Source organism: Sporolactobacillus sp. THM19-2, from assembly GCF_004153195.1.
Lineage (GTDB): Bacteria > Bacillota > Bacilli > Bacillales > Sporolactobacillaceae > Sporolactobacillus.
In genome coordinates, this window is sequence record NZ_SEMC01000001.1 from 230,687 (window position 1) to 288,357 (window position 57,671).

The window sequence follows — 57,671 nt, forward strand, 5'->3', positions numbered from 1 at the left end:
CGGAGGGAGCGGCCGCTCTGCTCTGGAAAGATGCGGGTCAGGCTGAGAAAGCAGCCGAAACAATGAAAATAACCGGATCGGATTTGAAAAAACTGGGCATTATTGATAAACTGATCCCTGAGGTTTTAGGCGGCGCTCAACATGATCCGAAAAAACAGGCCGAACGTATTGGTCACACATTGTCAGAGACATTATCCGAACTTGATCAGCTTGATCCTGGACAGGTTTACCGGCAGCGTATGGATAAATATCGGGCAATTGGTGAGTACGGCATCATTACGGGCCATGCGGCCGATCATTCAGCCTTTTCTTACTCATCCGCTTCAAAATAAAACAGATTTTCATGAATGAGGTGATTATTGTGATCAAGAAAATTGGTGTTCTGACCAGCGGAGGCGATGCTCCGGGTATGAACGCTGCCATTCGGTCCGTTGTCCGGTCGGGAATCTACCAGGGCGCGGAGGTCTATGGTATTTATCATGGTTTTAAGGGCCTGATCACCGGGAACATCCGGAAACTTGAAGCAGCCGATGTCGGAGATATTGTTCAGCGTGGCGGAACCATGCTGTATACAGCCCGCTGTGAAGAATTCAAAACAGAAGAAGGCCGTGCCACTGCTATTGAACAGCTGAAGAAGTTTGGCATTCAGGGCCTGGTTGTCATAGGCGGCGACGGTTCATTCATGGGCGGCGTCAAACTGACCCAGCTTGGCTTTCCAACCATCGGTATTCCCGGTACGATTGACAACGATATTCCGGAAACTGATTTTACACTGGGTTTCGACACGGCACTCAATACGATCATTGATGCCATCGATAAAATTCGTGATACCGCCACCTCTCATGAACGGCAGTTCATCATTGAAGTGATGGGACGCGGATGCGGTGACCTTGCGTTGTGGTCCGGACTTGCTGACGGTGCGGAAACGATACTCGTGCCGGAACACAAGGAAAATATCGAAACGGTCGTCAAACGTTTGAATCACGGGAAGGTACGCGGGAAAAAGCACAGTATTATCGTCCTGGCCGAAGGTGTGGGCAGCGCTATGGATGTAGCGGACGAAATCAAGAATCATGCCAATATGGATACCCGTATTACGGTACTTGGCCATGTTGTCAGAGGAGGTTCGCCAACTGCGTTCGACCGTGTGCTGGCCAGCCGTATGGGCCATAAAGCTGTAGAACTGCTTCTGAAGGGTGACAAGGGCAAAATGATTGCTATTCAGAATAACAAAATTGTCGCACATGATATTCTCGATTTGCTTTCGAAAAAACATGTGTTTGATGAAAAATTATATGAGTTAGCAAAAATTTTATCCATATAAAACAGAGGAATGTTCAAGATAAGAGTATAGGCTGTATCGCCTTGTGACTATTTGAACAAACTCTGTAATTTAAGCTGGGGGTATAATTGATGAGAAAAACCAAAATTGTCTGCACACTGGGACCGGCAAGTGATTCAGTCGACCGCATGGTTGAACTGATTAACGCCGGGATGAATGTGGCACGTTTCAACTTCTCTCACGGAGATCATGCAGAACATCATCAGAAAGTGGTCAATTTGAGAAAGGCAATGCAGATCACCGGAAAAACCGTTGGTATTCTGCTGGACACAAAGGGGCCGGAAATCCGCACGCATGATATGGCAACACCTGAAGTTCTTCTTGAAGAAGGCAAGTCAGTTGATATTTCAACAACCGAGGTTGCCGGAACAGCTGAGAAATTTTCAATCACTTATGCTGATCTGATCAATGATGTGAAAGTGGGTTCACGTATCCTGATTGATGACGGACTGGTTGAACTGGTTGTTACAGGTATTGATAAGGAGCATGGCCTGATTCATAACAAAATTATGAATACCGGTGTGCTCAAAAGCAAAAAGGGCATTATTGTGCCTAACGTAAGCATTAACCTGCCAGGTATGACCGATAAAGATGCAGATGACATTGTTTTCGGCATCGGCGAAGGCATTGACTACATCGCTGCATCCTTTGTCCGTCACGCTTCTGACGTTCATGCCATCCGTAAACTGTGCAAGGAACACGGAGCCGATGATGTTTTCATTTTCCCGAAAATCGAAAGTCAGGAAGCTGTCGATAACATTGATGAAATCCTTGAAGCATCAGACGGCATCATGGTTGCCCGTGGTGACCTTGGCGTTGAAATTCCGCCGGAAGATGTACCACTGGTTCAGAAACGGCTCATTAAAATGTGCAATAAGGCAGGCAAGACGGTCATTACAGCCACTCAGATGCTCGACTCCATGATCAGGAATCCTCGCTGTACACGTGCTGAAGCAAGTGACGTGGCTAACGCGATTTTTGATGGGACGGATGCGATCATGCTGTCCGGTGAAACAGCTTCCGGTAAATGGCCAATTGAAGCTGTTAAAACGATGAACAACATTGCTACCAAGACAGAAACAGGACTGGATTATCATGCGATCCTGAACAGGGTAAGCGAATCCGGTGACAAAACGGTGACCGCTGCTATCGGAGAATCTGTGGCACATACGGCACTGACCCTCGACGTCGGCGCTATTATTACATCGACCGTCAGCGGCTATACTGCACGCGTCGTTGCACATTATCGTCCGAAAGCACCAATCATTGCCGTAACCAATTCAGAACGTGTGGCACACAAGATGTGTCTGACATGGGGTGTGACACCGATTCTGAGCAAAATGGCAAAATCAACAGATGAAATGTTTGAAATTGCTGCGGACAGCGGTGTGAAGACCGGACTGGTTAAAAAGGGTGATCTGGTTGTCATTACTGCGGGTCTTCCGATTGCTGCAAAAGGCAAAACAAATGTACTCAGAGTTCATCAGATTGGCGAAAGCCTGACTGAGGCATAAGGAAAAATTCAGTCTGACGGTATCAAAGATGAATGATTTGTTTGATTCAGTCAGGTGCTGGTTTTATGATAAGAGAAGGTACAAGATACCTTCTCTTTATTTTTTTAAAGACATGAAAGTGACAGGAGTGTGACGAATGAAAGTTTCCAGGACAAAAATTGTTGTTCGTTATAATGAAACTGATAAAATGGGTATCGTACATCATAGCCAGTATGTAAACTGGTTTGAAGTCGGCCGGACAGACTGGATAAGAAAAGCCGGCATCCCATATAAGCAGATCGAAGAAAACGGGCTGATGATCCCGGTTATTGGTATCGAATTACACTATCACTCTCCTGCGACATTTGACGATGCGGTTATTGTGGAAACTTCACTGAAAGCATATGACAGTATCAAGCTATCTTACCAGTACCGGATATTAAGAGAAGACAATGGCAAACTGCTGGCAGATGGGACAAGCAGCCACTGCTGGACAGACTCCAGAATGCATCCGGTATCACTGCGAAAGAAAAACCCTGAACTGGATCAGTTTATCAGGAAAGCGTCCGGATTAAACTAATCCTGCGAGAGAGGACGTGTCCACGTGTTAAGAAAGGGATTGATCATACTCTTACTTCTGGTTCTTGCTGAAGTCAGCCTGCTGATTTACATAGGACGGCTGATCGGTCCGCTGAGCACATTCCTGCTGCTTATCATCAGTGCCCTGTTCGGCCTCTGGACAGTGAAAAGGCAGGGGCTGTCGATTCTTCAGGAAATCAGATTTGATCTGAATAACCGAGTGATGCCGGGTGCGGCTCTGCTTGACGGGCTTTGTCTGGTTTTTGGCGGCTTTTTACTGGTTGTTCCCGGGTTTCTGACGGATATAGCAGGCCTCCTGATCTTGATTCCCCGCGTTCGCAGCAGGGCGGTGGGATGGATCAGTGCCTGGATAAAGGACAGGATCAGCCGCGGCAGTCTGACATTTTTTACGTCTTACAGAAGGAAGAGATAGGGCCTGCTTTTTTTCAGGTTTTCCGGCCGATGATAAAGGCCCAGGTGTCTTTCAGAACTCCGGAGTGATAAAGAGATCTGACCACAATAAGCAGCACAGGTCCAATAACAAGTCCTGAGAAACCCAGCCATCTGAATCCGAAATAAAGGGCCACAAGAGAAGCCAGGGGGTCAATCCCAATGGTGGCGGACAGGATCTTCGGTTCAAGAAGCTGCCGTTGGATGACAACAGTCAGATAAAGTGCTGAGAGGGTAAGTGCAAGGGGATAGTTCTGTATGATCATATGGTACAGGATCCACGGAATAAAGATCACTCCGGTACCAAGATAAGGGATCAGGTCAACTGAACCGGCGATAACGGCAATGGTAAATGGATGACTGACCCCAATACATAACAGACCGAAATAAATCAGAAGAAAAGTTATGGTGACAAGGATAAACTGGGCACGAATAAATCCCGCACAGGTTTGTTTCAGATCCTTCCAGACTTGCAGGGCGGGTGTCTGTATCGCAGTCAGAGAAATCAGAGACAGACGCTGCCTGATTTTATCCGTATCTTTTGATATGAAAAAAGCGGCAAGAAAAACAAACAGCGCGGACAGCAGCGTATCAGGTAAAGATGAGATAAAATGGGTCAGACTGATGACAAGTCGTCCAGCGCTGTCGTTCAGAAAGTCAACCAATGTACCGGTCATACTCTCGATATTCAGACGCAGAGCCTGCTGCTGACCGGGACTGAGACCGGAAAACAGATGAACGGCCCGTTCCCATGCTGGAACGAGTCGGGAAAAAAAGAGATTCTGCAGATCACCAATCAAAGCGTCAAGGTGGCCGGGCACTGTTTTTGACAGAACTGTAATGCCTTTGATAAGCGATACAGCAGCAAAGAGCATCAATCCGATAACTGCCGAAAATAACAGAAATAACACAACAAAAGCAGACAGCCCCCTCGGGATGCCTGTTTTTTTTTCCAGTAATGAGACCAGTGGATTAAGGAGCAGCGAAAGCAGGCAGGCAATCAGAAATGGGAAGGCAAACCGAACGGTAAGGTACGTAAAGAACAGAATAAGCACAACCAGTGCAAGAACGAACAAAGCACGGAGAGCTATTGAGAGATATATTTTTATAGACTTTTCACCAGCCTTCATGGTGCACCCCACCTTGTCCATACATGGTATGTCGCTTGTTAAACAGTTATAACAGGAACATGACCTGATGTGTCAGAGTTGTGAAATTTATTTTCGCCTGGCCTTTTTTGTTCACAAAATCGACGCAAACAGATATAATCAAATTGAACGATCGTGATCTTTTGGGTCCCAATTTATTAAGCGCTTACAAATTGCTCCCGGAAACTGAATTATTTTAAGGAGGGGTTCTTGCAATGACAGCAACAAAAGGACTGGAAGGGGTTGTCGCAACGACTTCCGCAATTAGTTCTATTAACCATGACGTACTGACATATCGTGGCTACAGTATTCAGGATCTCGCGAAGTATTCGTCCTTTGAAGAAGTGGTTTATTTACTCTGGAAAGGTGAGTTACCTGACCTCGATCAACTGAAATCATTTAAAAAGAAAATCGCTGAAAATGCGCAGGTCCCTGATGAAATTTTTGAGCAGATCAAAACCTGGCCCATCCATAATGTGCATCCGATGGCGGTGCTCAGAACAGCAGTTTCTGCTCTTGGTTTATTTGATCCGGATGCTGACAAAAGGGATTTGAAGGCGAATACCGAAAAAGCGATCCGCCTTCAGGCAAAGATTGGAACGATTGTTGCTGGCTTCGCAAGGATACGGGAGGGAAAAGAACCGGTTGCTCCGCGCTCGGACCTCAATTTAGCAGCGAATTTTCTGTATATGCTGAAAAACAAAGTGCCTACAGAAACGGAAGCCAGAGTATTTGATACGGCCATGATTCTCCATGCTGATCACGAACTGAATGCGTCGACCTTTACAGCACGCGTCTGTGTGGCTACTCTTTCCGATATTTATTCGGGCGTCACGGCAGCGATCGGCGCCCTGAAAGGACCACTGCACGGCGGGGCCAATGAACAGGTCATGAACACACTGGAGAAAATCGGTTCTCCGGAAAAAGCTGAAGATTTCATTGAAAATGCTCTGGCTAAAAAACAAAAGATCATGGGATTCGGCCACAGAGTCTACAAGAACGGTGATCCAAGAGCGCGTATCATTAAAAAAATGGCAGAAGAGCTGACTCAAAACACCGATAACGAAAAATGGTTCGATATGTCGCTGCATATTGAAGAAATCATGAAGGAAAAGAAGGGACTCCTTCCGAATACGGATTTCTACTCTGCAACGTTTTATCACTCACTTGGTATAGAAAACGATCTGTTCACACCGATCTTTGCGGTCAGCAGGACGTCAGGATGGGTGGCTCATATCCTTGAACAATATAATGATAACCGGCTGATTCGTCCAAGAGCGGAATATAATGGACCTGCACAGCGTTCTTATGTTCCTATGTCTGAAAGATGACGGAAAGAGAGGAAGAATACAGGGTCCCGAACGTTCGAAAAACTGTTATAATAGAACTGGAAAATGAAAAGCGACTTAATAGTCTGGAGGTTGGTATGACTTGACACAGGGCGCGAAGATAACTGTAGAAAACGGAGTACTCCACGTACCGGACCAGCCTGTAATCCCTTTTATTGAAGGGGACGGCATCGGTCCGGACATCTGGAAGGCAGCTTCAAGGGTTTTTGATGCTGCCGTCGAGAAAGCTTACGATGGTAATAAGAAAATTGTCTGGAAGGAAGTTCTTGCTGGTCAGAAAGCCTTTGACCATACTGGTAACTGGTTACCGGAAGCGACCCTCGATGCGATCAAAAAATATATTATCGCCATTAAAGGCCCACTTACGACACCTGTAGGTGGTGGGATCCGCTCATTGAATGTTGCCCTGCGTCAGCAGCTGGATCTCTTTACCTGTCTGCGACCCGTTCGTTATTTTCAGGGCGTTCCTTCCCCGGTCAGACACCCTGAACAGGTGGACATGGTTATTTTCCGTGAAAATACGGAAGACATTTATGCGGGCATTGAATTTGAGTCTGGTACTCCGGAAGTACAGAAGTTGATTCATTTTCTGCAAAATGAAATGAATGTACGCAAAATCCGTTTTCCTGAATCATCGGGGATAGGTGTCAAGCCGGTTTCTAAGGAAGGCACCGAACGTCTGGTTCGCGCGGCAATCCGTTATGCCATTCAGGAGGGGCGAAAGAGTGTAACGCTCGTCCACAAGGGAAATATCATGAAGTTTACAGAGGGTGCCTTCAAAAACTGGGGCTACAGTCTGGCAGAAAAGGAGTTTCCCGATCAGACCTTTACCTGGCGTCAGTTTGATACGATCGCTGCTGAAAAGGGAAAGGATGCAGCAAACGAGGCGCAAAAGCAGGCTGAGGATGCCGGGCGCATCATTATAAAAGATGCCATTGCGGATAATTTTCTGCAGCAGATTCTCACACGACCTGCTGAATATGATGTTGTCGCAACGATGAATCTCGACGGAGATTACATCTCTGATGCACTCGCAGCCCAGGTCGGCGGGATCGGCATCGCTCCCGGTGCCAATATTAACTATGAAACAGGCGTCGCTATTTTTGAGGCGACACATGGTACGGCACCGAAATATGCCGGAATGGACAAAGTGAATCCATCCTCTATCATTCTGTCCGGCGTCCTGATGTTTGAACACCTGAAATGGTATGAAGCGGCAAATCTAATTACGAACGCCATTGAAAAAACGATTTCGGCGAAAATCGTAACTTATGATTTTGCACGTCTGATGAGTGATGCTAAAGAAGTAAAGTGTTCGGAATTTGCCGATGCAGTTATTGCGAACATGTGAACCCTGGATCTGTGCTCTGAATCCAGACAATAGGCCTGCAGACTGAACTGACTTATGCCGGTTAGCCTGATTTCGGCTTATTCTAAAATGACAGCGCATACATCATGACCGGGCTGGTTTCGATTTTATGATGAGGAGGAATCGTTATGTCTGCTAATCGCAAAAAAGTCACAGTCGTTGGAGCGGGTTTTACAGGATCAACAACCGCCTTTTTACTTGCCCAGAAGGAACTTGCAAATGTCGTTCTTGTTGATCTTCCCAAACTGGAGAAACCGGTAAGGGGCAAGGCTCTGGATATGCTTGAATCTTCACCGGTTCAGGGATTCGATACGAAAATCACGGGTACATCGGATTACGCCAGAACAGCGGATTCGGATCTTGTCATCATTACGGCGGGCATTGCCCGAAAACCGGGAATGAGCCGCGAAGATCTTGTTTCGGTTAATGCGGGGATTATGAAAGAAGTCACCCGACAAATCGTTCATTACTCTCCGGACTGCATCATTATCGTACTGAGTAATCCAGTGGATGCTATGACCTTCACTGTGTTCAGGGAATCCGGTTTACCCAGGAGTCGTGTGATCGGTCAGTCCGGGGTGCTGGATACAGCCCGGTTCAGAACATTTATCGCTCAGGAATTGAATGTCTCAGTAAAAGATATCACCGGTTTTGTTCTGGGCGGGCATGGTGACTCTATGGTGCCGCTGATCCGCTATTCTCATGCCGGGGGTGTACCGGTCAGCACGTTAATTTCTGAAGAGAAATTAAAGCAGATTATTGAGCGGACACGGAAAGGCGGCGGTGAAATTGTGTCACTCCTGGGAAATGGCAGTGCATACTATGCACCGGCCGCCGCCCTTTGTCAGATGGCTGAAGCCGTACTGAAAGATCAGCGAAGAATTCTTCCGGCTATTGCCCTTCTTGATGGCGAATACGGCTACAGCGGACTATATCTGGGTGTTCCGGTTATTCTCGGTAAAAACGGGATAGAAAAGGTTATTGAACTGGATCTGACAAGCGATGAGAAATCAGCCCTTGACCGTTCCGCGGATTCAGTAAGAAACGTTCTTCAAATCATGTAAACAGCACATGCAGAAAAACTTGCCGACGGGCATGTCACAGGCGCCATCAGAGACCTGACTTTCTGATCCCTGTTCCTGCAAAAATTTTAACAAATAAAAAAATCAGCTTTGAATGCTTTCAGCCGGTAATCCAGTAAGACACGGATCACCGGTTTTTTTGTTTACATCCTGGAAATGATGGCATAGTAATACCGATGATTCATTCCAAAAATAGCGACAAAATCCGTCTTTACAATAAATTTACATGACGTTTATACGTCATTAAAACAATCTCTTTATTATAAGAAGTGTTCTAAGGTACGTACATTTGAGGGGGAAAAAAGTCTGATGAAAAAGAAAAGTTTGCTCAGTATGGGCATGATGCTTGCTCTGTCGCTTATTCTTGTTCTCGGAGCCTGCGGGAATGGCAGCAGTTCAGCCGACAGCAGCTCAGAATCCCTGTCAGGGAAAATTACGGTTGGTGGTTCAACTGCTCTTCAGCCTCTTGCCGCACAGGCAGCAAAAGATTTTATGGAGAAAAATCCCGGGGTACAGATTGATGTGCAGGGCGGCGGCAGCGGTGCCGGACTGACTGAAGTATCTTCTGGGAATTTTGATATCGGCATGTCAGACCTTTTTGCGGAAGAAAAGGGCGTTGATGCATCCGCACTGAAGGATTACAAAGTAGGCGTTGTCGGTATGACAGCTGCCGTCAACCCGAAAGCCGGCGTAAAGAATCTGTCCAGGGAAGATCTGAAGAAGGTATTTACGGGCAAAGTGAAGAACTGGAAAGAAGTTGGCGGTAAAAATGTTAAGATCACATTAGTTAACCGTCCCGATGGTTCAGGTACACGCGCAACCTTCGATAAGTTCGCACTTGACGGCGAAACACCTGCGGAAGGTATTACTCAGGATTCAACAAACACAGTGAAGAAAATCGTAGCTGAAACCCCCGGGGCTATCGGTTATATGGCTCTGTCGTACTTCACAGAAGGCGATGACTCAGTTGTTAAACTGTCCATTGACGGTGTCGAAGCGAATGAAGAGAATATCACTGCCGGTAAATTTCCAGTCTGGGCTTATGAACATATGTATACAAAAGGCGAACCCAAGCCGCTTGTAAAAGCGTTCCTTGACTACATGCTGAGCGATGAAGTTCAGTCGAAAGCAGTTCCGGCACAGGGATATATTTCCGAAGCCAAGATGGCTGTTCAGCGTGATGCAAAGGGTGAACAATCTAATAAATAATGTCGAAAGACAATGAATGATACGTTATAATGTAATTGAAGAAAAAACTACTGGATTGGCTGAGCGGGATAACTTTGTTATGTCCCGCTCTAAGCCATATCCTGTACACTTATTATTTGCCATAGAAAAATGAGGTGCAATTATGAGAGCGGACAGTGAGAAGCTGAATCCTTCTCTGGACACCCGGTCCAATTTGCTGAAACAAAAGGGTATCTTGAAAAGATTTACCGACCGCAACAGTGAAGACAGAGGAAAGTTGTTTATTTACAGCAGTGCTTTTCTGGTTATCATTGCAGTGCTTGCTATTACTCTGTTTTTAACAATTCAGGGTTTGCGGTCCTTTGTTGTGGACCATTTAAATCCATGGTCATTTCTGACGGGGACGGAGTGGTATCCGGATCGCGCCGGTAACCCCTCATTCGGTGCATTTCCGTTTATTTATGGATCCGTCGTCGTCACGCTGCTTGCTGCTTTAATCGCAACACCTATAGCCGTAGGAACAGCGATATTTATGGCGGAGCTGTCAAAAAAATGGGGCCAGAAAATCATGCAGCCGATTATTGAAATACTTGTCGGTATTCCTTCGGTTGTCTATGGCTTAATCGGCCTTTCTATTGTTGTCCCGTTTATGCGGGAACATTTTGGTGGTTCAGGATTTAATATGCTTGCCGGTGCAATCGTCGTCGGAATAATGATTCTGCCGACAGTAGCCAGTATCTCGGCAGACAGCATTCGCGCTGTACCGGACTCCCTTCGTGAAGCTTCTTACGCCATCGGCGGGACAAAGTGGCAGACGATCTGGCGTGTTGTCATCCCAGCCGCCGGATCTAGCCTGATCACTGCGATTGTTCTGGGGATGTCACGGGCGTTCGGAGAGGCCCTTGCTGTTCAAATGGTCATCGGGAACACACGGGTGATCCCGCATTCACTGCTGGATCCGGGTGCAACACTGACCACAGTCATTACATCAAGTATGGGTGAAACGACAGCCGGGAGTGTTACGAACGACGCACTTTGGTCACTCGGCCTTATTCTCCTGATCATTTCTTACATTTTCATTATTATTCTTCGCTTCCTGTCTAAAAGGAGGGCTTACTGATGCACAGTAAAGTCACGAATCGGATTGCTCTCTCTCTTATTATTTTATGTGCCCTGACAATGGCCGGTATTCTTGCCGCATTGCTTGGTTACATCCTTTTCCGTGGACTGACAAGTATTTCCTGGGATTTTCTTACCAGCGAATCAAGCCCGTTTCTTGCCGGAGGGGGCATTAAAGACCAGCTGTGGAATTCTTTTTATGTCCTGATCATCACAATGATCCTGACTGTCCCTATCGGGATAGCGGGGGGCATTTACCTTGCCGAGTACGCCAGACCGGGTAAACTGACCTCATTTATCAGATCCTGTGTTGAAGTGCTTGCTTCGCTGCCTTCTATTGTTGTCGGCATGTTCGGCATGCTGCTCTTTGTGAATTATTTCGGATTCAGATACTCGGTGCTTTCCGGGGCTCTGGCTTTAACTGTATTTAACCTCCCGGTCATTGTTCGTGTAACCGAAGACGGATTTAATTCTATTTCCAGGCATCAGAAAGAAGGCGGTCTCGCGCTTGGTTTGACCCACTGGCACACAATCAAGACCATCCTTCTTCCCGCAGCTTTCCCCAGCATTCTGACAGGAATTATCCTTTCTGCGGGCAGGGTATTCGGAGAGTCTGCTGCACTGCTGTTTACAGCGGGACTCTCCACACCGGATCTTGATTTTACAAACTGGAATCCGGCAGCTCCGAATTCACCCCTGAATATTTTCCGCTCGGCTGAAACTCTGTCGGTGCATATCTGGGCAGTGAATACTTCGGGAATTATTCCTGACATTGCAAAAGTAGCAAATGGTTCGGCAGCCGTACTTGTGATCTGCGTTCTGTTATTTAACCTGCTTGCACGCGGACTGGGAAAAGTTATCAATACAAAACTATCCGGGAAATAAAAGGAGGAGCGGATGATGATGATTCAACTGGACAATAAAATTGCTAATTTTACTAATAATGATATTGTGAAAACACCCGTTCAGATTAATTGTGAAAACGTGAATATATATTATGGAGACAATCATGCAGTGAAAGATGTGAATATGCCGATTCATGAAAAAGCCATTACAGCATTAATCGGTCCGTCCGGCTGTGGGAAATCGACATTTATCCGTACCATTAACCGAATGAACGACCTGATTCCGATTGCCAGGTGTGAAGGCGATATCACGTATCGGGACATCAACATACTAAGTAAAAAAGTTGATGTGGTGCAGCTTCGCAAGGAAATCGGTATGGTGTTCCAGCAGCCGAACCCTTTCCAGAAATCAATCAATGAAAATATCCAGCTGCCATTAAAATTTGCAGGGGTTCGCAACAGAAAAAAGCTTAAAGAAATAACTGAACAGTGCCTGAAGGAAGTCGGCCTCTGGGAAGAAGTAAAGGACCGTCTGGATAGATCGGCAACCGGACTTTCCGGCGGACAGCAGCAGCGGCTGTGCATCGCGCGCGCACTGGCGCTAAGGCCGAAGGTACTGCTTCTTGATGAGCCTACTTCAGCACTGGACCCGGTATCAACGTCGAAAATTGAAGAATTACTGAGTCAGTTGAAAAAAGATTATACCATTGTTATTGTGACACATAATATGCAGCAGGCAGCAAGAATTGCTGATTACACCTCCTTCTTCTACCAGGGTGAACTTGTGGAATTTGGATTGACGAAGGACCTGTTTACTCATCCGGAGAAAAAGAGTACGGCTGATTACATTTCGGGACGTTTTGGCTGATACGGAACGCCTCCCTTCTAATTTCATTACATGCGAAAGGCTTCATTTTTAAGCTGGAAAATGTAAGAATGGAAAGAGAGAATCAACGCTGGAGGTGGTCCGACATGGCTAAAAAAATTCTTGTAGTGGATGATGAACCTTCAATCGTTACTTTACTTTCGTTCAATTTGAAAAAAGCCGGATATGAAGTCATTCCAGCTTATAAGGGATCTGAAGTCCTGCCTGTCGTTAAAGAACGGCATCCGGATCTAATCATACTGGATCTGATGCTCCCGGAGATGGACGGGATGGACATCTGCAAGAAGCTTCGTCAGGAGTTTATCATGATCCCTATTATTATGCTGACGGCACGTGATGATGAACTGGATAAAATACTGGGGCTTGAACTGGGAGCGGATGATTATATGACCAAACCATTCAGCCCAAGAGAAGTTATTGCCCGCGTAAAAGCCATTTTTCGACGGACAGAATTAGGCAGCCCGGAACAAAGCGAAGTGCTTGTGGCCGGTGAACTGAAAGTTTATCCAAATAAATTTGAAGCCACATTTAAAGAAAAAGAAATGATGCTGACACCGAAAGAGTTTGAGTTGCTTGTCTATATGATGAAGCACAAAGGTCGGGTCCTGACGCGTGAGCAGCTGTTAAACGCTGTATGGAATTATGATTTTGCGGGCGACACGCGTATTGTTGACGTTCACGTCAGCCATCTCAGAGACAAAATTGAAGATGTCACGCGCAAGCCGCTTTATATTAAGACGGTTCGGGGGTTAGGTTATAAACTTGAGGAGCCAAAGGGTTGATGTCAGACTGTGGATTCGCTGGGGATATGTCCTTTTCAGCCTCCTTTTTATTATCTACGTTTCAGATCAGGTCATTAAGGTGGCCTGCGCACAGCAGGATCGAACCATCATGCTGGACCGTGCGACCTGGATTGAGTCCGTTCTGGTACGGGGAAATCAGCTTGATCTGTCGCCGGTTCAAGAGGGACTGAAGGATTACGCGCAGAAAGAGAATGTACAGATTACTTTATATAACCCCAGAGGTGAGCAGCTTTTCGCAACCAGCCAGAATGCTTCGCGCCCCATCCATATTTCTCAGGTTAAGAAGCCCTCGTTTCATGTGAAAAATGAACATGCTCATTACATAACACCAGTCAGAGCAGATCAGAGGGTGGTCGGTTATCTGTGGATGCAAGCTCCAAAAACAGAAATCCTCGGCCTCGGTCTGCTCTATTTGTCGTTCTTTTTATTAGGTACGGGACTGCTGGTTTATCGCGATTATCTCGTTCGATCATATAAAGTTCCTGTCCGGTTCGCTTCGCGTATGGCGGAAAACATTCTGAACGGCCATTACAACATGATTGCCTCCAACAGTGAAAAGCATGACAGTGTGCTTCGACTTAATCTTGCTCTGAACAAATTGTCGGATGCCCTGCACGAGATGAGTCGCACCTATAGAAGTCAGCGGGACAGTATGGAGACGCTCGTTGAAAATATTGGTAATGGCCTGATCTTTATTGATGGCAACGGCAGAATCGAATATATCAATCGGACGTTTAAGGAAGACTTCAGGACCAGTGCCGGTCACTGGGAGCTCGCTGATTATCAGGAAGTCATTCCATATCCGGAAGTGAACGCCTTAATTCAGCAGGTGTTTAAGAGAAAAAAACGGTTAACGAAGCAACTGCAGTTCGCCATACATATCGAGCGGAAACATTTTGATGTGTCCTGTGCGCCCATTCTGGATAAACATCATCATGTTCGCGGGATTGTTGTGGTATTCCATGATATCACCGGGATTAAAAAACTGGAAAATATGCGTCGTGACTTTGTGGCCAATGTCTCCCACGAACTGAAAACGCCGATCACGTCTTTAATTGGTTTCGCTGAAACGCTGCTTGACGGGGCAAAAGATGATAAACAGATGGAAGAGCAATTCCTTAATATCATTTTGCAGGAGGGGCACCGGCTGCAGAGTCTGGTCAATGATCTTCTGGAACTGTCAAAAATAGAACGTGCACATTTTGTTATTGACTGGCAGACGGTCTCTCTTTCACAGGTGATGGATGCCGTTCTTCTGATGTTCCATGAAAAGGCTGAAAAGAAGCAATTGAAACTGATCCGTAAAGCGGGGCCGGAAGGATGGTCACTGGGAGATCCTTACCGCATCCGTCAGATTATGATCAATCTGATTAATAACGCCATTGCTTATACCCCGGAGAACGGCAGTATTACCCTTTCGATTACTGAGTCGTCTCATTATGCAAAGTTTATGATCGCGGATACCGGAATGGGAATGACTAAGGATCAGATTCCGCGAATTTTCGAAAGGTTTTACCGCATTGATAAAGCGAGAAGCCGTGACTCCGGTGGCACAGGACTTGGACTCGCTATTGTCAAGCATCTGGTCGAAGCCCACGAAGGTCGCATCGATGTCGAAAGTGAACCGGGTAAGGGAACGACATTTACCATATCTTTCAAAAAGGCTCCCGCTCCGATTGGATAAAAAACGAATGTTGCTTTAAAATGATTAGAGAATATCCGATAAAGACAGGCCATTCGTTTTTCTAATGATCAGGAGGCGGGCTATGAAAAAACTTGTATTAATTGACGGCAACAATGTGGTTTACCGGGCTTTCTTCGCGCTTCCCCTGCTCAGTAATACCCAGGGGATGTATACGAATGCGATATATGGATTCACGATGATGCTTCTGAAGGTCATTGACGAGGAGAAGCCGACACATCTCCTCGTCGCGTTCGATGCCGGGAAAACGACGTTCAGGCATCAGACGTATGCGTCATATAAGGGCGGCCGGCAAAAAACACCTCCCGAGCTTTCTCAGCAGTTCCCTTTTGTCTATGATCTTCTGGACAAGATGGGGATCAAACGCTACGAACTGGATAATTATGAGGCGGATGATATTGTCGGCACCCTGTCAAAGCAGGCGGCCGGACAGGGTTATGAGGTCCGGATTGTCACCGGGGATAAGGATTATCTGCAGCTTGTCGGCAATCATATCCATGTCTCGCTGATCAAAAAGGGCATTACCGATACGGTCGATTACGATCATGCAGGGGTGATGAAACGGTATGGTATTGGGCCGGAAGCCGTCATTGATCTCAAAGGTCTCATGGGAGATGCTTCCGACAATATCCCGGGCGTGCCCGGAGTCGGTGAAAAAACAGCAATAAAGCTTCTGAGTCAGTTTGGTTCGGTGGAAGGAGTTTATAAACGGATTGATGAAGTGTCCGGGAAGAAACTCAAAGAAAATCTGATCAATAATCAGGAACAGGCGAAGATGAGTAAGAGCATTGCTACGATCGATCGGGAAGCGCCGGTTACGGTGACGCCGGATGCCTGTACCTATGCGCATAAAGTGACGCCGGAAATGATTGACCTGTTTAAGGAATTTGGTTTCCAGTCACTTATTGAGCGATTGGCCCCCGATGAAGCACAGTCTTCTTTTGATTTCTCTGAAGCCATTCAGGTGGAGCCAATCGACCGGTTTACGCGTGATCAGCTTGGCTCACCGAGTGCCCTTATCGTTGAAATGCTTGAGGAAAACTACCACTATGGGACGATTATCGGTTTTGCTGTTTCTAATACTCAGGGGACCTGGTTCATTAAAACAGACCAGGCGCTTAAAGACGATACGTTCAGGGCCTGGCTCTCTGATGACAGCAGAAAGAAAGTGCTTTTAGACAGTAAGCAGGCTGAGGTGGCTCTGAAATGGCGGAATATAGATCTGCGCGGTATCGATTTTGATGTCAGTCTGGCCGCTTATCTGATTGATCCCGCTGAAGCCGGGCAGGGATTTACAAGACTTGCCCGGAAGCATGGTATGAACTATATTGAACCAGACGATTTAGTTTATGGAAAAGGAGCGAAACAAAAGATTCCTGAGGATGATCGGCTTGCACGTCATCTCGGGAATAAAGCTGCTGCTCTTCTGAAATTGAAACCCCTGTTAATTGAGGAACTGAAAAAGAATAAACAGGATAAACTGCTTTTTGATCTCGAAATGCCTCTTGCGCGTGTGCTGGCAAAAATGGAATTTACCGGTGTCAGAACGAGTGCACAGACGCTTGAAGATATGGGGAAGGAACTCGATCAGACACTGGCGGTTATCGAAAAGGACATCTATCAGATGGCCGGATTGAAGTTTAATATCAATTCTCCAAAACAGCTGGGAGAGATCCTTTTTGAAAAGCTTGGTTTGCCGGCCATTAAGAAAACAAAAACAGGCTATTCAACAGCCGCTGATGTTCTGGAAAAACTGCGCGGACGGCATGAAATTATTGACAGGATTCTTGATTTCCGCCAGCTTGTCAAATTAAAATCCACTTATGTCGAGGGCTTGCTCAAAGTGATTAACCCGGATACGGGAAAGATTCATACCCGTTACAATCAGGCCCTGACACAGACCGGCAGACTCAGCTCCACTGATCCGAATCTGCAGAACATTCCGATCCGGCTGGAAGAGGGACGGAAGATCCGTAAAGCTTTTTTACCGGCTGAGAAGGGCTGGCAGATGTTCTCGGCGGATTATTCTCAAATAGAACTGCGTGTTCTCGCACATATTGCTGATGATGATCATTTGAAACAGGCCTTTATCGATGGACTGGATATCCATACCAAAACCGCGATGGACGTTTTCGGCGTGGATCGTGAGAGCGTCACACCGCTGATGCGGCGGCATGCCAAGGCTGTAAATTTCGGTATTATTTACGGGATCAGTGATTATGGACTCTCGCAGAACATCGGCATTACACGGAAACAGGCAGGAAAGTTTATTGAAAAATATCTCGAAAGTTATCCCGGAGTTCAGCGTTATATGAAAGAAATTGTCGAAAGCGCAAGAAGAAATGGTTATGTGACGACATTACTCAATCGGAGACGCTATCTTCCTGATATCCGAAGCAGAAATTTTAACAGGCGCAGTTTTGCAGAAAGAACCGCAATGAATACACCGATTCAGGGCAGTGCGGCCGACATCATCAAGCAGGCGATGATCAATATGGACCAGCGTCTTGAAGCATTGCATCTTCAATCGCGTATGCTTCTCCAGGTGCACGACGAACTTATTTTCGAAGTTCCTGAGGAGGAGCTTGAAACTATGAAACAGGTTGTTCCTGAGATTATGGAGCATGCCATTGAACTGACTGTACCCCTGAAAGTAGAATGCGCCTGCGGTCCGACATGGTATGATGCCAAATAACGGGTACAGGTCATTCTTTGCGGGAAAAAGATAAGAAAAACGAAGCTGGCCATTCTGCAACCGGCCAGCCGTTTTTTAACATACAGAGGGGAAATATTATGCCTGAGTTACCTGAGGTAGAGACGGTGAAAAGGACATTAAATCAGCTTGTCATCGGGAAGACGGTGAAAAGTGTCGAAGTACGCTGGAAGAAAATCATTCGCAGACCGGAAGATACGGACGCATTTTGCCGTTTGTTGCGCGGACAGACTATTCATCATGTTGGTCGAAGAGGAAAATTTCTGCTGATCTATTTTGACCGGTATGTACTGATTTCTCATCTGCGCATGGAAGGAAGATACAGGCTGGATCCGGAATCTGAACCGGTTGATCAATATACGCATGTCATCTTCCACTTTACCGATCGGACGGCACTCCGTTACCGGGATGTCCGTAAATTTGGGACGATGCACTTATTTAAAAAAGGAGAGGAGTGGAATCAGCTTCCACTGAATAAGCTCGGCCCGGAACCCTTCTCCCCGTCGTTTACAGCCGATACTCTGGCTGCGGCCTGTCGAAAAACATCAAGACCGGTTAAACCTTTTCTTCTTGATCAGTCAATCGTCGTCGGACTGGGGAATATTTACGTAGATGAGGCCCTGTTCCGGGCAGGAATTCATCCTCTGAGTCCGGCATCTTTCCTGACGAAGCGTGATATTTCCAGACTCTTCAGGGCTATCGTTGGTACTTTGAAAGCAGCGATAAAAATGGGTGGAACCAGTATCCGGACATTTGTAAACAGCCGGGGAGAAATGGGCTTTTTCCAGCAGAAACTGCAGGTTTACGGACGCGCCGGAGAGCCTTGTCTAAACTGCGGAACTCTGATTGAAAAAATAAAAGTTGACGGGCGGGGTACACACTTCTGTCCATCCTGCCAGAGAAGAAGGCGCGCCAGATGATCATCATTGGGCTCACAGGAGGAATCGCCAGCGGGAAAAGCACCCTGTCCGCCTGGCTGAATCGGCATCATTATCCGCTGATCGATGCGGACCGGATTTCCCGTGAGGTTGTCGAGCCGGGGAGTGGTGCACTGAAGCAAATTGCGGATGCTTTCGGCCCGCATATCCTGCACAAGGATGGTTCTCTTGACCGGCAGGCGCTTGGCAGGATTATTTTTACAGATAAGGAGAAACGGCGAAGGCTGAATGAAATGCTGCATCCCCTGATTCGTGCGCGTATGAGGAAAGAAATTTCCACCTTCAGGAAGCTCGGCGCACCGGTCGTTTTTCTCGATGTCCCGCTGCTTTTTGAAGGCGGTCTGGATCACTGGGCGGATAAGACGATCGTTGTCACGGTGAACCGGGAAAATCAGTTGCACAGACTTATGACGAGAAACGGATTAAGTCGATCGCAGGCAGAAACACGTATAGCAGCACAGATGCCGCTTAAGGAGAAAGAGCGAAAAGCGAGCGCTGTGATCGATAATAACGGGTCCATCCGGCAGACAGAAGAACAAATGGCTGCCCTGCTTAAACTCTGGGGCATCTCCTGCTGCCCGGATAACCGGAGAATTTAGCCAGACCTTTTCATACGTAACCGTGTAGGATAAAATAAAAGTAATATATACCACAATAAGAGGTGGGAAAATGCGCTGTCCAAGCTGCAGGAAAGATGGGACAAAAGTGCTGGACTCTCGTCCTGTTAACAGCGGACGGGCTATTCGGAGACGCAGAGAATGTGAATTCTGTCATTATCGTTTCACAACTTTTGAGAAGGTTGAAGAAATGCCGCTTGTCGTTGTCAAAAAGGGAGACAACCGGGAAGCATTCAGCAGAGATAAAATTCTGCGCGGCCTGATTAAAGCCTGTGAAAAAAGGCCGGTGCCGCTTGAGCAGCTTGAGGATCTGGCAAACAGTGTTGAAAAAAAGCTGCGCGACCAGGGGCGTTCAGAGGTCAACAGCCATGAAATCGGTGAACTGGTGATGAATGAACTGGCAAAAGTAGATGAAGTGGCTTATGTCCGTTTTGCATCCGTTTATCGTCAGTTTAAAGATATTAATGTTTTTGCCCGCGAGATACAGGAACTGAAAGATCAGCTGGAAAAAGAAAAAGGCAGCAAATCAGATCACTCCTGAATGTGTGTCAGTCTCTCCGTCGTTTCCGCTGATTGACAAAGGATGAGGGGAGGATGCAGTGCAATGCTGCAATCATGGAAAGAAATTTTGCCCGGCGATCATTATGCGGTCCGATCAGTCGGGATTCTTCATTTCTATGACCAGAAAATTATTACGAGTTTGTATCAGCCGCTGGTTGGAATTGAAGCCACAAGCCTGTATTTTACCCTCTGGCAGGAGCTGGATGCGTCTGTACAGGGGATTCTGTCCACTCACCACCATCTGATGAGTGTGATGAATCTGTCACTTGATCGGATCCTTAAGGCAAGAAAGAAACTGGAGGCTGTCGGACTGATACAGACGTTAAAGAAAAAGCAGTCCGACCCGGGCCTGTTTCTATACCGGCTTTTTCCTCCAATGACGCCCGCCCGTTTTTTTCATGATGACCTTCTGAGTGTGTTCCTCTATCATCAGATCGGGTCGCGTGATTTTAAAAAGCTGGCGCAGCTTTTCGAAGTGAAAACCATTCGCATGGACGAGTTCCAGGATCTTTCGGCAGCATTCGATGATGTTTTCGAATCCCTTCCTTCGGGGGAGGTTTCTGAGGAAAAAGCAGCAACACCTGATGGGACATCCTGGGAAGGACGTGCGGAATCGGGGCAGATTCATCTGCGCAAACCATTCAATTTTCAAGAACTGAGGGGTTACCTTTCCGATGCTATACTGACTGAGGATGCGCTGACCGATGAAGTCAAGGCAGCCGTTGAAAAACTGGCATTTGTCTATCAGACAACGCCCTTTGATATGAGCCGGGCAATTGAATCGGCCTCACTTCATACCGGTATCGTTGATATCGAGATGCTCCGGAAAGAGGTCAGAGACTTCTACAAACTGGAACATGGTCCGGAAGAAATGCCTGCCCTGTACGACCGAACCCAGCCGTCATCACATAGTGAAATGAAAGGTAAAGAACCACGTAATGAGGAAGAGCAGCTGATCGCCTGGTACGAAACCAATTCGCCTTACCAGCTGCTTGAACAGCTTGGGTATGGCAGTCGTCCGGCGGCGCCGGACCTCAGACTGGTTGAGAATCTGATGTTCGACACGAAACTGCCCCCCGGTGTAATTAATGTATTGATTGATTATGTGGCGAAAGTCAACGATAATAATTTAAATAAATCTTTTGTCGAAAAAATAGCCGCCCAATGGTCCCGGGCAAATGTCCGGACAGTTCGTGAGGCGATGTTTGTGGCAAGAGAGGAGAAAAGAAAACGGGATGATCAGAAACAGTCTCCCGTTAAAAAGACGAACCGTCCGCGCCGGACAGCCGAGCGTGTGCATCATGAGGTTGTCCCGGAATGGATGAAAGGGAAAAGTCATGAAACAAAGGACAAAGTCTCTGAAGAAGAAGCCAGAAAAAGAGCCAAATGGCTGGAAGATTACCTGAACAGCATCTGAAGCTATTTGCCGGGAGTGGGAAAATGGAGCCGATCAAATCACTGATGAAAGGTCTCATAGGCCAGCAGGAACTTCAACGTCGTACGGAAAAAATAAGAAAAATTCTAATAGAAAACCCGAAAATCCGGTCATTTATGGACCAAAATCCACAAATTGACCAGGAAAAATGGACCAGACATCTGCCCGAACTGTATCAGTTTGTCGAGGAATGGCAACATTGTGCCCATTGTCCGGGCCTTGAGCAATGTCCCAATATGATGAAGGGATTTCGCCCGGAACTGATTAATGATCATGGCGATCCGGCTTTGACTTTCAAAGCCTGTCCTCTGCTTCGTGAAGATCAGAACAGGCGTCGTCAAAGCAGGTTGATTCGCAGTTACTATGTGCCCAAAGAAATACTGAGCGCAACATTTAAAACCATTGACAAAAATGAAGTGGGGCGTCAGGAAGCGCTGAAAGCGGCTGGTGATTTTGTCCGTGATTATCTTAAAGATCCGGAAACAGCCAAGGGGCTGTATCTATGCGGTGAATTCGGAGTTGGAAAGACCTATCTGATGGGGGCAATTATGAATAGTCTTGCTCAGAAACGTCATGTCGCCTCTCTGATCATTTATGTCCCTGATTTCTTCAGAGAAATTAAGGGCGCCATTCAGGATAATACCGTTGATTCCAAACTGGATGTGCTGAAAAAAACGCCCGTTCTGATTCTGGATGATATTGGTGCAGAGACGATGACACCCTGGGTACGTGATGAGGTGCTGGGCAGTGTCCTTCAATATCGCATGATGGAGCATCTGCCCACTCTGTACACCTCTAATTTTAACTATGATGAGCTGGAAAACCACTTTTCCTATTCTCAGAAAAGCGGGATAGAAAATGTCAAAGCCAAACGAGTGATGGAACGTATTCGACATTTTACTAAATTGATTCAGATGGATGGCAAAAATCGAAGATAAATCAGTGCGGCAAGGGTTGCCGCTTTTTTTTTCCCGCATGAACGGGCAGGTCCACCTCCGGGTCATGCGGGTAAACGAATTGGCCGGGCAGGGGATACCTTGCTGTAAAATCCCGCCGGATTCAACAACGAATAATCCGATTCGTGGGGGATGCGCAGGCTAAAATGCGTACGTCCTATCGCAACGCCTGCACGAAAACGTCCTGTACGCTCGGGCTCCCCACTGATTGACGTTTCACTTTATTTTCCAGATGGTTTTTTTATACGTATGATTCGTTCCTTCCACCCATATAGTTGTAAAAAGAATAGGACGGGGAGGAAGAATCATTGGATATTGTGTTTGAGACAAGGCAGGAAGCGGTTGAATTTTACAGGAGTATGCCGTCTGCTTACAGACAGGATGTCCGTGTACTGCTGTTTAACAGCCGTCTGGCCATATTTCCGGAAACGGGCACCGACTGGAGGACTTTATCTTCCCTGATAACAAAATATATCATAGGGAAATATGAGAACGGCTGGCTGTATAACATCATCGAGAAATATTATTTTTTTAAGGATCCGGGAGAGAAAACAGCCATCATGAATATTATCACGGCCATTCTCGCCGGTGAAAAAAACGATCTTCCGCGCATGGAGACACTGCCGGACCGGAAACAGCTGATTCAGGAGGCGCTGGAGGGTGTTTTGACGGAACACAGTACCCTCTCTTTTGCGTCCATTTTACATTTCCGACTCACTTCATATAAGCGGACATTGCGACGGATCACCGAGCTGGCCATTGATGAATATAAGCTGGAGCAGGAATATCAGGTTTTTATTGATAAGCTGCGCCGGATTATCCGCGCGTACAAACCGCTTTGTGAAAAAATCGAAGTCTATGATGATGAACCGTTCAAAATCTTTGACGAAAATCACCGGCTGATCCGCAATGTACAGTCTGTACGCTCCTTTTATCCGTTACTCAGACAATGGGGGATCGACGCGGAGCCCTCCATAATCCTGAGCCTGATCGCTCTGGCACCGGAGCAGGTAGTCATTTTTACAGATCGTCCGGAACACAGCATTATGAAAACACTGAGTACAGTATTTGAAGATCGGGTTTTTTTCTTTCCACGGGAAGTTCAGACGGAGCATGGAGCGGGACTTCATTGAAAAAAGGCAGAATTAAGGGTTTACAAAATGAATGACCAGGGATATACTGGAAAAAGCGAAACAAATGAAGGAGGCCATCGCAATGATGACTGAAAATGTCAGAACGACTACAGCATCAACTGAATACGATTTGACGATGGTCCCGGCATGAACTGACAGTGAGACAGATAAAAAAATTGAACTGAAGAACAGCCGCAGGCCACCGGTATCTGCGGTTTTTTTGCGCTCTTTTTTCTGAAAGACCGCGGATCCGTAATGGACTGCGGCCTTTTTGCGTCTTGTGTATAAGGTTGTCCCGCCGGTGCGGGATACCTTTATATAAATACAATGAAAACAGGAGGCATTGAAAGATGCAACAGCTTGCAGTGAAAGCGCCCCGTACCATTGCGGGGAAGAATTTTTTGAGAGAAACCATCCCGGTACAGGGAGGAGGGAAACGAATGCTGAGTATAAACTTTCTGACCATCAGTCTGACGGTATCAGTCAGACCGTCCAGGTCAAGAATTCGGCGCTATGAGGACAATAAACGGATTAAACGGCTGCGGGAAGATATGCTGAACCGGCGGGCTGAGATGTCACGTTATCTTTATTAATGCGAGCATGAAAAATACGTTACAGGGGGAGATTAGAATGATGAAATATAAGGTATATGTATTCAGAAAATCAGAGGCAGTACGTAAAGCGGGTATGATCATCCGGTGACTGCCGGCAGCCGGCCGACCCTCAGGGTTGTGCCCGGCTGCCGGCTTTTTTCTCTACAGCATGAGCGTATCATCTGGATGATGGATATGGTACGATAAAGACAATGAATCTGAACAGGAGGGATCTTTTTGAAGAGAATACTTGTGCTTCTTGCTGAGGGCTTTGAAGAAACAGAAGCAGTCACAGCGATTGATGTACTCCGCAGAGGCGGTGTGGAAGTGGTTCTGTGCTCTCTTGGCGGCAAACTGGTCGAAGGTTCCAGACATATAGTGATTCAGGCAGATACGGACATCAACAGTTCCGGACTGAAAGATTTTGACGGTATTTATCTGCCGGGAGGAACGAAAGGGGCAACAACACTCCGGGATGATGAACGTGTTCAGGAGCTGATCCGCTATTATCATGACAGTGGGAAAAAAGTAGCGGCCATTTGTGCAGGACCGATTGCCCTGGAACGTACCGGTATATTGAAAGGTGAAACGGTGACCAGCAATCCGGATTTCAGGAGCCATATCAAAGATGCGGATTATTCAGAAGATCCGGTCGTTGTCTCCGGGAATATTATTACTTCGAGAGCAGCCGGGACGACGCTCCCGATGGGTCTGGAAATTCTGCGTCAGCTCGGACTGACTGAGAAAGCAGAACAGGTCAGTAAAGACATGCTGTTTGATTTTCTGATGACGAATAAGGAGAAAATAAAAGCGTAAACCAGGCCCGGACGTTTTATCGTTCTTTTGGGGTCACTTGATTTTCCTTCATGGGGAGCCTATAATCAGTTTATACTTTGAATATATGATCGGTGAAGATGAGGACACGGATTTTCCTGTTCTGTTTTCAGAGAGGAGGCGTCTGGTGCAAGCCTCTGGCAGACGGGTTGATTTACCACCTCTGAGCTTTGGCGGAGAAATGAGTATCTGCCGGCGGACACCTGTCCGTTATCAGCAATCTTGAGCCGCCCGGATACTGCAGATTCGGGCGGGAACAAGGGTGGAACCACGAGAAAGCACTCGTCCCTTTTAGCGGACGGGTGCTTTTTTATTTTTTCTTTCTTCATTCACCTGGTCTTTCAAAGCAGTGCTGAAAAACATGTTACTGAGGAGTGAATATCTATGTCTGAAATTAATCTGACTTTTCCTGATAAGTCGGTACGTAAATTTCCGCAGGGCGTAACAACTGAACAGGTCGCCGCTTCTATTTCGAACAGTCTGAAGAAGAAGGCTGTCGCCGGAAAGATTAATGGTGAATTATATGATGTTACAAGACCCATTGAAAAAGATGCGGCAATAGAAATTCTCGGTCTGGATACGGATGAGGGACTGCACATCATGAGACACAGTTGCGCTCATCTGCTGGCACAGGCACTCAGGCGCCTTTATCCCGATGTAAAACTCGGAATCGGCCCGGTGATCGAAAACGGTTTTTATTACGATGTTGATCTCGAACATTCACTGACGAAGGACGATTTCCCGGCAATCGAAAAAGAAATGAAGAAGATTGTCAGCGAGAATCTTCCAATTACCCGTAAAGAAATTTCCCGTGCGGATGCGCTGAAGATATTCAGTGAGATCAATGATCCGCTGAAACTGGAACTGATCCATGATCTTCCGGAAGACGCGACGATCTCCATTTACAGGCAGGGTGAATATGTGGACCTCTGCCGCGGACCACATCTTCCTTCTACCGGCCGGATCAGGGCGTTTAAGCTGATGAGCGTTGCCGGGGCTTACTGGCGCGGCGACAGTAATAATAAAATGCTGCAACGCGTGTACGGTGTCGCTTTTCTGAATCAGAAAGATCTGGATAAACATCTTCACTTTCTTGAAGAGGCCCAGAAACGGGATCACCGTAAACTGGGAAAACAGCTGGAACTTTTCATGTTTTCTGAAGAAGCGCCAGGCATGCCGTTTTATCTGGAAAACGGACAGATCATCCGTACGGAACTTGAAAATTTCGCCCGTGAACTGCAGCGCCAGAATGACTATGAAGAGGTCCGTACGCCGCTGATCATGAATCAGAGGTTGTGGGAGAATTCGGGGCACTGGGACCATTACCACGAGAATATGTATTTTACGAAAGTGGATGATGTCAATTATGCCCTCAAGCCGATGAACTGCCCCGGGCATATGCTCATATATAAAGACACCCTGCATTCCTACCGGGATCTGCCCATCCGGATTGCCGAATTCGGTCAGGTTCACAGGCATGAACTCAGCGGAGCACTTAACGGTTTGCTGCGTGTGCGCACGTTCTGCCAGGATGATGCCCATATTTTTGTCCGCCCGGATCAGATTGAAAGTGAAATCAAAAATATTTTCAAATTGATTGGAAAAATTTACAGCACATTTGGATTTGATTATTCGGTTGAACTGTCGACAATGCCTGAAGACCACATGGGTACAGTTGACATGTGGCAGAAGGCGGAGAAAGCCCTGAGCAATGTACTGGAAGCCATTCATATGCCTTACACCATCAACGAAGGGGATGGCGCATTCTACGGGCCGAAGATTGATTTCCATATCAAGGATGCGCTGGGAAGAAGCCACCAGTGTGCAACGATTCAGCTGGACTACCAGATGCCGGAAAAATTTGATTTGACCTATATTGATGAGAACAATGAGAAGGTCCGCCCGGTCGTTATTCACCGCGCCGTTTATGGTTCACTGGACAGATTCTTTGCCATTCTCATCGAACATTTTGCTGGGGCGTTCCCGACCTGGCTGGCACCGGTTCAGGCTGAGCTGGTTCCGGTTGCAGATGTTCATCATGATCACATCAGGAAACTGGAACATGATCTGAAAATGGCCGGAATCCGCGCCCATGCCGATCTCCGTGGGGAGAAACTCAGCTACAAGATTCGTGATGCCCAGACTCACAAAATACCGTACACTCTGGTCATCGGTGATCAGGAAATTAAAGAGGACAGTGTAAATGTACGCAAATACGGTGAAAAGGCAACGAATACACTGCCTTATGAGGATTTTAAAGCCCATATTCTTGAAGAGATCCGGAAACGCATCACAAAGAAACCAATTGTGAAATAAGGAAATACCTTGCAATTACCGGGGCGTCATGGTATACTTTTTGAGTTAATGAATCGAGTAAAAGCGGAGGCGCCCGGCTTCTCACCTGAACGACGCAGCAATGCTGTTGTCAGGTTGAACAGGTAACAGAATGAACATACGGGCGTTTTGTGCGCCCGTATTTTTGTATGTGCAGGTATTGAGACCTGAAAAGCGGTCTTTTCAGATCCCGGCAGCCTGTGTTTTACTCACATAAAACTGGAGGTGTCTCAATATTAGCAAAGACATGATTGTCAATGAGGGGATCCGTGCTCAGCAGGTTCGGCTCATCGGTCAGAATGGGGAACAAATCGGTATAAAGTCCAAGGCGGAAGCTTTGACAATGGCCCGCCACGTTAATCTTGATCTGGTTATGGTAGCACCCGGAGCCAAACCGCCGGTATGCCGCATTATGGATTACGGTAAGTTTCGCTTTGAACAGCAGAAAAAGGAACGTGAAGCCCGTAAGAAGCAGAAAGTGATCAATATTAAAGAAATACGGCTAAGCCCGAGTATCGAGGAACATGATTTTAATACGAAAATGCGTAATGCAAAAAAGTTTCTTGAAAAAGGTGACAAAGTCAAAGCTTCGGTCCGCTTCAGAGGACGCGCGATCACACATTCTAATCTCGGCCGTCAGGTCCTTGAGAAGCTTGCTCAGGAATGTGCAGATATCAGCGTTGTCGAAGCAAGGCCAAAGATGGAAGGACGCAGTATGTTTCTCGTACTGGCTCCTAAAGTCGAAAAGTAAGAAAACAGGATCGGGTGTTTATGCAGAGGTTTTCATGCAGCCCGCTTCCGTCAGGAGGAATTATTTTATGCCAAAAATGAAAACACACAAAGGTGCCGCAAAGCGTTTCAAGAAGACAGGTACCGGTAAAATGAAACGGAATCATTCATATACCAGCCATATGATGATTCATAAGTCACAGAAGCAGAAACGTAATCTCCGCAAGGGTACAATGGCAACGTCTACTCTGGCGAAAAAAGTCAAGAAAATGATTAATGACTGAGATAACCAGTATATTTTTTAATAGCCGTTCAGACTGAGTGGATCCGCTGATGATGCGGACATACTGAAATGCGGTCTGGCGGCCTATTTTAGGAGGTTTTTACAATGGCAAGAGTAAAAGGCGGATATGTAACCCGACGCAGACGTAAGAAAGTATTGAAGCTCGCCAAGGGTTATTTCGGCGCAAAACATAAATTATTTAAAGTGGCACAAGAGCAGGTCTTCAAATCACTGACCTATGCTTACCGTGACCGTCGTCAGACGAAACGGAATTTCCGTAAGCTGTGGATTGCACGGATCAATGCTGCAGCACGGATCAACGGTCTGTCTTACAGCAAAATGATTTACGGTCTGAAGGCGGCTGGTATCGAAGTCAACCGGAAGATGCTCGCTGATCTGGCCGTACACGACGAAAAAGCATTTGCAACGCTTGCTGAAAAAGCAAAAGCCGCAATGTAACACATTTTCATCCATGAAACACCCCCGCTTATCAGACAGATAAGTGGGGGTGTTTCTGTTATTCAGGTGATAGGGCCTTCTGTCAGGCATTCTCTTTGTAGTACTGCGCCTGCGCCTGCCACAGTTTGAAATACTGCCCATTCTCTTCATGGATCAGTTCGTTATGCGATCCACTTTGGATCAGGTTGCCCTTATTGAACACAAGAATGCGATCACAGAAACGGCAGGAAGACAGGCGGTGTGAGATATAAATAGCCGTCTTATTACCGACAATCTCCTGGAATTTTGCGTATATCTCATATTCTGCAACGGGGTCCAGCGCAGCCGTTGGTTCGTCCAGAACAACGAACGGGGCATTTTTGTATAGAGCACGGGCGATAGCGATTTTCTGCGCTTCACCGCCGGAAATATCAACGCCGTCATCACCAACTTTATAGAGCGGTGTATCCAGCCCCTCCGGCATCCTTCTGATCCGATTGCCAACACCTGCCTCATCCAGACAGGCCATCGCACGTTCACGGTCATAATGCACATCGGTTGCGACATTCTGACCAGCAGAGAACGCGAAAAGCTGAAAATCCTGAAAGACGACAGAGAATAGGTTCAGGTATTCCTGATAATTATATTTCTGAATATTAATACCGTTAAGCAGAATTTCTCCTTCCTGTGGATCATAAAGGCGGGTCAGAAGTTTGATGAACGTCGTTTTTCCGGATCCATTTCTGCCGACTACCGCAAAGTGCTGGCCGATTTTCAGCTTGAGAGAGATGTTTTTCAGTGCCGGGGACTCCGCACCAGGATATGTGAAAGATACATTTCTGAACTCTATTTCATAATCATTATCCATCCGTTTCTCAACAGGCAGGGTCCCTTTATATTTTGGATTCGGGGTATCGAGAAAATCAAAATACAAATTGACGTAATCAATATTCTGCCAGCTGTCGGTCGCCGAAGTAATCAGTTCAGCAAAGCCTGTTGTAAATTGACTGATCGCTCCGACATACTGAACAACGGAACCGATACTGATCAGGCCGATCAGCGCCTTCATACCGACAAACAGATAGACAAAACCGGTGATGATTGAAGAAATAGCTGCATTAACCCCATAAAAGCGATTTTGTTTTTTTGATATATCATGTTCAAATAATTTCTGATTGCCTGTTATAAAGCGTTTATATGACTCACTGATGAGCGATTGCTGCTGGTAAATGCGGACGTCTTTTCCAAATTTATGATCTTCCATCAGGTCTGCATAAAAAGAGAAAATCCGATTGATCGGCATCACACGATCCATCCTTTTAAACGCCCATTTACTGAATCGGGCGTTTGACCAGACGGTGTATGCAGATGAAAGGATAATCATTCCCAGAAACAGTACCGAAAGCCATGGTGAGGCAATAAATGAATGAGAAACGTTTGAAGCAGGTGGAATAAAGACCGGAAAAGCAAGTATGATTGAGAACACTACGGTACATAAACTGGTCAGGAACCGTTCGGTCAGCTCTGGTAATTGCCAGATACCTCTTCTATGCATTTGACAGGCTTCATCAATTTTTTGTTTTCTTAAATGAAAGTCAGGCTTTTCCACATTTTCATAATCTGTACTGAGAATCAGTCCGTCCATTTCTATCTTTCCAAAATAATATAAACGATAATCGCCCTTGTCTTTGATCCGCTCCATGGCTTTCTGCAAAAGGAGGGCCGCCAGATTCAGAATGATAGCAGTACCAACTAAGAAAGCAAGCTTTGAGACGGAACGGGAGCCAAAGAGTTCATCGATAATCCGGGCCGTTATATAAATTGTAATGAATGGGCTGAATGATTTCAGCAGCGCTCCGGCTGCAGCCGCCGGGAGAAGGGAGGGGACCATCCGCTGAACAATCCCCATTCCCCTCCAGAGAATATGCCACCTGTCTTTAAGTGATGTTTTGTCCGTTGTCCGGTTCATAGGCGTTCACCCTCGTCTTTTAGTTCGTCAATGTGATCCCTGTAATAATGGCTTTGAATCGTGAACAGCCGGGTATATTTACCATTTTTCCTCATGAGTTCGTCGTGTGTCCCACTTTCCGCAATCTTTCCATCAGATAGGAAAATAATTTTGTCGCAGAAGCGGGTGCTGGACAATCTGTGGGAAATAAAGATGGATGTCCGGCCCGAAACAAGTTTTCCGTAACGCTGGTAGAGCTCGTCTTCGGCAATGGGGTCAAGAGCGGCTGTCGGCTCATCGAGTATTAAAAAGGGTGATTCCTTATACAATGCTCGCGCCAGCAGCAGTTTCTGAAGCTCTCCCCCGGAAAACTGCACCGCGCCTTCGTTCACTTCTTTAACCATCATCGTATTGACCCCATGAGTGAGGCCGTCTATTTTTTCTTTCAATCCGGAGAGCTCCAGGCAGCGGCCGACTCTATCCGGGTCAATAGTCTTACTTAACTGGGGCGCAATGTTCCGGGCAATGGAGACGGGCAGGATATGAATATCCTGAAAAACGGCAGTGAATAAACGATAATAATCATCCCTGTTGAAGGTGGTCATGTCTTTTCCATTGATGAGAATTCGTCCAGATGTCGGATGGTAAAAGCCGCAAAGTAATTTAATACAGGTGGTCTTTCCGGCACCGTTCATGCCGACAAGAGCTATTTTTTCGCCTTGTTCGATGTGCAGGCTGACATCATCCAATATCTTTCTTCCACTACCCGGATAAGAAAAAGAAACATGATCAAACGTGATGGAACATGGCCAGTGTCCCCTTTCCGGCAGAGGAATGCCTTTACCACGGTTGAAATGGTCTTTGAGGCCGAGATAATTACGGACATCACAGATTTCCAGACTCATATGTTTGACTTTCGACAAATAGTCCGTCAGTCCGGTCATCCATATAGAAAATCCAGTAATGGTACCAAAATAGAGCGTGAAATTCGCCACGGTCATCTGGCCGTTCAGTACAAGATAGAGCAGATAGGTATAGGCAACGCCATCCCGCAGGAAAGCCATCAGACCGACAGCGCCATCGGCAAAATAATGGCGAAGCCCGATACGATGCAGCCAGAGTGTCCGCTCTGCCATTAATCCTTGAAATCTCTGACCAAACCAATGGGTCATCCGGTAAAGCCGTAAATCTTTACCGGATGAGAAGTCATTGCATTTTTTAATCAGATAGTCCAGTTTCTTTTCAGTTGGCGTCCAATCGTCTTTGTGCTGATGTTCATAGTTCTGTGCATGATTGGCAAATAAAAGGCCGATGAAAGCCGTGCCCAGTAAAAAAGCGATCAAGAGGGGGTTCAGTGCGGTCAGTATCCCTCCATAAAGGGCGATGCCGAACAAATTAGCTGACAGCATAATTAATGCATTGATGATCGCTTCGGTACCGCTGCTGTTTGAGTAATTCGCCTGGAATGCTTTTTCTAATTTTTTCTGTCCTTCCGGACTCTCCAGGTTTTCATAATCTGTATCCATGATCTTCTCATAAATGAGGCCGAGGTAACGCATTCTGATTGATGTGACATTCCATCTGATCCAGGCTTCCAGTGATTGGCTGATTACGCTGCAAGCAATGATGCCCAGTGTTGCCACTCCAATGACAGTCGCGAACTGAAAAAGGCCCGCCTTTTCAGTCAGACTGTCAATCACCAGCTTCGGCATCAGAATTCCAAGAAAAGGAAGAAAAACAAGTGCCGGAATCCTGACAATGGAAAGAAAAAGTAATTTTCTGTTCCAGTGCCATACATTCTTGATCACGTAACCGATATTCTGTAAAGTGGAATATTCCGGTTTGTTTTTTGATCTCATCTGGCTCAACTCCTTGTTCTTCTAATGTAGCATCGGTTATTCAGTTATAAATAAAAAAGCGCACGAACGGTATCGATTCGCGCACGAATGGTTTATAAATTCACAGTGGCAACATAATCTCCGTCGCAAAGACGCCGGGTTCATTCTGTCGGTTAAGGTAGCCGCCGTACTTCCTGATGAGGGTGTCGATGCGTTTCAGACCGTATCCGTGTCCGCTGCCTTTCGTCGTAAGATACCGCCCGGTTCTGACTTTATTCAGTTCGCCGGCAGAATTGGTGACGGACAGGTATAGCTGCTGTTTGAACACGCCAATGTAGATTCGGATAAATCGGTCATTAATCCGCGGCACTTTTTCGCAGCCTTCCATTGCGTTGTCAAGCAGGTTGCCGATGATGCTGCACAGGTCACATTCATTGACCGTAAGGACGGCGGGGACCTGTGCTTTGGCGTTAACCCTGATTTTACGGGCAGCCATTAAGGAGAGTTTGCTGTTGAGGATGGCGTCCAGACGGATGTTTCCGGTCTTGATGACCGTATCCACGGTCTCCAGGTCGTTATCAAGCCTGTCCAGATAATCTTTCAGCTCATCCAGCTGGTTCATGGCCAGATGTGCTTTCATCGCCTGAATATGATTGTGATAGTCGTGCCGCCAGCCGCGCATTTTCATATAGATGTTCTGAACTTCTTCGTAGTGCTTGACCAAAAGATCATTCTGATAGCCGGCAACGCGTTGATCAATATGTTTAGAAATAGCCAGCCGAATAAAGAAATACAGGCCGTAAGCGAATGCGGCTATGCCGAGAGGGACCAACAACCACAGATAAATCATCTTCCAGACCCCCTGAAAAAATCAATAAAAGCCTGATTCGCCGCCTTATAGCGGCGTCTGCTCACCGGAATCTGCCTCCCGTTGTCGAGGATCATTTCATTCTTTCCAAATCTACGGATGAAACGTAAACCGACTAAATAGGAGCGATGCGGGCGGAAAAAGGTGCCGGGATCCAGCATTTTTTCAAGATTTTCGATACTCATATTTACTCGAAGGTGCTGATTCGTCGTCGTTATGTCCAGGGTATGGGCGAAGGCTTCCGCGCAGACGATCTCGTTCTGCGGGATCCGCTGCATTTCTCCGCCCGATTCAACCAGTATGACTTTCGGCTTGGTTTTGTTTCTCTTCGAAGCCCGATTGAGGCAGGAGTAGAGTTTCTCCTCTTTTACCGGCTTCATCAGATAATGCAGGGCTGAGACTTCATAACCCTCATCCATATAATCCGAGTAGCCGGTGATGAAAATGATGGCCAGTGATTCGTCGCATTTGCGGATGGTTCTGGCGAGCTCCATGCCGTTCAGCCCCGGCATCTGAATATCGAGGAGCAGTACGTCATAACTTTTATCTTTGCTCCAGGAAAAAAGAAAGGCCCCGGCGGATATGAAATTTTCAGTAATAACATGGATCCGGTTATTTGAAGCCCACTTGTTCACAAGAGAGGTCAGATAGTCACACTGCGTTTTGTCATCATCACAGATTGCAATTTTCATCATGGTCAGACTCCGAATATAAAGGATAAATCTATCATACCTTACGCGCACTGAATCAGCCAGGGGGCGGAGGATGGAAGAGAAGATCGGTCGGATGGCTGAGGAGGTATACCGTTTTTTATTAGATTCTCAGTGAGCATACTCGCCACTTCAGTGGTGAGATGAATCACTGAACCTGGACTCTATTTTGATTTAACCATGTGAAAATGGGGAAAACCCCATTCATGTGAATATAGTGAACAAAATATGAAACAATCGATCATAGATGATATGCTGTTTTTATTAGTAAGCGGGTAACAGGTCACGGATCCGCAAAATCCATTTTTGATATAGGGAGCGATGACATCGTGCTTACCGAACAGCTGACTATTACTGAATTGTTTCTGAAAATCAGACAGCGTCTGGACCGTGTTGAAGACACTATTTCTTATTTAAATGAACTATGTGATGCTATTGAGAAACGGGAATCGTTGCGGAAAGAAGCCTGATTTGTTGATGAATGTGAAAGATCGGAAAGGTATCCTTTCCGATCTTTTTCCGTATTAAACGCCCTGTTCCAGTCGCGTCAGCATCTGATCTCGAAAGGATGCATCCGATTTATTCCAGATGACTTCAAGCAGAACGCCGAGACCCGGGAGCATCTTTTCCTCACCCTTACGTATGGCGTCGACGATCGTCTCCTGAAGCTGTTCTTTGTTATCTCCGGACAGGTTATGCATCACGGCACGACGAATATCAAGATCCATTTTATTCTCTCCTTTCCTCAGGCATTCATTTCTGACAATATGGTATAGTATGGATAATGTCAGGCAGATTATGCAGACCAGAAGGAGTTCTTGTATTTGAGAAGAATGGTATCCATGCAAAATGAGAAAGTCAGACGGTGGAAAAAATTAAAATTGAAGAAATGGCGGGAACGTGAGCAGGCTTATTTGATTGAAGGGCCGCATCTTGTTCAGGAAGCCGCCCTGTCTGCCCGCCACTTATTAAATACAGTTCTAATTGATGAAGCGTTCCATCTTCCTGCGGACTGGCCGCTGGATGGCGTTGAGGTTTATCAGGTAACGCATAAAATTTTTACTGAGCTTTCCGATACTGAGAAGCCGCAGGGGATTATCGGGGTATGCAGGATGGCGCATCCTGATGTATCCATCGATCAGGGCCGTTACCTGCTGGTTGATGGTGTTCAGGATCCGGGGAATCTCGGTACTTTGATTCGAACCGCTGATGCGTTCGGGATCGACGCCGTGTTCTTAGGTGAAGGAACCGTAGACGGGTATAACAGCAAAACGCTGCGCTCAGCTCAGGGCTCACATTTTCATCTGCCGGTGCTTCATCAGAATCTTTTTCACGTGGTGGCGGAGTTGAAAGGGCAGGGCATCCCGGTGTACGGTTCCTCACTTCAGGGCGAAGATATGTCACAGAAGAAAGTTCGGGAAAAGCCTTTTGGACTGATTGTCGGAAATGAGGGGAATGGCGCAAGCCCCGAACTGCTTGCCGAAGCAGACCTGAAAGTGAAAATACCGATGGCCGGGCGCGCCGAATCGATGAATGTTGCCGTGGCGGCAGGTATTCTTCTGTACTGGCTGGACGTGGAAGGACTTGCACATTCAAAATAAAATGCCTATACTATCCATATGCAGCAAAAAAATGCAGGATATTTAATGAATCACATTTAAATAAAAAGCTATGATGGAGAGCAGTACTCCTGTACCGCCGCCCAGGGATAATGCGTCATCGACTGGAAGCGCGTTTGCGAAACGGACAGGACGAATTCACTCCGGAGCTGCCGTCTGAACGCTGATAAAGCCAAGGACGCGCCGGCTGATCGTCGTTACAGGATAGTTGAGTGGACAGTAGTTTTTACATTATTATTGTCAACAAGGGTGGTACCGCGACGCTTCGTCCCTTTTCAGGGACGGAGCGTTTTTTGTGCATCAGATACGAAAATACAGGAAGGGATGGAACAGAGCATGTTGAAGGACAAACTGATTGAACTGCGGAGAAAAGCACTGGACAGCATTTCATCTGCAGATAATCTGAAAAAGCTTCAGGAGATTCATATACGTTTTCTGGGGAAAAAAGGACCGATTACCGAAGTGCTGAAAGGAATGGGAAAGCTTTCGAAAGAAGAACGGTCGGTCGTCGGTCAGCTGGCGAATGATGTTCGTAAGGTGATCGCAGAAGGGATTGATCAAAAGAAAGCGGAAATTGAAAAAGCCCTTCTCGAACAGAAACTGGATCGGGAGAAAATTGACGTCACTCTGCCGGGAAGAAGGGTTCGGACAGGAGGGCATCATCTGTTGGCATCGGTGATCCGCGAAGTAGAGGATCTGTTTATCGGACTTGGATTCTCTGTAGCCGAAGGACCCGAAGTTGAAGAAGATTATTATAACTTCGAAGCACTGAATCTGCCCAAAGATCACCCGGCACGTGATATGCAGGATTCCTTTTATATTACCGATGAGATTCTGATGCGGACACATACCTCACCGATGCAGGCAAGAACGCTTGAGGCCCATAAAGGAAAAGGACCGGTAAAGATTATCTGTCCGGGCAAAGTATACCGCCGTGACACGGATGATGCGACGCACTCTCACCAGTTCATGCAGATTGAAGGTCTTTATGTTGACCACCATGTCAGGCTGAGCGATCTGAAAGGGGTACTTACCGTTTTTGCCAGGCATATATTCGGACCGGGACGGGAAATCCGGCTTCGCCCAAGCTTTTTCCCATTCACTGAACCCTCGGTGGAAATGGATATTTCCTGCTTCCGGTGCGGTGGACAGGGTTGCCCGGTCTGCAAAGGTACGGGCTGGATTGAAATCCTTGGCGCAGGCATGGTTCATCCGAATGTTCTCCGGATGTCGGGCTTTGACCCGGCAGCCTATACGGGTTTTGCTTTCGGTATGGGTCCGGAACGCATTGCCATGCTGAAATATGGCATTGAAGATATCAGACACTTTTACACAAACGACATCCGGTTTCTGAAACAATTCAAGAGGTCATGAGAGGGGAGTAACAGGAATATGCTGGTTTCTTATAAATGGTTAAACGATTATGTGGATCTTGACGGCATCAGTCCGGAAGAACTCGCCGACAGGATCACAAATTCAGGTATTGAGGTCGAACATCTGAGCTATCCGGGAAAGGGGCTAAAAGGGATTGTGGTTGGCAGGATTTTATCATGCGAACCACATCCTGAATCGGATCATCTGAAGCTGTGCCGGGTGGACATTGGCACAGAAACGGTTCAGATTGTCTGCGGTGCCCCGAATGTTGCTGCGGGCCAGAAGGTGCCGGTTGCAAAGGCCGGCGCACAGATTGGGGGAGATGTACAGATCGGGAAGACGGAATTTCGCGGCGAAGAATCTGACGGAATGATCTGCGCCCTGTCTGAACTGGGTATTGATGAAGCACTTGCTCCTCACGCGGAGGGCATTTTTGTATTTGATGAGGATGTACCGACAGGAGCTGATGCCCTGCCTTATCTGAATCTGGATGATGCGATCCTTGATCTGGATATTCTTGTCAACAGTGCCCACTGTATGAACATGATCGGGGTTGCGCATGAGGTCGCTGCCATACTCGATCGGCCGCTCCATATCAGCAAACCGGATCCGCATGAAACCGGCAAGGCGGCTGCTGATAAAATTTCCGTCACTGTAGAAACTGATGATTTGGTCCCTTATTACGGTGCACGTCTGATGGAGGGGATCACGGTTGGCCCGTCACCATGCTGGATGCAGCTCCGACTGATCGCCTCAGGTGTCCGCCCAATCAATAATGTGGTCGATATCGCAAATTATGTCATGATCGAGTACGGACAGCCACTGCACACCTTTGATCTTGATGCCTTTGGATCGGATCATGTGCTCGTCCGGCTCGCCAGGCAGAACGAAATCATGCAGACACTTGACAGCCAGAAGAGGAAACTGACTCCGAACGATATTGTGATCACAAACGGTAAGAAGGCGGAAGCTGTTGCCGGGGTGATGGGCGGAGAAAGTTCAGAAGTGACGTCATCAACGAAAAAGGTATTGCTTGAAGCGGCGGTTTTTGATCCCATGTCGATCAGAAAGACAGCGCAGCGTCTTCAAATGCGAACAGATGCGAGCAGCCGTTATGAAAAAGGCGTCGACAGAAACCGTGTGACTCTTGCCGCCGACCGGGCGGCAGAGCTCCTGACGCACTATGCTTCCGCGCACGTACTGAAAGGTATCGTGGAACAAGGAGCGCGAACCGTTCCGGAAACCGTCATTACGATGCGCTGGCAGAAAATCAATGATGTACTCGGCACTTCACTCTCACCCGGCCTCATAGAGGGTATATTGAAACGATTAGGATTTGGAATAGAAACAGAGGGAGAAATCATTCACGTGACCGTACCGACACGACGCTTTGATGTCTCCATCCCGGAAGATCTCATTGAAGAAGTCGGGAGGCTGTATGGCTATAATCGGATTCCAGCGACTCTTCCTGAAGGATCTTCAGTTCACGCCGGACTGACCGGTTACCAGAAACTCTGCCGGCGTACCGAACAATTCATGGAAAATGCAGGATTTTATCAGGCGTTTACTTACTCCCTGACAACGGCGGAACATGCTTCGGCTTTTTCCATAAATCATTCAGAAGAACAGCCGGTTAAAGTCATCTGGCCGATGAGTGAGGAACATGCCGTACTTCGGCAGAGCATCGTTCCACAGCTGCTGGACGTGGTTAAATATCATCTGAACCGTCAGATGCATGATGTTGCACTCTACGAAATGGGTAAAGTATTTTTGCCGAAACCGGGGCAAGCGCGCCCCGATGAAGAAGAACATCTGGCGGGCGCGATTACGGGTACGGTTTCTGAAAAAAGCTGGGAAGATGATGCACAATCTGCTGATTTCTTTACAGCAAAAGGGGTTGTTGAATCCTTATTCGATTCACTCGCCCTGTCGGAAAGCGTGACGTTTAAACCTGTAAAACGGCCCGGCATGCATCCCGGGCAGACGGCAGATATACTGCTGGATCAGAAAGTGATCGGTTATGTCGGCGCTATCCATCCTGAAGTCCAGAAAGATCTCGGCATTCGGGCAACCTATGTTTTCGAAATTGCGATTGAACAGATCCTGCGCCGTGAACAACCTGAGATCACTTATTCAGGGCTGCCGCGTTTCCCCTCTGTTTCCCGTGATATAGCTCTTGTCATGAAACGCTCTGTTCCTGCCGCGGATCTGTATCGGGTGATCCGCGAAAATGGCGGACCGCTTCTGCAGTCAATCAGGCTGTTTGATATTTATGAAGGCAGCCATGTCGCGGAAGATGAGAAATCCATGGCCTTCTCGCTTGTTTACTACGATCCGGAACGCACATTGACCGACGATGAAGTCAATAAAGTGCACGGGAAAATCATTGATGCTGTAGCGAAAGAATGCGGTGCAGAACTACGCGGATGACATCTGTTTCACAGCCGGTGCTCCTCTGAAAAGGGGGAAGCATCGGCTTTTTGCAGGGGTACGGTCATCTGACTATCCATGCCGGATGCATGAGTCCTTTTACCTTCTCTAATGATCCAGTTTCTGATATGATAAATACGAATAAAGCCGGTTTGTGATCTCCCCGTGTTTCAGAGAGTTCCAGACTGTCTATACTGATTCTGATTGTTATTTTTGAAAAGTGATACAGGAAAGATGGGATCATTTTATGCTACTGACAGTGATTATCCTGCTGCTTCTTGCTTCAGGATTTTTTATGGGATTCCGGCGCGGGCTCGTCCTTCAGCTTGTTCATCTGGCCGGTTTCATTATTGCTTATATTGTCGCCATTTTGTATTTTAAACAACTGGCACCGGTGCTGAAGTTCTGGATTCCGTTCCCTTCTTCTGCTGCCGACAGTGATATGTTCCGCATGTTCGGAGATGTTGATCTGCAGACTGCCTATTATCGGGCAATCGCCTTTGTCATCCTGTTTATCGGGACGAAAATTATTGTCTCTGTTTTCGGCCATATGCTTGATTTTCTGGCAGAACTTCCTCTGATTCGTTCAGTCAACCATTTATCGGGAGGGGTTCTTGGATTTGCAGAAATTTATCTCATTATTTTTCTGCTGCTTTATGCGGGAGCGCTGACACCGGTCGCGGGCATTCAGTCGGCCATTGACAGTTCTTCGCTTGCCGGGTCGATGATCGGACATACACCGGTTTTTTCAAAAATATTCAGGGAGTTGTGGGTGGCATTTGCTGAACTCCACTGACCAAGAGGGATAGTGATGAATAAAAAGCAGCTTATTGATCAACTGGACAGAATGGCTCTGTACATGGAAATACAGGGAGAAAATCCATTTAAAATTGCCGCTTATCGCCGGGCCGGGCAGGCACTGGAAACCGATCAGCGGTCTCTTTCAGGAATTGACGATTTCAGTAAAATCAAAGGAATCGGAGTCGCAATCGCTCAGGTGATAGAAGAACTGGTCGCGACGGGTAAGTCGGCCCGGCTGCAGACCCTTCAGGAAGAAACACCCCCAGGCCTGCTTGAACTTGTGGCTATTCCCGGGCTTGGTGGCAAAAAAATCGGAAAGTTGTATCGAGAGCTCGGTGTAACCGGTCCAATAGAACTCCGGAAAGCCTGTGAAAGCGGACAGGTTCGAGCGCTGACCGGATTCGGTGAAAAAACGGAAAGAAAATTGCTGAAAGCGATGAATGATATGAATCATCGTCCTGATATTTTACCGATCTCCTATATGGCCGACCTTGCCGGACAAATTGATAAGGTACTGACTCAGGTGGAGGAAATCGGCCGTTTTTCATGTGCGGGCAGTCTCCGCCGGGCAAAAGAATACATGAAAGATCTTGATTTTGTACTGGAGACAGAAACTCCTGATCAGGCGGCAGACCATGTGCTGGATGCCCTGCCCGTCCATGATGTCGTCGGTCGCGGGGAAGCAAAAATGACGGTGACACTCGAAGACAGATATCATACCTCGGTTGACTTTCGTTTTGCCTCCCCCGCTGCTTATATAACGACATTAAATCACTTTACCGGATCCAGGGAACATAACATTCTGATGCGCCATCTGGCTAAAGAACGTGACGAAAGAATCAGTGAGTACGGGGTAAAGACGGATACCGGAAAAATCCGCACTTTTTCCAGTGAAGCAGATTTCTACGGCCATTTCGGGCTGTATGAGATTCCCCCGGAGGTCAGGGAAGGGACGGAGGAAGTTGAGCGGGCCGGTCAGGCTCCGCTTGGTTTACTGAAACTGTCTGATATAAAAGGTGACCTGCATATGCACTCTGCCTGGAGTGACGGATCCTATACGATCCAGGAAATGGCTGAGGCAATGCGGGCAAAAGGATACGCCTATGCCTGTTTAACAGATCATTCAAAATCCCTGCGTGTGGCTTCCGGTTTATCCGAATACCGGCTCCTGAAACAACAGGAAGAAGTGGCCCGTGTTAATGCCCTTTTCAATGATTTTACCTTGTTTTCCGGAACAGAGATGGACATTCTGCCGGACGGAACTCTGGACTTCTCCGACGAGCTTTTAAAACAGCTGGACTTTGTGATTGCATCGATTCATACGGCTTTTTCGCAAAGCACGGATCAGATTATGAAACGGATGGAAGCAGCCTGTAACAATCCTTACGTCCGTCTGATCGCACACCCGACCGGCCGTTTGCTGGGCAAACGCCCCGGTTACGCTGCAGATGTCGACCGGCTGATCGACATGGCAGCAAAGACAGGCACCGTGCTGGAGCTGAACAGTAACCGCAGGCGGCTTGACTTGTCGGCGAAATGGGTAAGGAAAGCGCAGGCGGCAGGCGTACGCATTGCAATCGACACGGACAGCCATTCGAAAAAAATGATGGATGATATGGCACTTGGCGTCAGCACCGCCGTACGGGGATGGATTCGCCCGGAAACAGTCATCAATACCATGACAAAAGAAGAATTCACCACATTTATAAAAAACGGTAAAACCGTATGATCATCCTCATACTGGGAGATGCGTACCTTGAATGAACATGCTTTAAAATCTTTGGAGTATAACAAAATTAAACAACAGCTCATGAACTATACGGCGTCTTCGCTGGGAAAAAGCCGGATTGCGCAACTCAGGCCGTCCGGTGTTCAGGAGGAAGTGGAGAAACTTCAGGAAGAAACAGATGAAGGAGCAACTGTTCTGCGCTTAAAAGGTTCCGTGCCTTTTGGCGGGATCACAGATATTCGTCCGGCTCTGAAACGTTCAAAAATCGGTGGCATGCTTCAGGCAAAAGAACTGATCGATATTGCTGATACTGTTCGTGGTACACGGATCATGAAGAAATTCATTCTTGATCTGGTGGATGAGAAAGAGCTTGAACTGCCTGTCCTGTCCCGGCTTGCGGGTGAAATGAGCGTGCCCGGGGGACTGGAAAGGCGTATCCGGAGTGCGATAGACGACCAGGGGGGTGTCATGGACTCAGCCAGTCCGGCGCTCCGTCATATTCGCGCGCAGATCCGCACCTGTGACGGCCGCGTCAAGCAGAAGCTGGACAACATCGTCCGGTCCAGCGGCCGAATGCTGTCCGAAGCGATTATTACCATCCGCAACGACAGGCAGGTGATCCCGGTGAAACAGGAATACCGCGGGTCGTTTGGCGGAATCGTGCATGATCAGTCCGCTTCCGGAGCAACCTTTTTTATAGAACCGCAGGCCATTGTCGATCTGAATAATCAGTTAAGCGAAGCAAAAGCAAAAGAACGTCATGAGATTGAACGTATCCTGCGCGTGCTCACGGGTGAAGCAGCTGAATCTGCAGATGAGATGCTGGAGGATGTTGAACGGCTTGCCCGTCTGGACTTTATTTTTGCGAAGGCGTCATATGGTCATCAGATGAGGGGGACACGACCGAAACTCAATGACAGTGGACAGATCAGATTAAAAAAAGCCCGTCATCCTCTGATTCCGGCTGACCGCGTCGTGCCGATTGATGTTATTTTTGATGAACACACGCATGCTCTGATTATTACCGGACCGAATACAGGCGGCAAGACGGTATCCCTGAAAACCACGGGGCTGATCACATTAATGGCACAATCCGGGTTACAGATTCCTGCGGATGAAGGATCTGAAGTCAGTGTTTTTCGGAAAATATTTGCTGATATCGGTGATGAACAGTCGATCGAGCAGAGTCTCAGTACGTTCTCCTCGCATATGACGAACATTGTCGATATCTTAAAAGAACTGGATGATCAAAGTCTGGTGCTTTTTGATGAACTGGGCGCGGGAACAGATCCTCAGGAAGGGGCAGCTTTGTCCATTGCCATTCTGGATGCAGCCCTCGGCCGCGGCGCAACGATCGTCTGTACCACGCATTACAGTGAACTGAAAGCATACGCCTATGAACGCCAGGGTGTGGTGAATGCCAGTGTTGAATTTAATGTTGAAACCCTTAGTCCGACCTATCGGCTGCTTCTGGGCGTACCGGGGCGAAGTAATGCCTTTGAAATTTCAAAAAAGCTTGGACTGCCAGGCGAAATTATTGACGAAGCGCGAGAGAGAATCAGCCAGGAAACCAACCAGATTGATAAAATGATTGCGTCACTGGAGAAGAATCGCAAGATGGCAGAGAAGGAAGAAGAGAACGCGCACCGGCTCAGGCTGGAAGCAGAGGAGAAAACCTCTGAACTGAACAGGAAACTCAAAGAACTGGATCGTAATAAAGAACAGATTCTGAACAAGGCCAGAGAAAAAGCCGAACGTTCACTGAAAAATGCGCGATATGAGGCAGAAGAAATTATCGAGGAACTCAGGCAATTCAAGCAAAAAGGAGGAGCCAGGCAGCACCAGATCATTGATGCAAAAACGCGTCTTTCCCATGCTATGGATGCTCTGGATGAGCCGGAAAAACGCACGTCGCACCCAATCCGCGTGAAGAAACATAATGAAGCATTTGCTGCCGGCGATCACGTCAGGATTCTCAGTTTCGGTCAGGAGGGTTACATTGTCGAAAAGATAAACAGCCGGGAATACCTGGTGCAGGCAGGTATTTTGAAGATGAACGTTGCAGCAGATGATCTGAAAAAAATCAAAGAAGAAAAAAAGGTGACCCCTGTTGTCAATGTCAGAACCGCCGGGGACACCGTGAAGCCGGAGCTGGACCTGCGCGGGGCACGATATGAAGAGGCCATGCGGAAAGTGGAGAAATACCTGGACGAGGCCATGCTGGCCGGTTATCCACGTGTTTCAATCATTCACGGGAAAGGAACCGGCGCGTTGAGAAAGGGTGTCGCCCGACTGGTTGAAGGTAATACACGGATTAAGAATGCACGCCTGGGCAGTCAGGGCGAAGGCGGCAGTGGCGTGACCGTTGTCGAGTTTAAATAGTGTAAATACCCGTAAGCTGAATAATGGCATAACCTGCCCGGAGATGCTATACTTTGTGGAAGAATGAACTAAGGAGGTTTTTTTGAATGGCTATCAGTCAGGTAACAGACGCAAATTTTGCGGATGAAACGTCTAAAGGACTTGTACTGGCCGATTTTTGGGCTACATGGTGCGGACCATGCAAAATGATGGCTCCGGTTCTTGAAGAAGTGGATTCTGAATTAGCAGATAAGGTGAAAATCGTTAAACTGGATGTCGACAAAAATCAGTCGACTGCAAGCAAGTATGGCGTCATGAGCATTCCGACCATGTTCCTGTTCAAGGATGGCGAAATTGCGGATAAGATCGTCGGCTTCACACCTAAAGAAGCATTGGTTGACCGGATTAACGAGCATGTCGGCTGATTGTTTTATTCTGACAAAGATTCATTAAAAAGGGCTGTCCGGCAGGATAGCTCTTTTTTCATTGCCCGGACAGTTGATTGTCTGGCGCTTGTGACTAATAATAAAAACGGTCTGTATGAATGATTGTAAAGGATGTACACGTTATGGAAAACAGGAAAATAAAAGAAAAACTCAGTCTACTTCCCAAACAGCCCGGCTGCTACCTGATGAAGAATGCCCGCGGTGAAATCATCTATGTCGGAAAGGCAAAAAATCTTTTCAACCGGGTCCATTCGTATTTCAGCGGGTCGCATGATGCTAAAACGCAGCGCCTGGTGGCGGACATTGCCGATTTTGAATACATCGTTGTTTCGTCAGAAATTGAGTCTTTATTGCTTGAGATCAACTTAATAAAGAAACACGAACCCCACTACAACATCATGTTAAAGGATGACAAAAGTTATCCCTACATCAAATTAACGTCTGAAAAATATCCGCGTCTGATTATTACCAGGAAAGTGAACCGGAGAAGCGGCAAATATTTTGGCCCCTATCCCAACGTGACCGCGGCGAATGAAACCAAGCGGCTGCTTGACCGACTCTATCCACTTCGCAAGTGTCACATTATGCCAAAAAGAGTATGTCTGTATTATCACATTGGCCAGTGTCTCGCTCCCTGTGTGAATGATATTCCCGCCAGCACCTACCGGAAAATGTCGGAGGATATTACCCATTTTCTGAACGGTGGAGGCTATCGGGATGTGAAACGGGAACTGAAAAAAAAGATGATGGAAGCAGCAGATAAGCTGAATTTCGAAAAAGCAAAAGAACTCCGTGATCAGATCCGAAGTATTGAAACGGTGATGGAGAAACAGAAGATTATATTGAACGACATGGATGACCGTGATATATTCGGCTATGCTTATGATAAAGGCTGGATGTGTGTGCAGGTATTCTTCATGCGCCAGGGAAAGCTGATCGAACGGGCGGTATCCATGTTTCCTTTTTATCAGGAACCGGAAGAAGATTTCCTGACTTTTATGGGTCAGTTCTACTCTCGTCAGAATCATATCAAGCCGAAGGAAGTCCTTATACCGGATCGTGTCAACCGCGATCTTGCCGAACAGATGCTGGGTATTACGGTCCTTCAGCCTCAGCGCGGGCGGAAGAAGGATCTTGTGCAAATGGCAGTCAAGAACGGCCAGATTGCGTTACGGGAGAAATTCGCATTAATTGAAAAAGACGAGAAGCGGACGACCGGAGCGGTAGAACAGCTTGGTGAAGCACTTGACATGCCGGCACCGCATCGAATCGAAACCTTTGACAATTCCAATATTCAGGGTGCGGATCCGGTATCGGCCATGGTCGTTTTTGAAGACGGACGTCCAAAGAAAAGTGATTACCGCAAGTATCGGGTAAAGACGGTCCATGGTCCGGATGATTACGCAACCATGAAAGAAGTGGTGCGTCGCCGCTATACCCGTCTGCTGAAGGAAGGAGCGGTGCTTCCGGATCTGATTCTGATCGATGGGGGAAAAGGCCAGTTATCAGCAGCCATCGATGTGCTCGAAAATGAATTTGGCCTTTATATCCCGGTTTGCGGACTGGCCAAGGATGACCGGCACAGAACAGCCCAGCTGGTTGCCGGAGAGCCTCCCGTGATTGTTCCGCTTGCCCGTAACAGCCAGGCTTTCTATCTGCTGCAGCGGATTCAGGATGAAGTACACCGCTTCGCGATTACATTTCATCGTCATGTACGTCAGAAAGAAATGCTGCACTCCGTCCTGGACGATATTCCGGGGGTGGGCAGGCAGCGTAAAAGGACTTTACTGCGCAAGTTCGGATCAATAAAAAAAATCCGTGAAGCAAGCAGTGAAGAACTGAAGGAAGCCGGTCTGCCGCAGAAAGTAGCGGAGTCCGTAAAAAAATATCTGGACAACTCCGACTGAAAGTGTTTGTTTCAGAACTTTTATTTTGTTATACTTTAGAAAAGTACAGTATTTTTGCGGAATAAGAATCAGAAAAACTGAGGCTCTGGCGGCGCCAGTGGATGTGTTTTTCTTTATTCACTTAAATTCATATTTCTAATGTGATAGAGGCGCAGATTCCATGAATAGGCAGTATGAGAAGGATGAAATTCGATGAGTACTGCGGGAAAGGGGAATCTGCCGAAGCCGGTCCGGTTCATCGCGGATTTGTGCTGGATCTGTATTGAACAAATGCAGGGCTGTCATACTTTTCGGGTGTGGAGAACTATCTCAGCATGTTGTGGAAAAACAGTTCAGCAGCGGGAGATTCTCGCTGCTTTTTGTCATCCGGGGAAAATACCGGCAGAAAGTTTCGGATCCCGGAAAGGGTATAAAGAACAGCGCAGACAAGCCGTGATCATATAAAGGAGCGAGTGACGAGTGGCTTTATTAGTAATGAAATTCGGCGGGACGTCGGTAGCGACAGTTGAGCGTCTCCGAAGGGCAGCAGACAGAATTATTCAGGAGAAAGAGGCGGGAAACCAGATCATTGTTGTGGTTTCTGCAATGGGCGGAACAACGGATGACCTGCTTGCAAAAGCGAAACAGATTTCAAATCATCCATCAAAACGGGAAACGGACGTACTCTTGTCTACAGGAGAACAGGTCACAATTGCTCTCTTATCTATGGTACTCATTGAAAAAGGGTATGAGGCCGTTTCTTTCACAGGCTGGCAGGCAGGTATAAGGACGGAAGCGAGTTATGGGCGTGCCCGGATTTCTGCTATCGATACCTCACTGATCCGTCCCTGTCTCAGGCAGGGAGTCATTGTCGTTGTCGCAGGTTTTCAGGGGATGACAGAGTCCGGAGACATCACAACGCTTGGCAGAGGAGGATCCGACACCTCAGCTGTAGCGCTGGCTGCGGCTTTCGGTGCTTCAAGGTGTGACATTTATACAGACGTCACCGGCGTATTCACAACAGATCCCCGTTATGTAGACCAGGCGAGAAAACTGCGGGAAATCAGCTACGATGAAATGCTGGAGCTAGCCTATCTCGGTGCAGGTGTCCTGCATCCCCGCGCTGTAGAATATGCTAAGGATAATCATATTGAGCTGGTTGTCCGTTCCTCGTTTTCCAATGAACCGGGAACTGTGATAAAGGAGGAAGTCGGGATGGAGAAAACCAAATTGGTCAGAGGTCTGGCCTTTGAGAAAAATGTCAGTAAGGTTACACTTCTTGGTCTGTCAAATTCTGTGAGTGCTGTTTCACGGGTTTTCGATGTCATTGCGTCAAAACAGATCAGTATTGATGTTATTGTTCAGAATGTACTTGATGAGGCACAAACAAACCTTTCCTTTACAGTAGACAGGGATTTGCTGGATGAGACACTGGACGTTCTGCGGACTCACGAGAAGGACCTTGAATTTAACCGGCTGATTTTCGAATCGGGTCTTGCTAAAGTGTCCATCGTCGGCTCTGGCATGGCATCGAATCCCGGGGTTGCCGCGGAGATGTTTCATACCCTGGCAAAGGAAAAAATAAAGGTAAAAATGATCAGTACGTCTGAAATCAAGGTTTCAACAATTATTGATGAAGAAAAGCTGCCTGCAGCACTGGACACGCTGCACGAGACGTTCCATCTTGCGGAAGAGGAATCGAACAGCTTCCGGCCGGGGAATTAATCAATCCGTATTGAAAAAGGTTTCGGCAGGACGTCTCCTCCGAAACCTTTTTCATTACCCGGGCGTTATTTTGATGACTGATTGGCAGGTACAGGGTCTGACGCATCCCACCTAATATGGAAGATAACTTTTTTATTTTTTCCCGTTTTAATTTCTGTAACAGCTTCTGCAATAAAACCGTATATTTGCTGGATCTGTTCTGCAATGAATCCGGCTTCAAGGGAAAACAGAGCCGAATCCTGATCTTCCTTGATTTGATAATCGATAAGTGAGGAACGGCATTCAAAATCCATTTTTTTTCTGCTTTTATCCACTAGCTTCAGCGTTCCCCATCCAGCCTGCTCGAAGAACAATGGGATTTTCTCCTCACTCCCGGCTGGATAAAGGCGCGCCAGTTTGCGCCCCGACCAGTAGAGAATTGATGCGGATTCTTTACCGAGCAATTCGGGAATCAGCTGATTTCTGATTAATTCGTAACCGAAAGCCGGAACAGTGGCATCGCCGAACTGCTCCGGCTGCGGACAGGTTTCACGTCTCGTCATCTTTCCATCCCTCCAATAGTATTATAACTTTTTTTACTTCTGTTCACTATGAGAATATTATAGATAACGCTTACATTATGGATTGACTGTGCAAAATTCGAGGTTTACAATAAATCTGTGACAGATTGTAGTATTTTTTGATCAGCTAGTCTTACTACAATTCGGGTTAAATAAAATTTAAAGCGGTAACAATTCACTTGGAGGGGGAGAGGAAACATGGCTTTGGCTGATCATGAGTATGCCAGACACCGTTGGCATTCTCTGCTTGGCGTGGTTCCTGTCGGGTTATTTCTGGTTGTGCATCTGACTGTCAATTATCAGGCAACAAAGGGGCCTGGTGCGTTCAACAATGCCGCGGCGTTTATGGAGAGTTTGCCGTACCTGCTGTTTATGGAGATCGTGCTGATTTATCTGCCGATTCTGTTCCATGCTATTTACGGCATCTATATTGCTTTTACCGCAAAAAGCAATGTCAGAAACTTCGGGTTTTTAAGAAACTGGATGTTCCTGCTGCAAAGATTATCGGGTTTATTTCTGGTCATCTTTATCGCATGGCATGTCTGGGAGACGCGGGTCGCCATGGCTTTAGGCACGCCGCTTAATTTTGACTTAATGGCAAATGTTCTGGGTAATACAGGTATTATCGTGTTTTATATTATCGGCATTTTGAGTGCTGTGTTCCATTTCTCAAATGGACTTTGGTCGTTCTGTGTCCATTGGGGAATACTTGTTTCTCCCAAATCTCAGAGATTCGGTACCTATGCAGCGCTTGTTATTTTTGTCCTGCTGGGTTACGTGGGCGTCCGCGCACTGTTCGCATTCATCTAAACTATCTGACTACCAAATGAAAAGGAGTGAGCCCACTTGAGTAAAGGAAAATTAATCATAGTCGGCGGCGGCCTCGCCGGACTGATGTCGGCGGTTAAAGCGGCCGAAGCCGGTGTGGAAGTTGATTTGTTCTCAGTTGTCCCGGTGAAACGTTCCCATTCGGTTTGTGCGCAGGGCGGGATCAACGGGGCTGTCAATACAAAAGGTGAAGGAGATTCACCATGGCATCACTTTGACGATACGATTTATGGCGGAGACTTTCTGGCAAATCAGCCCCCTGTAAAGGCAATGTGTGAAGCGGCACCGGGCATCATTCACTTACTGGACCGTATGGGTGTCATGTTTAATCGTACGCGTGAGGGATTGCTGGATTTCCGTCGGTTCGGTGGAACGACCTTTCATCGCACGGCGTATGCCGGAGCAACCACAGGACAGCAGCTGCTTTATGCGCTGGATGAACAGACCCGACGCCAGGAAGTGAAGGGCCTTGTCCATAAACACGAATACTATGAGTTTCTGAGAGCGGTTATCGATGAAGATCATGTCTGCCGGGGTGTTGTGGTCATGAACATGAGATCGATGGAGATTTCGGTGTTCCGTGCTGATGCGGTGATCATGGCAAGCGGTGGCCTGGGAATGGTTTATGGGAAATCAACAAACTCGATGATCAACACAGGTTCAGCTGCCTCCACCCTTTATCAGCAGGGAGCCTTCTTCGCTAACGGGGAATTCATTCAGATCCATCCGACAGCGATTCCCGGTCAGGACAAACTCAGACTGATGAGTGAATCCGCCCGTGGCGAAGGCGGCCGGCTTTGGACATATAAAGATGGCAAACCGTGGTACTTCCTTGAGGAGATGTATCCGGCGTATGGTAACCTTGTGCCACGTGACGTCGCAACACGCGCCATCTTTGACGTTTGTATCAATAAGCACCTTGGTATCAACGGAGAAAATATGGTCTATCTGGACCTTTCGTTTAAGGATCCACATGAACTTGATGTGAAACTGGGCGGCATCATTGATATTTATGAAAAATTTGTCGGTGAGGATCCACATAAAGTACCGATGAAAGTTTTCCCGGCCGTTCATTACTCAATGGGTGGACTGTGGGTTGATTTTAACCAGATGACCAATATTAAGGGTCTGTTTGCCTGTGGTGAATGTGATTACCAGTATCATGGTGCCAACCGTCTCGGTGCCAATTCACTTCTCTCCGCGCTATATGGCGGCATGGTGGCCGGTCCGAATGCGGTTTCCTACATTTCAGGACTGGAAAAGAGTGGCGACGATGTACCGTCTTATATCTTCGACGACGCGCTGATGCAGGAAAAAGAAAAATACAAGGAAATTATCTCACTTGACGGGACGGAAAATGCTTACGCTCTGCACCAGGAACTTGGTGAATGGATGACCAAATACGTCACCGTCGTTCGCGAAAATAAAACATTGCTGGAGACGGATGAACATATTCAGGAATTAATGGAGCGGTTCAAGAACATAAACATTAATGATACGTCCAAATGGAGTAATGGGGCTGTATCCTTCACACGTCAGCTGTGGGATATGCTTCAGCTCGCCAGAGTCATTACACTGGGTGCTTATAATCGTAATGAAAGCCGGGGTGCCCATTATAAACCGGAATTCCCTGAGCGTGATGATAAAAACTGGCTGAAAACAACGAAAGCGAAGTTCAATCCGGAGAAAAACGGACCGGACTTTGAATATGAAGACGTTGACATTTCTTTGATTAAACCGCGTAAAAGAGATTATACTCATGCACATTAACAGGGGGGGAAGAAACCATGAGTGAATCTAATCATCCGAAATCTTTTCAGCTGATTATCACACGACAGGACGGGCCGGGTTCAACCCCTTATCAGGAAACGTTTAATGTCCCCTATCGCCCGAATATGAACGTGATTTCAGCACTGATGGCGATTAGAAAAAATCCGGTCAATGCCAGCGGAGAGAAGACCACTGCGCCGCAATGGGAGATGAGCTGTCTGGAGGAAGTGTGCGGTGCCTGTTCGATGGTCATTAACGGACGTCCGCGCCAGGCCTGCACCGCACTTATCGATAAACTGGAAAAACCGGTGCATCTGGAACCGATGAAGACCTTTCCGATCGTCCGTGATCTGATTGTCGACCGTAGCAGGATGTTTGACGCACTGAAAAAAGTCAAAGCATGGATTCCGATTGACGGCACATATGATCTGGGACCCGGTCCGCGAATGGCCGAAAGTAAACGTGAGTGGGCTTATGAACTGTCAAAATGTATGACCTGCGGGGTCTGCCTGGAAGCCTGCCCGAATGTCAACAGTAAATCTGATTTTATGGGACCTGCCCCACTGTCTCAGGTACGTCTGTTCAACGCCCACCCGACTGGAGCGCTCAATCGGGCAGAACGGCTGCATGCCATTATGGGTAAAGGCGGTATTGAAGGCTGCGGCAACTCGCAGAACTGTGTTCAGGTTTGCCCGAAAGGGATTCCTCTGACCACATCAATCGCAGCCCTGAACCGTGCGACAGTCGGTCAGTCCTTCCGGGATTTCTTCGGCAGCGACAAAGTATAAGCATAAAAGAGTCTCACCAATCATTTACACCTTTCATAAAATAAAGATGACTAAAAGCCTTCCCCGCCCGCTCTCCTGCTGAGCAAGGAGGGGGAATTGTTGAAGGAAGATTATTACCGTCCGAAACCTTTACTGACAAAGAGGGAAAGAGAAGTTTTTGAACTGCTCGTTCAAGATAAAACAACGAGGGACATTGCCAAAGAACTCTTTATCAGTGAAAAAACAGTTCGAAACCATATATCAAACACCATGCAGAAGCTGGGTGTGAAAGGACGCTCCCAGGCGGTTGTCGAACTGCTCAGGCTCGGAGAACTAAAGCTATAGCACTGGCCGGCTCTGGTTGAGCCGGCTGTGTTTTTCGAAAAACAGGAGGATGAGTCCCGACAGACCCATCCTCCTGTTTATTATTTTAGCCTGATCCTTTGCGAGGGACAGATGATCGACAGGATCAGAAATGCAGGAGCATCTTTCGGCTCAGAAAAAGAGCGCCGGATATCCCTGAACCCATTACAGAAGGTAAATCCCTTTAACCAGGCGACCCATGAAGCAGACCTTGTGAAAATCGATCACCTCGCAGTTAATATTTTTGTTGTTTCTGATAATCAGATTGTCACTGGTCAGCAGTTTCGACTTTCCGGTAAAAAGCCGTCCATCCTGCATCAGGGCGACAATCCGGTCGTTATCGATGAACATACGACGGGGTTCTATAATCCATACAGGAAAGTGTGACTGTCCAATATAGTCGATAATATTGGCACCGCAAGTGTCCAGAGCGAATGTACCCGGATAAACCTGCTCGCCCTTTCCGACCGGGCAGGTATAAAAATGACCGGATGGCGATAACGAAGAGGAATCATGAGCATGGATTTGCGTCATCAGGGGGACTTTTATATAACGAATCGGTTCAAGTCTGATTGTAAAAACCTCCGAATCTTAACTTGCCGGGTATCACCCGGACAGGTGGTCCATATTTTCAGAAATCATCCAAATTTGTCAGCTGGCAAATTTTTCTTTATTTTACTTCTGTTGTACAAGTATACCATGATCACCTGTGAAAATAAATTTCATCTCTCACGAATGTGATCGAAATCATGACCTTGTGAAAGTCGTTGGTCTTTTTGGTGGACAGCCCCGTATACATGGTAGTACAACCTACGGGGATCAGGGGGGTCAAACGATGATTCGTCGGTCATTTTTTGTACTGGCTTCGGTTATAGTGTTGTTATCTTTTACGCTGTTGTCTGCGTGCGGAGATAAGGACAGCGAGCCTGACACGATAAAATATGTAAAAGATAAGCAGGCATTGAAGGAGGCATCAAAAAACGCAACGTACATTCAGCGGAAACTCTATCTTTCCGATGCGAACGGACTGCTTATACCGCAAGTTACAGGTTTGCCTGAATCCGGCGCACCTGAAAGTCAGGTCCTGAATTATCTCGTCAAAGGGGGTCCGGTGACGGAACTGCTGCCTAATGGTTTCCAGGCCGTTCTTCCTGCCGAAACGGAGGTCGTCAATGTGGATATGGATAAGCGTGGTAATCTGACGGTCGATTTTTCCAGGGAGTTTCTTGAGACACGGCCTGAGGACCAGGAGCGTGCCGTCCAGTCAGTGGTCTGGACACTGACGGAATTTAATACTGTAAAAAGTGTTTCCATCAGTGTGGACGGTAAAGTCCTGGACGAATGGCCGGATACCAGACGGTCGATCGGCAGAGGCCTGACACGCCAGGACGGGATTAATACCACATTCGGCGATGTTTCAGATGTTGCGGCCAGTGGATCATTGACTGTTTTTTATCTCACGACGTATAAAAACAAAACCTATGAAGTTCCGGTTACTGTACGAACGATCACGGGAAATGACAGAGTATCCGACCTGGTTTCTGCACTGGTCGATGAACCTGCGGACAGTCCATTCATCTCAACTTTCAATCCCGACACACGTCTGATTGATAAACCCATGATAAAAGATGGCGTAGTAACTCTGCACTTTAACGATGCCGTCTATGAGGATAAAGCAGCAAAGACAATCAGTGAACGGGCGCTCCGCTGTCTTGTCAGGACGCTGACCAGTCAGAAAGGAATCAATAAAGTCGAGATAAAAGCGGGAGATTCGGATAAAGTGATGCTGGAGTCTGGTAAAACACTGACGGGTCCGGTTTCAGAATCCATGGTGAGCGCTTCAGGTCTATAATGATTTCTTGCGTATTATGGTATAGTAAAAAGGAGCGGCATGCCGCTCCTCTATTCGTGTAGTGATCGAACGGGATACTGTTGTATTTCATCCATTAACAGATCCTGAATTCTGTAATTCAAAGGAACTGACTGAAATGAGACCAGATGGAAGAGCAAGTGACGAGCTCAGACACATTCTGATACAGCCTGATTTTATTATCCATCCTGAAGGTTCTGTACTGATGACTGTCGGGCGGACAAAGGTCATCTGTAACGCAAGCATTGAGGACAGAGTGCCCCCGTTTTTGCGCGGGCAGAAGAAGGGATGGATTACAGCAGAATATGCCATGCTTCCCCGGGCGACACCTGAGCGAACCATTCGCGAGTCCTCGCGCGGAAAGCAGGCCGGACGGACCATGGAAATTCAGCGCCTGATCGGCCGGGCATTACGTTCTGTTGTTGATCTGGAAAAGATAGGTGAACGCACGATATGGATTGACTGTGACGTAATTCAGGCAGACGGGGGGACACGAACAGCCTCAATCACCGGGGCATTTGTCGCTCTGGTACTGGCTTTCAGGAAAGCAATGGAACGGAATATGATCAGTCAGCTACCGGTCAGAACTTATCTGGCAGCGACGTCTGTCGGGATCCATCCACAGTATGGACCGATTCTTGATCTGTGTTATAAAGAGGACGCAACTACGAATGTCGATATGAATATTGTGATGAATGGTAAAGGTGAATTTGTGGAAATTCAGGGCACTGGAGAAGAGGCCACATTCAGTGAGGATGAGCTTCGAAAACTGATCCGCCTGGCCGGGAAGGGCATCCATGAACTGATTCAGAAAGAGAAAGCCATCATTGGTGACATTTTGACAGAGCAAAAGGTGGGAAGATCGCGGTGACACGTATTTTGATTGCATCAAATAATCAGGGGAAAATTAAAGAAATAAAAAAAATACTGGCGGATTTTGATGTGGATGTGTTTTCATTGAAAGATCTGAATGTGATCATTGATGTGCCCGAAACAGGCAAAACTTTTCGTGAAAACGCTGCTCTGAAGGCAGAAACCCTTTCCCGAAAAATGAATCTGCCGGTGCTTGCCGACGATTCAGGGCTGTGTGTTGACGCTCTGAGTGGTGAACCGGGGATCTTCTCCGCACGGTATGCCGGACCTGATAAAAACAGCGAACATAATATCGATAAACTGCTTGATCATTTAAAAGGGGTCCCGATTGAGAAGCGGACGGCTCACTTTACCTGCGTTCTTGCGCTCAGCCTGCCTGGCAGAAAGACACACTTCGCTGAGGGACACTGTTCCGGTGTGATTGCAGATAAAAGAAGAGGTGCCGATGGTTTCGGTTATGATCCAGTCTTTTTCGTTCCGGAAGAACAGATGACCTTCGCAGAAATGGGTGAGGATGTAAAAAACAGGATCAGCCACCGGGCAAAGGCTTTGCAGGAGCTCAAAGCGAAATGGACAGCATGGATGGGGGCCCGTCAATGAAATGGCTGATTGTCAGTGACACGCATGGCTTGAAGCGTGAGGTTGAGGAACTGAAGAACAGGTATGCCGGGAAAGTTGAAGCCTTCATCCACTGCGGCGATTCGGAATTACACGCGGATAGTCCTGAAATGAAGGACTACCTTGCCGTTGAAGGAAACTGCGATTTTCCCGGGGCCTATCCGGATGAAGTCGTCCGTCAGTCGGGTCCATTAACCTTTCTGATTGCCCATGGGCACTTGCTGGGTGTCCGGAATTCTCCGGTAAGACTTATTTACCGGGGTCTGGAAGTCAAAGCAGATATTCTCTGTTTCGGGCATACGCACTTCGCCGGCTCTTTCAAGGAAAACGGGATGATTGGCATTAACCCGGGCAGTCTGCGTCTGCCCCGTAATTATAAGACAGGTACATATGTCATTCTCGACCTCAGTGAAGATAAGAAGAAGATTAAAGTGAATTATTTTACGCTTAAAGGACAGCCGGTTGATTCATTTTCCGCAACGTATACATGGGAGAAATAAGAGGTACATACAAATGACACCCTGTTAAGGTGTCATAAGGAGTGATGAAGAGATGTGCTCTGGCCGGCGGATCAGACAGTCTGAAAATCTGTCTGATCCATAATACTTTATGTTCCTGTCCATCAGTATGAGCGGGTATACGGAGCGGTCGAAAGGCCTTTTTTTATCCGCTTTCGTATGACAGGTATGAAAGCCATTGTTTTTGGGCAGACTGCTTCGTAAAAGTGCATCGGAGTGGTTCCATATGGACGGGAACTTTTTTAAGGGTGCTGCATGGGCTATGCTGATTTGCCTGCCATTCTGGGCGCTCGTCATTTGTGTTCTGCTGTTTGTTTTCTAACCTCCTGAATAGGATGTGACCCATCCGGTTCAGGAGGTTTGTTATATCCGGTTTTCTGCATAGTCGTGGTACGGATCGTTCATACTATCCGCGAGGTGAACAAAATGCGTACCATGTGGAAGGGCTCCATACAATTCGGACTGGTTTATATTCCCATTAAACTATATACCGCGACAGAAGATAAAGACATCAAATTACGCATGCTGCATAAGGACTGCATGGCTCCGATTCAATACACGCGAACCTGTTCAAAATGCGGCAAATCCGTTGCCGGTGAGGACATTGTCAAGGCCTATGAATTTTCACCGGGGCGGTTTGTGCCAATCAGTGGACAGGAAATGAGCGATTTGCAGGAAGACGGAAATAAGAGCATCGAAATCATCCATTTTGTCAATCTCAGTGAAATTGATCCCATTTACTTTGAAAAGTCATATTTTATCGGTCCGGACAGCGGACAAGGGCTGCGTGCCTATTCACTGCTCCGTCAGTCAATCAGCGATTCCAGCAAGATTGGATTGGCCAATATCA

53 protein-coding genes, 1 pseudogene, 1 riboswitch and 2 other annotated features (2 of these 57 running past the window's edge) are annotated in these 57,671 nt (G+C 47.2%); of the genes and pseudogenes, 46 read left to right on the forward strand and 8 right to left on the reverse strand.

What is annotated here, in order from left to right; all coding sequences use genetic code 11:
• The 5 genes and pseudogenes from EWH91_RS01025 to EWH91_RS01045 form a co-directional block, all read left to right on the forward strand.
• Positions 1-332 carry the 3' end of an acetyl-CoA carboxylase carboxyltransferase subunit alpha gene (locus EWH91_RS01025; RefSeq protein ID WP_129928125.1) on the forward strand. 676 nt of this gene lie to the left of the window's left edge, so only the last 332 of its 1,008 coding nucleotides appear in the window; the start codon falls outside the window, past its left edge; its stop codon occupies positions 330-332.
• A 32-nt stretch (positions 333-364) separates the two neighbouring features.
• Positions 365-1,324: a 6-phosphofructokinase gene (pfkA, locus tag EWH91_RS01030; protein WP_129928318.1), complete on the forward strand. Its 960-nt coding sequence runs from the start codon at positions 365-367 to the stop codon at positions 1,322-1,324.
• Positions 1,325-1,413: 89 nt separating this feature from the next.
• Positions 1,414-2,850, forward strand: a pseudogene (gene pyk, locus EWH91_RS01035) (pyruvate kinase); the annotation flags it as partial.
• Positions 2,851-2,992: 142 nt separating this feature from the next.
• Positions 2,993-3,415 (forward strand): acyl-CoA thioesterase, encoded by a 423-nt coding sequence (locus EWH91_RS01040; RefSeq protein ID WP_129928128.1) that lies wholly within the window; start codon positions 2,993-2,995, stop codon positions 3,413-3,415.
• Positions 3,416-3,439: 24 nt separating this feature from the next.
• Positions 3,440-3,847, forward strand: a complete 408-nt coding sequence (locus tag EWH91_RS01045) for an FxsA family protein (protein WP_129928130.1) — start codon at positions 3,440-3,442, stop codon at positions 3,845-3,847.
• 13 nt (positions 3,848-3,860) lie between these two features.
• On the opposite strand, the gene ytvI is transcribed toward EWH91_RS01045, so the two are convergent.
• Positions 3,861-4,994 carry a sporulation integral membrane protein YtvI gene (gene ytvI, locus EWH91_RS01050; RefSeq protein WP_129928132.1) on the reverse strand — a complete coding sequence of 378 codons (1,134 nt, stop codon included), beginning with the start codon at positions 4,992-4,994 and terminating at the stop codon, positions 3,861-3,863.
• Positions 4,995-5,227: 233 nt separating this feature from the next.
• Here ytvI and citZ point away from each other — a divergent pair, with 233 nt between their 5' ends.
• The 22 genes from citZ (at position 5,228) to rplT (ending at position 28,940) form a co-directional block, all read left to right on the forward strand.
• Positions 5,228-6,343, forward strand: a complete 1,116-nt coding sequence (gene citZ, locus EWH91_RS01055; protein ID WP_129928134.1) for a citrate synthase — start codon at positions 5,228-5,230, stop codon at positions 6,341-6,343.
• Positions 6,344-6,443: 100 nt separating this feature from the next.
• Complete coding sequence (icd, locus tag EWH91_RS01060; RefSeq protein ID WP_129928135.1) at positions 6,444-7,712, forward strand: NADP-dependent isocitrate dehydrogenase; 1,269 nt, start codon at positions 6,444-6,446, stop codon at positions 7,710-7,712.
• Positions 7,713-7,858: 146 nt separating this feature from the next.
• Positions 7,859-8,794 carry a malate dehydrogenase gene (gene mdh, locus EWH91_RS01065; protein WP_129928137.1) on the forward strand — a complete coding sequence of 312 codons (936 nt, stop codon included), beginning with the start codon at positions 7,859-7,861 and terminating at the stop codon, positions 8,792-8,794.
• Positions 8,795-9,121: 327 nt separating this feature from the next.
• The gene (locus EWH91_RS01070; RefSeq protein ID WP_129928138.1) at positions 9,122-10,021 is read left to right on the forward strand and encodes a phosphate ABC transporter substrate-binding protein; all 900 of its coding nucleotides are present in this window, start codon (positions 9,122-9,124) and stop codon (positions 10,019-10,021) included.
• A gap of 142 nt (positions 10,022-10,163) precedes the next feature.
• A complete protein-coding gene (pstC, locus tag EWH91_RS01075; RefSeq protein ID WP_129928140.1) occupies positions 10,164-11,120 on the forward strand; it encodes a phosphate ABC transporter permease subunit PstC in 957 nt (318 codons plus the stop codon).
• Positions 11,120-12,004: a phosphate ABC transporter permease PstA gene (pstA, locus tag EWH91_RS01080; protein WP_129928142.1), complete on the forward strand. Its 885-nt coding sequence runs from the start codon at positions 11,120-11,122 to the stop codon at positions 12,002-12,004. Before pstC ends, pstA begins: the two co-directional genes overlap by 1 nt.
• A 12-nt stretch (positions 12,005-12,016) precedes the next feature.
• Positions 12,017-12,832 (forward strand): phosphate ABC transporter ATP-binding protein PstB, encoded by an 816-nt coding sequence (gene pstB / locus EWH91_RS01085; protein WP_483315812.1) that lies wholly within the window; start codon positions 12,017-12,019, stop codon positions 12,830-12,832.
• A 104-nt stretch (positions 12,833-12,936) separates the two neighbouring features.
• Positions 12,937-13,632 carry a response regulator transcription factor gene (locus EWH91_RS01090; RefSeq protein WP_129928145.1) on the forward strand — a complete coding sequence of 232 codons (696 nt, stop codon included), beginning with the start codon at positions 12,937-12,939 and terminating at the stop codon, positions 13,630-13,632.
• Positions 13,613-15,337 (forward strand): two-component system histidine kinase PnpS, encoded by a 1,725-nt coding sequence (pnpS, locus tag EWH91_RS01095; RefSeq protein WP_129928146.1) that lies wholly within the window; start codon positions 13,613-13,615, stop codon positions 15,335-15,337. The genes EWH91_RS01090 and pnpS overlap by 20 nt, the downstream gene beginning before the upstream one ends.
• Before the next feature lie 82 nt (positions 15,338-15,419).
• Positions 15,420-18,050 (forward strand): DNA polymerase I, encoded by a 2,631-nt coding sequence (gene polA, locus EWH91_RS01100; protein ID WP_129928147.1) that lies wholly within the window; start codon positions 15,420-15,422, stop codon positions 18,048-18,050.
• A gap of 98 nt (positions 18,051-18,148) precedes the next feature.
• Positions 18,149-18,988: a DNA-formamidopyrimidine glycosylase gene (gene mutM, locus EWH91_RS01105; protein ID WP_129928148.1), complete on the forward strand. Its 840-nt coding sequence runs from the start codon at positions 18,149-18,151 to the stop codon at positions 18,986-18,988.
• Positions 18,985-19,605, forward strand: a complete 621-nt coding sequence (gene coaE / locus EWH91_RS01110; RefSeq protein WP_129928150.1) for a dephospho-CoA kinase — start codon at positions 18,985-18,987, stop codon at positions 19,603-19,605. The genes mutM and coaE overlap by 4 nt, the downstream gene beginning before the upstream one ends.
• Before the next feature lie 70 nt (positions 19,606-19,675).
• Positions 19,676-20,164 carry a transcriptional regulator NrdR gene (gene nrdR / locus EWH91_RS01115; protein ID WP_129928152.1) on the forward strand — a complete coding sequence of 163 codons (489 nt, stop codon included), beginning with the start codon at positions 19,676-19,678 and terminating at the stop codon, positions 20,162-20,164.
• 63 nt (positions 20,165-20,227) lie between these two features.
• Positions 20,228-21,601, forward strand: coding sequence for a replication initiation and membrane attachment family protein (locus tag EWH91_RS01120; RefSeq protein ID WP_129928154.1), 1,374 nt, complete (start codon positions 20,228-20,230; stop codon positions 21,599-21,601).
• Between the two features lie 23 nt (positions 21,602-21,624).
• Positions 21,625-22,557 carry a primosomal protein DnaI gene (dnaI, locus tag EWH91_RS01125; protein WP_129928156.1) on the forward strand — a complete coding sequence of 311 codons (933 nt, stop codon included), beginning with the start codon at positions 21,625-21,627 and terminating at the stop codon, positions 22,555-22,557.
• 335 nt (positions 22,558-22,892) lie between these two features.
• A complete protein-coding gene (locus EWH91_RS01130) occupies positions 22,893-23,708 on the forward strand; it encodes a putative sporulation protein YtxC (RefSeq protein ID WP_240697227.1) in 816 nt (271 codons plus the stop codon).
• A gap of 350 nt (positions 23,709-24,058) precedes the next feature.
• Positions 24,059-24,301 (forward strand): hypothetical protein, encoded by a 243-nt coding sequence (locus tag EWH91_RS01135; RefSeq protein WP_129928160.1) that lies wholly within the window; start codon positions 24,059-24,061, stop codon positions 24,299-24,301.
• A gap of 237 nt (positions 24,302-24,538) precedes the next feature.
• A complete protein-coding gene (locus tag EWH91_RS01140) occupies positions 24,539-25,117 on the forward strand; it encodes a DJ-1 family glyoxalase III (RefSeq protein ID WP_129928162.1) in 579 nt (192 codons plus the stop codon).
• An 86-nt stretch (positions 25,118-25,203) separates the two neighbouring features.
• Positions 25,204-25,428 (forward strand) — a binding site (T-box leader).
• Between the two features lie 91 nt (positions 25,429-25,519).
• Entirely contained in the window at positions 25,520-27,451 is a 1,932-nt protein-coding gene (thrS, locus tag EWH91_RS01145) for a threonine--tRNA ligase (protein ID WP_129928163.1), read from the forward strand.
• A gap of 265 nt (positions 27,452-27,716) precedes the next feature.
• Positions 27,717-28,220 carry a translation initiation factor IF-3 gene (gene infC, locus EWH91_RS01150; protein WP_129928165.1) on the forward strand — a complete coding sequence of 168 codons (504 nt, stop codon included), beginning with the start codon at positions 27,717-27,719 and terminating at the stop codon, positions 28,218-28,220.
• A gap of 67 nt (positions 28,221-28,287) precedes the next feature.
• Positions 28,288-28,482: a 50S ribosomal protein L35 gene (gene rpmI, locus EWH91_RS01155; RefSeq protein ID WP_129928167.1), complete on the forward strand. Its 195-nt coding sequence runs from the start codon at positions 28,288-28,290 to the stop codon at positions 28,480-28,482.
• Between the two features lie 104 nt (positions 28,483-28,586).
• Positions 28,587-28,940, forward strand: coding sequence for a 50S ribosomal protein L20 (gene rplT, locus EWH91_RS01160; RefSeq protein ID WP_129928169.1), 354 nt, complete (start codon positions 28,587-28,589; stop codon positions 28,938-28,940).
• A gap of 82 nt (positions 28,941-29,022) precedes the next feature.
• On the opposite strand, the gene EWH91_RS01165 is transcribed toward rplT, so the two are convergent.
• The 4 genes from EWH91_RS01165 to EWH91_RS01180 form a co-directional block, all read right to left on the reverse strand.
• A complete protein-coding gene (locus EWH91_RS01165) occupies positions 29,023-30,888 on the reverse strand; it encodes an ABC transporter ATP-binding protein (RefSeq protein WP_129928171.1) in 1,866 nt (621 codons plus the stop codon).
• A complete protein-coding gene (locus EWH91_RS01170; RefSeq protein WP_129928173.1) occupies positions 30,885-32,726 on the reverse strand; it encodes an ABC transporter ATP-binding protein in 1,842 nt (613 codons plus the stop codon). Before EWH91_RS01170 ends, EWH91_RS01165 begins: the two co-directional genes overlap by 4 nt.
• Positions 32,727-32,826: 100 nt before the next feature.
• Positions 32,827-33,555: a sensor histidine kinase gene (locus tag EWH91_RS01175; protein ID WP_206184239.1), complete on the reverse strand. Its 729-nt coding sequence runs from the start codon at positions 33,553-33,555 to the stop codon at positions 32,827-32,829.
• Positions 33,552-34,268 carry a LytR/AlgR family response regulator transcription factor gene (locus EWH91_RS01180; RefSeq protein ID WP_129928175.1) on the reverse strand — a complete coding sequence of 239 codons (717 nt, stop codon included), beginning with the start codon at positions 34,266-34,268 and terminating at the stop codon, positions 33,552-33,554. The genes EWH91_RS01175 and EWH91_RS01180 overlap by 4 nt, the downstream gene beginning before the upstream one ends.
• A 344-nt stretch (positions 34,269-34,612) precedes the next feature.
• Between EWH91_RS01180 and EWH91_RS14390 the strand changes: the two genes are divergently transcribed.
• Positions 34,613-34,753, forward strand: a complete 141-nt coding sequence (locus EWH91_RS14390) for a hypothetical protein (protein ID WP_165364203.1) — start codon at positions 34,613-34,615, stop codon at positions 34,751-34,753.
• Between the two features lie 54 nt (positions 34,754-34,807).
• Here the strand turns inward: EWH91_RS14390 and sspI are convergent, their stop codons facing one another.
• A complete protein-coding gene (gene sspI / locus EWH91_RS01185; protein ID WP_129928177.1) occupies positions 34,808-35,011 on the reverse strand; it encodes a small acid-soluble spore protein SspI in 204 nt (67 codons plus the stop codon).
• Positions 35,012-35,116: 105 nt separating this feature from the next.
• On the opposite strand from sspI, the gene EWH91_RS01190 reads away from it, so the two are divergent.
• The 9 genes from EWH91_RS01190 to EWH91_RS01230 all read left to right on the forward strand — a co-directional run bounded on the left by EWH91_RS01190 (position 35,117) and on the right by EWH91_RS01230 (position 48,654).
• Entirely contained in the window at positions 35,117-35,884 is a 768-nt protein-coding gene (locus EWH91_RS01190) for a TrmH family RNA methyltransferase (RefSeq protein ID WP_129928320.1), read from the forward strand.
• A 61-nt stretch (positions 35,885-35,945) separates the two neighbouring features.
• Positions 35,946-36,178, forward strand: a binding site (T-box leader).
• 63 nt (positions 36,179-36,241) lie between these two features.
• A complete protein-coding gene (pheS, locus tag EWH91_RS01195; protein ID WP_129928321.1) occupies positions 36,242-37,276 on the forward strand; it encodes a phenylalanine--tRNA ligase subunit alpha in 1,035 nt (344 codons plus the stop codon).
• An 18-nt stretch (positions 37,277-37,294) separates the two neighbouring features.
• Positions 37,295-39,706, forward strand: coding sequence for a phenylalanine--tRNA ligase subunit beta (gene pheT / locus EWH91_RS01200; RefSeq protein WP_129928179.1), 2,412 nt, complete (start codon positions 37,295-37,297; stop codon positions 39,704-39,706).
• A 247-nt stretch (positions 39,707-39,953) separates the two neighbouring features.
• Positions 39,954-40,502: a CvpA family protein gene (locus tag EWH91_RS01205; RefSeq protein WP_129928181.1), complete on the forward strand. Its 549-nt coding sequence runs from the start codon at positions 39,954-39,956 to the stop codon at positions 40,500-40,502.
• A 15-nt stretch (positions 40,503-40,517) separates the two neighbouring features.
• The gene (polX, locus tag EWH91_RS01210; protein WP_129928183.1) at positions 40,518-42,236 is read left to right on the forward strand and encodes a DNA polymerase/3'-5' exonuclease PolX; all 1,719 of its coding nucleotides are present in this window, start codon (positions 40,518-40,520) and stop codon (positions 42,234-42,236) included.
• Between the two features lie 27 nt (positions 42,237-42,263).
• On the forward strand, positions 42,264-44,618 hold the full coding sequence (locus EWH91_RS01215) for an endonuclease MutS2 (RefSeq protein ID WP_129928184.1): 2,355 nt from the start codon (positions 42,264-42,266) through the stop codon (positions 44,616-44,618).
• A gap of 86 nt (positions 44,619-44,704) precedes the next feature.
• Positions 44,705-45,022, forward strand: a complete 318-nt coding sequence (gene trxA, locus EWH91_RS01220; RefSeq protein ID WP_129928185.1) for a thioredoxin — start codon at positions 44,705-44,707, stop codon at positions 45,020-45,022.
• A gap of 143 nt (positions 45,023-45,165) precedes the next feature.
• Positions 45,166-46,950, forward strand: a complete 1,785-nt coding sequence (gene uvrC / locus EWH91_RS01225) for an excinuclease ABC subunit UvrC (protein WP_129928186.1) — start codon at positions 45,166-45,168, stop codon at positions 46,948-46,950.
• Between the two features lie 136 nt (positions 46,951-47,086).
• Positions 47,087-47,265, forward strand: a riboswitch (Lysine riboswitch).
• Positions 47,266-47,409: 144 nt separating this feature from the next.
• A complete protein-coding gene (locus EWH91_RS01230) occupies positions 47,410-48,654 on the forward strand; it encodes an aspartate kinase (protein ID WP_129928187.1) in 1,245 nt (414 codons plus the stop codon).
• Positions 48,655-48,719: 65 nt separating this feature from the next.
• Here EWH91_RS01230 and EWH91_RS01235 read toward each other — a convergent pair whose 3' ends face one another.
• A complete protein-coding gene (locus tag EWH91_RS01235; RefSeq protein WP_129928188.1) occupies positions 48,720-49,196 on the reverse strand; it encodes a YslB family protein in 477 nt (158 codons plus the stop codon).
• 216 nt (positions 49,197-49,412) lie between these two features.
• Here EWH91_RS01235 and EWH91_RS01240 point away from each other — a divergent pair, with 216 nt between their 5' ends.
• The 4 genes from EWH91_RS01240 to EWH91_RS01255 all read left to right on the forward strand — a co-directional run bounded on the left by EWH91_RS01240 (position 49,413) and on the right by EWH91_RS01255 (position 52,924).
• A complete protein-coding gene (locus tag EWH91_RS01240; protein WP_165364204.1) occupies positions 49,413-50,024 on the forward strand; it encodes a succinate dehydrogenase cytochrome b558 subunit in 612 nt (203 codons plus the stop codon).
• Between the two features lie 36 nt (positions 50,025-50,060).
• On the forward strand, positions 50,061-51,812 hold the full coding sequence (gene sdhA, locus EWH91_RS01245) for a succinate dehydrogenase flavoprotein subunit (RefSeq protein WP_129928189.1): 1,752 nt from the start codon (positions 50,061-50,063) through the stop codon (positions 51,810-51,812).
• Between the two features lie 17 nt (positions 51,813-51,829).
• Positions 51,830-52,600, forward strand: a complete 771-nt coding sequence (gene sdhB, locus EWH91_RS01250; protein WP_129928190.1) for a succinate dehydrogenase iron-sulfur subunit — start codon at positions 51,830-51,832, stop codon at positions 52,598-52,600.
• Between the two features lie 99 nt (positions 52,601-52,699).
• Positions 52,700-52,924, forward strand: coding sequence for a helix-turn-helix domain-containing protein (locus EWH91_RS01255; RefSeq protein WP_129928191.1), 225 nt, complete (start codon positions 52,700-52,702; stop codon positions 52,922-52,924).
• Between the two features lie 183 nt (positions 52,925-53,107).
• Here EWH91_RS01255 and EWH91_RS01260 read toward each other — a convergent pair whose 3' ends face one another.
• A complete protein-coding gene (locus tag EWH91_RS01260; RefSeq protein WP_240697216.1) occupies positions 53,108-53,476 on the reverse strand; it encodes a hypothetical protein in 369 nt (122 codons plus the stop codon).
• 301 nt (positions 53,477-53,777) lie between these two features.
• On the opposite strand from EWH91_RS01260, the gene EWH91_RS01265 reads away from it, so the two are divergent.
• From EWH91_RS01265 to ku, 5 genes are all read left to right on the forward strand, one after another.
• On the forward strand, positions 53,778-54,794 hold the full coding sequence (locus EWH91_RS01265; protein WP_129928193.1) for a GerMN domain-containing protein: 1,017 nt from the start codon (positions 53,778-53,780) through the stop codon (positions 54,792-54,794).
• A gap of 136 nt (positions 54,795-54,930) precedes the next feature.
• Positions 54,931-55,683, forward strand: coding sequence for a ribonuclease PH (gene rph, locus EWH91_RS01270; protein WP_129928194.1), 753 nt, complete (start codon positions 54,931-54,933; stop codon positions 55,681-55,683).
• A complete protein-coding gene (locus tag EWH91_RS01275; protein ID WP_129928195.1) occupies positions 55,680-56,285 on the forward strand; it encodes an XTP/dITP diphosphatase in 606 nt (201 codons plus the stop codon). Before rph ends, EWH91_RS01275 begins: the two co-directional genes overlap by 4 nt.
• Positions 56,282-56,803, forward strand: a complete 522-nt coding sequence (locus EWH91_RS01280; RefSeq protein ID WP_129928196.1) for a metallophosphoesterase — start codon at positions 56,282-56,284, stop codon at positions 56,801-56,803. Before EWH91_RS01275 ends, EWH91_RS01280 begins: the two co-directional genes overlap by 4 nt.
• Positions 56,804-57,247: 444 nt before the next feature.
• A protein-coding gene (ku, locus tag EWH91_RS01285; protein ID WP_129928197.1) for a non-homologous end joining protein Ku crosses the window boundary here: on the forward strand, positions 57,248-57,671 show its 5' portion. It continues 395 nt past the right edge of the window; 424 of the gene's 819 nt are visible here — the first part of the coding sequence; the start codon lies at positions 57,248-57,250; the stop codon falls past the right edge of the window.

Coding starts and splice junctions, on each gene's coding strand:
- rph (WP_129928194.1), top strand. CDS start 54,931: ATGAGACCAGATGGAAGAGCAAGTGACGAGCTCAGACACATTCTGATA.
- EWH91_RS01280 (WP_129928196.1), top strand. CDS start 56,282: ATGAAATGGCTGATTGTCAGTGACACGCATGGCTTGAAGCGTGAGGTT.
- coaE (WP_129928150.1), top strand. CDS start 18,985: ATGATCATCATTGGGCTCACAGGAGGAATCGCCAGCGGGAAAAGCACC.
- EWH91_RS01180 (WP_129928175.1), bottom strand. CDS start 34,268: ATGATGAAAATTGCAATCTGTGATGATGACAAAACGCAGTGTGACTAT.
- citZ (WP_129928134.1), top strand. CDS start 5,228: ATGACAGCAACAAAAGGACTGGAAGGGGTTGTCGCAACGACTTCCGCA.
- infC (WP_129928165.1), top strand. CDS start 27,717: ATGATTGTCAATGAGGGGATCCGTGCTCAGCAGGTTCGGCTCATCGGT.
- EWH91_RS01265 (WP_129928193.1), top strand. CDS start 53,778: ATGATTCGTCGGTCATTTTTTGTACTGGCTTCGGTTATAGTGTTGTTA.
- EWH91_RS01040 (WP_129928128.1), top strand. CDS start 2,993: ATGAAAGTTTCCAGGACAAAAATTGTTGTTCGTTATAATGAAACTGAT.
- thrS (WP_129928163.1), top strand. CDS start 25,520: ATGTCTGAAATTAATCTGACTTTTCCTGATAAGTCGGTACGTAAATTT.
- rpmI (WP_129928167.1), top strand. CDS start 28,288: ATGCCAAAAATGAAAACACACAAAGGTGCCGCAAAGCGTTTCAAGAAG.
- EWH91_RS01205 (WP_129928181.1), top strand. CDS start 39,954: ATGCTACTGACAGTGATTATCCTGCTGCTTCTTGCTTCAGGATTTTTT.
- dnaI (WP_129928156.1), top strand. CDS start 21,625: ATGGAGCCGATCAAATCACTGATGAAAGGTCTCATAGGCCAGCAGGAA.
- pstC (WP_129928140.1), top strand. CDS start 10,164: ATGAGAGCGGACAGTGAGAAGCTGAATCCTTCTCTGGACACCCGGTCC.
- mdh (WP_129928137.1), top strand. CDS start 7,859: ATGTCTGCTAATCGCAAAAAAGTCACAGTCGTTGGAGCGGGTTTTACA.
- uvrC (WP_129928186.1), top strand. CDS start 45,166: ATGGAAAACAGGAAAATAAAAGAAAAACTCAGTCTACTTCCCAAACAG.
- pstB (WP_483315812.1), top strand. CDS start 12,017: ATGATGATGATTCAACTGGACAATAAAATTGCTAATTTTACTAATAAT.
- EWH91_RS01165 (WP_129928171.1), bottom strand. CDS start 30,888: ATGAACCGGACAACGGACAAAACATCACTTAAAGACAGGTGGCATATT.
- pheT (WP_129928179.1), top strand. CDS start 37,295: ATGCTGGTTTCTTATAAATGGTTAAACGATTATGTGGATCTTGACGGC.
- trxA (WP_129928185.1), top strand. CDS start 44,705: ATGGCTATCAGTCAGGTAACAGACGCAAATTTTGCGGATGAAACGTCT.
- EWH91_RS01175 (WP_206184239.1), bottom strand. CDS start 33,555: ATGATTTATCTGTGGTTGTTGGTCCCTCTCGGCATAGCCGCATTCGCT.
- EWH91_RS01170 (WP_129928173.1), bottom strand. CDS start 32,726: ATGAGATCAAAAAACAAACCGGAATATTCCACTTTACAGAATATCGGT.
- rplT (WP_129928169.1), top strand. CDS start 28,587: ATGGCAAGAGTAAAAGGCGGATATGTAACCCGACGCAGACGTAAGAAA.
- nrdR (WP_129928152.1), top strand. CDS start 19,676: ATGCGCTGTCCAAGCTGCAGGAAAGATGGGACAAAAGTGCTGGACTCT.
- sspI (WP_129928177.1), bottom strand. CDS start 35,011: ATGGATCTTGATATTCGTCGTGCCGTGATGCATAACCTGTCCGGAGAT.
- polA (WP_129928147.1), top strand. CDS start 15,420: ATGAAAAAACTTGTATTAATTGACGGCAACAATGTGGTTTACCGGGCT.
- EWH91_RS01240 (WP_165364204.1), top strand. CDS start 49,413: ATGGCTTTGGCTGATCATGAGTATGCCAGACACCGTTGGCATTCTCTG.
- sdhB (WP_129928190.1), top strand. CDS start 51,830: ATGAGTGAATCTAATCATCCGAAATCTTTTCAGCTGATTATCACACGA.
- EWH91_RS01135 (WP_129928160.1), top strand. CDS start 24,059: ATGCAACAGCTTGCAGTGAAAGCGCCCCGTACCATTGCGGGGAAGAAT.
- pstA (WP_129928142.1), top strand. CDS start 11,120: ATGCACAGTAAAGTCACGAATCGGATTGCTCTCTCTCTTATTATTTTA.
- EWH91_RS01090 (WP_129928145.1), top strand. CDS start 12,937: ATGGCTAAAAAAATTCTTGTAGTGGATGATGAACCTTCAATCGTTACT.
- polX (WP_129928183.1), top strand. CDS start 40,518: ATGAATAAAAAGCAGCTTATTGATCAACTGGACAGAATGGCTCTGTAC.
- mutM (WP_129928148.1), top strand. CDS start 18,149: ATGCCTGAGTTACCTGAGGTAGAGACGGTGAAAAGGACATTAAATCAG.
- EWH91_RS01260 (WP_240697216.1), bottom strand. CDS start 53,476: ATGACGCAAATCCATGCTCATGATTCCTCTTCGTTATCGCCATCCGGT.
- EWH91_RS01120 (WP_129928154.1), top strand. CDS start 20,228: ATGCTGCAATCATGGAAAGAAATTTTGCCCGGCGATCATTATGCGGTC.
- EWH91_RS01070 (WP_129928138.1), top strand. CDS start 9,122: ATGAAAAAGAAAAGTTTGCTCAGTATGGGCATGATGCTTGCTCTGTCG.
- EWH91_RS01190 (WP_129928320.1), top strand. CDS start 35,117: ATGGTATCCATGCAAAATGAGAAAGTCAGACGGTGGAAAAAATTAAAA.
- EWH91_RS01235 (WP_129928188.1), bottom strand. CDS start 49,196: ATGACGAGACGTGAAACCTGTCCGCAGCCGGAGCAGTTCGGCGATGCC.
- ytvI (WP_129928132.1), bottom strand. CDS start 4,994: ATGAAGGCTGGTGAAAAGTCTATAAAAATATATCTCTCAATAGCTCTC.